Source organism: Flavobacterium panacis (genome assembly GCF_024649945.1).
GTDB lineage: Bacteria > Bacteroidota > Bacteroidia > Flavobacteriales > Flavobacteriaceae > Flavobacterium > Flavobacterium panacis.
Genome location: NZ_JANKMS010000003.1, coordinates 115,343 through 173,013, shown reverse-complemented (window position 1 = coordinate 173,013; position 57,671 = coordinate 115,343). Strand labels below are relative to the sequence as shown.

Here is a 57,671-nt window from a genome sequence, read left to right as displayed (position 1 = left end):
TCTATTATTATTGCTTCGACTGAAGGGGAAAAATCGGTAAAAGTCTCTTCCAATATAATGCACTGGAATTCGTTGTGTCTTGCTTTCGTAAACCTGAGTATATTCTCGAATTACATTACCGTTTTCTAATAAATGAAGCAATTGCTGATATAAATCGGCTGTAATACCATCTGTTTTTTGCGATGCGATAACAATCTCCGAGACATTATTTTTAGTAACAAAAAGCTCTAGGTCTTGCTTTTTTACTTCTCTCACATAGTGAAAGTCAAAATCTTCTACCGAATCAGTATCTGAATTTACAAAACCAATTATTTTATAATGCGGATCGACATTTTCCAATCCCATAACCAATTCTTCTACCTCGCTCTGATCACAGATTAAAACTACATTCTGCGAAAAACGATTTGAAGCCAGAAAATAAACATAAAAAAAACGCCATAGTAATAATGAACTTAAAACAGCTAAATAAAAAATTATAATAATCAATCGCTGTTTGGGAAGTTCCGGTGATAAAACGGGAGTAAACAAATATACTGTAACAGCAGAAATTGAAGTTAGAACAACACTTCGTAAAATTTGAAACTGATTGCTAGCAGTCTGAAGATTGTACATTTCGAAAATTGTTCCAAATAAGAAGACATAACCAATCAATAAAAATGATTTTATGTACTTTCCATCTTCTAAAACATAATAATTATAATCGAAAAGTAGGCTTAGTAAAAACAGTGCAGTAAATACAAATGCTCCATCTAAAAGTAAAAGTAGAACTTTTCTTTCTGAAATTTCGAAATGCATTTTTCTTTTTAAAGACATTCTTACAGTTTATTAGGGGCTTAAACGTGAGGCAAATGTATTATAAAAAATGGTTCTAACTAATAGAGTCCTCTGTTTTTTCTGGAACTTTAATCTGAATCGAAAGAAGGCACAGCGCATATACAAATGCAGGAGCTGCGATTCGCAAAGCGGCATGATTTATTGTTAGAAGCCAAAAGAGAAAAAAAGAGAAAAAATAAATATGCTGCCTATTATTTATATAAAGACTAAAAGGCACAACGAATAAAATAATCAAGCTGAATATCCCAAACAAACCATGTTCACTAAATAAACGCGAAATCTCACTATGAGCAGCTACAGCTTGTCCTAAAGATTCTTTTCTGCTTTCTTTTCCCATTCCCACTCCGATTCCAAAAATAGGATTATCTAAAAACAACTTCAAGTCTGTATCGATAATGACCTCTCTACCGCCCAAACGATCTATTTTTTCTCTTCCCCGAGCATCTTTATTAGAATATCTTTTATCAATAAGTCCTCGAGTTTGTAAAGAAGTATATGAGAATATACCAACTGCAAGAATTCCAGCTAATAAAAAAACTAAAGCAATTTTCTTTCTTCCGTTATCATTTGAAAAAGAATAAAGTACAAATAATAAGAAAACAATCATTACAACTCCTGTTATTACTCCACCTCTAGAAAACGTTGCAATGGCTCTGTAACTGATAAATATTAGTAAGAAACCATTTAAAATTATTTCAATTTTTGATTTTGAAAAAAGAACCAATTGTGCAAAAAAAACAAACATTCCCAATCCTAAAATTGTGGAAACTTGATTAGGGCCGAATCCACCTGAAGTTTCAAAATTAGACTGAGTTCCTGTTACTACATCTCTTACACTCGGATTAAATAAAAACATATAAATAACTGTTGAAACAATAGGAAGGCCAATTGCAACTAACACATTTTGCAATTCTTCAAACAGTAATTTTTTTCTATACATGTACACGGAGCTAATTGCCAAACAAAATGAGCCTGACAAATTAAAAAATATCGCTTTTTTTACATCAAAATCGACATTATCGATAGAAGCGACAAGTAAAATCCCAGGAATTAATAACAATAAAAAAATAACATACAAAAATGATCTTATTGAAAAGTTACTATAGAACATTCCGATTACCATAAAAATTATAACGAGAAATTTTACATATTCATTATTAAAATTACCTCCTGTCATACGCAGAAAAACCTCAACACCTACAAGATATGCCGATACAAAAATGACTTCGTTATTTTTATTTTGATTTTTAACAACTATTGCAAGTCCCACAATAGGTATTAACAATGCATAAATTTTAGACAAAAAAGGAGCAACAAAAATTATCAACCCTATAATGGCATGAATCAAAATAAGAAATGTATATGATAATGATTTCTGTTTCATTTTTTATTTTCTATATACTTCGACTAGTTTTTCAAGTACTGCTTCTTGTGAGTAATTTTCTCTAACATTTTTTCCATAATTTTCCGCAACCTTACTTCTAAACGATTCGTTTTCTATAATTTTAATTAATTTCTTTTCTACTTCTGATTCATTAAGCGGATCGAACAACAATCCACTTACTTCATCATCAATAATTTCTGAACAATAACCCACATTTGTAGAAATAACTGCTAAACCTGCCAAACCATATTCTAACAGAGTTACAGGAAAGCCTTCATCTGTCGACGCTAAAATTCCTATCGAAGCTTGCGACAATATGTATTGAATATCACTTCTATTTCCATACAAATGTATATGATTTTCTAAGGAATTTGATTTTATAAAATCTTTCAAAGCTTTAGAATAATCATCTTCGTAATCTCTGCCTACTAAATGTAAAGTCCAATCTATTTTTTTTAATTTCAAATCATGAAAAGCTTTTAGGATTGCTATATGATTCTTCGGATCTTTCAAATTAGCCAAAAAAACAATACGTTTGTTTTCGGTTCCTCTTAAAGTTGTTTGCTGAGATTTATCTTTAATCAATGCAAAATTAGGAATGAAAACGACTTTTTTGCACAACATATTCTTTTGGCTCCACTCTTTTAATTGTAAATTTACCACAAGAATAGAAGAAAAAAAGAAGGAACAAAAAACTAAAACCTGATTTTTTTTTCTTGACTCTTTTGATCTCATACCATAGTGATCATGCCAAATAATTTTAATCTTAGGTAAAATCAATTTTACTAAAACTGCTGTAAAAAAAGAAGTTCCATGAGCGTGAACAATAGCAACTTGATTTTTTACTATAAATTTTCTTAATCTAAAAACAGCTCCAAAATCAATTGTTTTTTTTTTATTTAAGAAGTGATAAACAACATCCTTATCTAGTTGTGCAAGTAATTGACCTTCTTTTCTGGTCGCTATTAAACCCGAAAATTCGATTTTATCAGTTAAAGCATTTGCGTAATTAATTGCTATTCTTTCAGCTCCACCAGCTTCTAAAGAATCTATTAATTGAAGGACTCTCATTTCGTAAAAAGATTTTCAATTTCAGATTCAAATTTATCGATTGTAAAATTACGTGACCATTGAGAAGCTCTTGTACTCATTTCCTTTAACAAATTTTCATCGGAAAAAATGTTATTCATTTGGATTAAATCTTTTTCAAGCTCCATTTCTAATAAAACACCTCTTTTTCCGTAGTCAAGCATAAAAGGAAGACAAGAAACGTCTGTTGTGATTGGCAAACATCCCCAAAACATCCCTTCTGCAATTGCTTTTGGCCAGCCTTCACTTTTTGAAGGTAGAATTACAAAATGACTTTTTTTATAAAATTCCTTTATTGTTTCCTTATCTTGGTTTCCGTATAAAAAAACAAATTTTCCAAGTTGATTATTTTTTATATAATTTTCTAAATTTGATCGTTCAACTCCTTCTCCAAAAATATGGAGTATGACCTTCAAATCATTTTTAGCTAATTGCTCAACTAATTTTACAGCATACATTGGATTTTTTCCTGAAACCAAACTGCCAACGAAAATAAAAATCTTCTCCAGACTTTTAGAATCTTTTATCACAGTTTCTTTTTCAGACTCAGAATAAGTGGCTGTAAAAAAAGATTTAATATTTTTTGACTGATTTTCCCATTCACCATACACTAAAACCTGCATATTTCTGGTTAGAAATGTATTGTTTAAAATCCATTTTTGTAAACGATATGTTGCAGGTTGTTTGCTTTTTGGTTCCCAATTTCCAGCATACTTTGCTGTTTTTCTTTTTGAAGGAAAAAATATCTGAGCTATACATCCTAATAACCCCATATTTCCTGGACATCTTAAATGGATATGATCTGCTTTTTTCATTGCTAAAAAGATGCTACGGAAAATTATAGGCAGTTTAAAAAGTGATTTAAAGCTATTTTTCGTATTTATAAAATTAAAATCTGAAACTTGACGAAAATCAATTTTATTATTCTCATATGGCATATCTATTGCTGTCAGGCTTTTTGACACCAAAGGAGCAACAATTATCACATCCTCAACATCTTTCAACCAAATATTCATTTCACGAATATATGGTGCGTAACCAAAATATTGGTTATCAATTTTGATATGACAAACATGTGTAATAATAGCAAACTTCATTATTATTAAAACTAAATTACATTTTGAGAGATCAATAATATTTTTTTAATATAATTTTTAGGATGCAGATTAAGGTTACTCCATATAAAATTATTTTGTCCCATTTCAAGATATTTTTGTCCCATTAGGAGATTTTCGATTTTTTCTGGCAATTCTTCATATGAATTACGAGAGCTTAATTTTTCATAATTAACCTGTTCTGAAAAATTTTCAATAACAACATTCAACGGAGTTGTAATTACTGCTTTACCAAACATTAAATATTCACCAATTTTCCATCCTGGTGTATCTTTTAGTCCATCATCAGCTATTCCAATATCCGCATTTAACAATGATTTCAAATATTCTTTCTTAGATATTTTATTTGAATCTAATAATAGATCAGGGGCCAATATTTTTGATAGAGAATCAGAAAATATTCCCACAGAAGAATTTTTATAATTATTTTTTATAATTCTACAAGCCTTAATACGAAATTCATTCTGAATTAGCCTTCTCTGTTTTTCTTCCTCATCAGGATGATTTTTTGGATCCCATAATCTGGTATGAAAAATTATCTTTCCATTGTTATCATTAAATCTTTTAGGAAAAAATCTCACGTCCATTGCCTCATGCGATAAATTGGTTCCTAAATTAAAATAATCTAATGCTCGGATAATCTCTGTTCTATTTCTACTATTTGTCAGATTCCTAAAATCGAATTTTGATAACAATTTTAAAACTTTATATAAAAAATTCACTTGAAAATTAAGAGGATAGACATTTTTACTGTAATCCTTCATCGATAATGATCTTTTGAATAAAAATCATACTTTTCTGGGTTATCAATAAATAAATTACTATCTGAATAATCAAAAAAGATTAATTTGTCATTTGTATGAAGAATTGCTCCTCCACTAACTATTTTACTATTAAAAATAATGCTAAAATTCAGATCATTTTCTTCGCAATAAAATAATACCGAATAAATCAGCATATTATGATGAGAGGTCCAATTTGGTAATTCAAGTTTCATTTTAATGACGTCATTTTGATTTTGTAAAAATTAACATTTTCACATACAATGTTTTCAAGCTCATACTTTTTACATGCAAAATTCCGAGCTTTTTCGGCCATTACTTTTGTTTTATCTTCATTAGAAAATACCCAAATAATTTTCTCAGCAATATCTTTTGGATTGTAAGGATCGCATAATAGTCCGGTTGTAAAATCTTCTATTGCTTCAGGTCCGGGACCGTATTTTGTAAAAACAACAAGTTTCTGCATTGCCATAGCTTCTGGAGCTACCAAACCCTGCGTTTCCATATGTGACGGAAAAACACATACCGAAGCCTCAGCGTAAACCTGTGGAATATTATTATAAGAAATTAATCCATGAAAATGAATATCATTTGCCCATTCTCCTAATTGAGGTATTTCTTTTTCTTTCAGCATTTCTATATAGGAACTTCCATTTGGAAAAAACCAATCTCGGCCATAAATTTCAAGAGTTGCATCTGGAAATTCTTTTTTTACATATGGAAAAGATTGTATCAACTGGCGGATTCCTTTTTTTTCGCAAACCGTTCCTGCAAAAACAATTCTGTTTTTATATTCTTTTTGACTTGCAAGTGGTTTAAAAAAATCTGTATCAATAGGATTACTTATATAAGCTATAGGTTTATTATTAAAACTTAAGTATTTCTCTGTATGATTTTTGACATAATGTGAAACAGCAATAAATCCATCACTTTTTTTAAATGATCTTTTTTCCTGAAATCCCTTCCATTTATTGATTTTTCTTTTCTCACTTTCAGCAAAAAAATGATGTCCGCCGTGAAGTCTAATAATATATTTTACTGCTTGTATTTTAGAAAGGAATGCAAGTCCAAGTTCTGAAGATTCAACAATATCAATTCTCTCTTTTTGATGAATTTCTCTAAGTTTTAAATCGATTGCTTTAGAGTTCAAATACCATCCTAATCCTTTCGTTTTATTTGGTTTTAGTCTATAAATATCTACGCCTTCGATATTCTGATTTTCATTTTCTATAGTATAATTAATTCCAACAACAGAAACTTTAATTCCTTTTTTCACCAATGCAGTCGCCAGTGTCTTAACAAAACTGCCAATTCCACCATGTGGAAATCCCTCTTTAGGATATTCATTAGTTAAAAAACAGATGTGCATTAGGAATGTTTTTTTATGAAAGTATCTATTGATAAATAAAAATCGTTCACATTCAATTTAATTTTTTCTTCAGACCAATCCCACCAGCCAATTTTATTTAAAGCATCTATTTTTTCTTTGTCATGTTTAAAGTTGATTACTTTTGACGGAACACCTCCTGCAACTGCATAATCTGGAATGTCTTCAGAAACGATAGCTCCTGCCAATATAGTTACTCCATTTCCAATTTTAACACCAGGCAAAATGGTAACATTCATACCTATCCAAACATCATTACCAACTATAATTCCAGTTTTTAAAGGTTTTAGATTTTCTTTTATATCTTTTACAACATATGAAGTATTATGAATTATCACTTTGTCATTTTTTTCTAAAACTTCATGAAATAAAGGAAAAGAAGTTATTTGACTTTCTGTATGAAAACCAGAATCACAAATAAAATTTACATCATTTGCGATAGAACAATATTTACCTATTTCCAACGAGGAATTATTAGACCATTTCCACACAAAGGCGCCATTATCATAAGTTTTACTTCCAATATTTGCCCATTTTGCATCTTTAAGATATACGTGGTTCCTTCCTTTTAAATAAAAGTAGTAATTAATTCCTAAAAGACGCCAAAGTAATTTCCTGATACTATTTATCATAATGCTATTTTTTGCAAAACATCTGTAACGTATTAGAGAAATTAACAGATGATTTGTTATTATTTTTTCCTAGTACGATTTCAGACCATTTTTTAAGCTGTTCCAATGACTGCCCATTTTTTCTATAAATAATTTTATCAACAATTTCTTGTCTGTTATTCAACCAGATAACTGCTTTTGGATCAGGCATACTTTTAAAATGTTGATAATTATAAATTGTTTTTACAGACCAATTATCTACTGTTTTAACTTCTTGATCATAGTTAATGAAAACGCCTGGCTTATCAAACATCCCAAAATCGAAAGCCATTGTAGAACCAACGTTTACCACAATCTCAGAATAAAAAGCTGTACTGACCAATAATTTGACATCGCCAAGAGTTGGATAAACAGAATTCCATTCTTTAGATGAACTAAAATACCATAAAGGAGGAGCTTCTTTAATTAAATCCTTATATTCATTAACAACATCATCAAATCTACCTGAAAAATCAACTGGACATCGTCTTAATAAAATCTGATATTCATACTGCAGATCAGCTTTCATAATTTCTTCAGCTATGTCTTTTAGATATTTCGGATCATCAGGAGAGGTTTTAGTATCATCACCAGAAAAACATATTATTTTTTTATTTGGATCTAGATTATATGTATTGTAAAAAACTTCTTTATTAATAATATTGCCACTATCCTCGTAAAACTCAAACTGTGGAGTTCCTGTAACGTTAATCTGTTTTGAGTCAATTTCAGGATAATATAAATTCAGCTCATCCTTCATGTAATCTGACCAAACGAAATAATTATCAGCTTTTAAAGCCATACGCGCTTTGGGTAAATTATCCCATGAATAAACTACTGTTGTTGTTTTTATTTCTAAATCGGTGGCTGCAGCAAATATTGTAGCCGCTTTTAGAGCTCTTTGATGTGAGCAAAAAACAACTTCAGGTTTTAATTCCTTTAAAATATCTTTCACCTCATCATAAAAAGAATTTTCACGGATGGCATTCTGATATTTTTTTTCTAGATTTAAAATACAAGGGTAACGTTTAAAAAAAGGAGCCAAAAACTCAATTGCTTTATAAAATACCTTTTTTGAAAATGTTTTTTGATTCCAATTCCAATTCTTTAGCAATGTTGGATTATTTACTTGTGAATCGTTGTAATACAATCTTGAAAGGCAAATTAACTCTCTTAAAAATTTTTCTTTTGCAGATTCTTTATATTTTGGAATTACAATTTCCTGACTTATTGGTGTGTTCTGTTGTATTGCATCAATTGTTTCCGAATCGAAATTATGAAACAGAATTAAATCTTCATTTAAATGATTAAATACATTTGAATATAAATAATTCCGAATTCCTACACCATCAGGAAACAACAACAAGATTTTACTTTTCTTCATTATTTTTTGTATCAAAAAAATCTTTTAAAATTCTAGCTGTAAACACGCGGGCTCCTTCGTCATTCATATGCCCACAAGATGAAAAATACTTATCTTCAACTACCACATTTTCATAATTATGAATTTCAGGATACGCTTTTTTCACCTTGTCGAAGTAATTCATTCCTTTCACATTGGCGCACATTGGCGTCATCAATACAATTAAATTAATATGATTGACACGACAAATATTTTTTATTTCTTCGTAATATTTATTATCCGGCAACGGATTTAAATTGACAATATTATTTTTCATATTTCCGTTTTTGTGTTTTACTAACGGATAATACCCTAAATTATCTAATGCGTTTGTTTTTTCTCCACTTATTGTTTTATAAATTTCTCTAAAACCAATTTTACTATCAAATTTTACATACCTGTAAAAAGGAATATAATAGAATTCCAAAAAATTTTCTTCGGTAGAAAAATGTTTTTTTATGACTTGTGAATTATGGATGTATGGTAAAAATTTTGCAGCAACTCCTTCTGATTCCTGATCATTAGATAGATTCAAATCAGCTTCTAGAATGACGTTTTTTATTTCATATTTTCTTTCCACCATTAATTTCAACATTAGCGAAGCTTCAAACAAATGTCCTCCACTCATTCCGTAATTAAATGTTTTCAGTCCTCTATCTTCAAACATTTGTGAAACAAAATGATTATTTGCTCTTGATGAACCTAATATTATTACGTCGTATTTTTTTCCTTTAGAATTAAAAACCGTTTCAATTTTTCCTCTGTTTTTCGAATGCAAAAAAACATAGGTATAAAGACCGTCCAAAGCAATTGCAATTAGGATTATAACTGCCAGAATTTTGGCACTAAAAATTAAAAACTTCTTCATTAAAACTGAAAATATATAAATTCTTTATAATCGGAATAGGTACCAAAAGCTATTATTGCTATAAGTGCTAAAGCAACTCTTACATTGCTCATTTTCCCGGAAAGTGGTTCAACTTTGTTGCGATTGTTCCATTCAACTAAAACAAAAAGACCAATCATAATAAGTAGTTCGTAACTGTAACGCTCATTATCAAGATACTGAAAACCAAAATCTCTGTTAGTAAAGATTCGTTTTAAATAGGAGACTGCGTCTGTAATTGTTTTTGCTCTAAAGAAAATCCAAGCAATACATGTGATAGAGAAAGTAAAAATTATACTCCATACTACTTTTATAGAATCAAAATTAAATTTCAATTTTATGGCGTCCATGTTATTTCGATTGCTATTGGATAATAACAACGGTAAAAAATAAAAAGCATTAATAAATCCCCACGCAATATAAGTCCAATTGGCGCCATGCCAAAAACCGCTAACTACAAAAATGATAAATGTATTTCTAATTTTCATCATCAGACCTCCTTTGCTTCCTCCTAAAGGAATATATAAATAATCTCTAAACCAGGAAGAAAGTGAAATATGCCAACGTCGCCAAAATTCTGCAATATCTCTTGAGAAATAAGGATAATTAAAGTTTCGTAATAAGTCAAGTCCGAATAATTTTGAAACTCCCAAAGCGATATCTGAATATCCAGAAAAATCACCATAAATCTGAAACGCAAAATATATTACGCCCATAATTAAAGAAAAAGAATTCATCGAAGTATAGTGATCAAAAATAGCATTGGCATAAGTAGCGCAGGTATCTGCGATGACCACTTTTTTTACTAATCCCCAAATTATTTGGTAAACACCTTCTTTTGCTCTTTGAAAATTGAATTCTCTTTTAACTTTTACCTGTGGTAGTAAATGAGTTGCTCTTTCTATTGGTCCGGCAACCAAAAGCGGGAAGTAACTCACAAAAAGTGAATAATCTACAAAATTGTATTCGGCTTTTATTCTCTTAAAATATATATCAATAACGTACGATAATCCGTGGAAAGTATAGAATGAAATTCCCACTGGCAGAATTACATTTAATAAAATGGGACTTGCATTGATTCCGACAGAATTCAATAATTCTGAAAAAGAAGCGGCAAAGAAATTATAATATTTAAAGATTCCTAAGAATCCCAAATTGACTAAAATACTAAGCCAAAACCAAAATTTTCTGCTCTTTTCAGATTTCCCTTTTTCGATTTGAATGCCAGTGTAATAATCTAAAAAAGTTGAAAAAACCAGTAAGAACAGAAACCTCCAATCCCAACATGAATAAAAATAATAACTCGCTAAGATTAGCAGTGCATTTTGCGTGCTTTTGGTTTTATTAAAAACAAACCAATACAGAAAAAAGACAATTGGTAAAAAAATAGCAAAAGCTATAGAGTTAAAAAACATATGGTATTTTATTATGAAAGCGCAAAGAAAAGGATATTTTTTTTAGAAAATGACTCCCCTAATTCTTTTGCAAAAAGTTTAGCAAGATTAAATTTTTTCTAAATCTTATTTGCTCTAAAAATTATCTGAACATTATTATTTATAAACCCCCAACTTCTGCAAAAATTTTTGTACAATAAATTCTTCAGTCATTTCCATTGATTCTTTAGTTGCACCAGCTATATGAGGAGTAATAATTACATTAAAATTTTGTTTTGACAATTTTACTAATGGATTTGCTATTATGCTCCCTGTATAAAGTTCGTTCTCTAAAACATCTGTTGCAATACCTTTAATTTTTCCGCATTTAATCAATTTAGCGATCTCGTCTTCATCCCAGATTCCTCCTCGCGATGTATTAATTATTATTGAATCTTTTTTAATAAAGGATAATACTTTTTTACCTATAATTTTTTTATTTTCAGATGAAAATGGAATATGTATTGTAACGATATCTGCCCAGCCGAACATTTCCTCCGAAGTATTAAATTTAAGAAATTGAGCATCAGTTTTTTCAACATCAAAAAAACCAACTTCCATACCAAAAGCTTTAGCAAAATTTGCAACTTGGCTTCCCACTCTACCCAATCCTAAAATCCCTATCTTTTTCCCTCTTAAATTTGTATTTATATATAAATTCCTATTCCAACCTCCGTTTTTAACGTGCTCATAAGAACTTGGAATTCTTTTGAGCAAAGCAAGTAATAATGCCCAAGTATGTTCTGCAGTAGAAGGTATATTCTCTAAAAAATTAACTTCTCCTTTTAAAGAAATAACTTCTCCACCAAGACTTTCAAAATAATCTGTATCAATATGATCCAAACCAGTTGTAGCTGTCAAAATGAATTTTAAATTAGTTGCGTAGCTAATAATTTCTTTATCAATAACAAAGCCCAGCCTTACAAAAATTATTTCAGCATCCGCAATTTCAAGTTTCAGTTCTTCTCGGTTTTTGATTCGAGATGTTTTGATATGAAAGAATTCATTCAAAACAACTAATGCTTTCTCGCTGAAATTATCTGGTTCAGTGATTAATAATCTCTTTTTTCCAATCGTCATATAAAAGTGTTGCCAATTTAAAATCTCTTATTGTATCAATATTAACTAGCCATTCCTGATTCATTATATAAGCCATTTTCTTTTGGACCATAAATGTTTTTTGATCTAAGAACGCCGTAAATCGCACAGCGTAAAAACAACCGTTTCTATAATAAACAGGTTTGATGTCCTGTCTTCTTAAAGTTTCTTCTGCTTCAAGTAAAGGAATGAGTTCAGTATCATTCATCAGTTTATACATTCGAGCTGGGTGAACGTCATCCATTGGTACAACACTTATAATACCATCGATCTCATCGTTATCCATTAATAATTTTATTATGTTATCGAGGTCTTTAGAAGTTCGTAGTGGTGAAGTTGGCTGAAGAAGTATGATAATATCGAAGTTTTGATTATATTCATTTACAACATGTAGAACTGTGTCCACAACATTACTTTGATCATCTGCTAGATGATCTGGTCTTTTTAAAACCTCAACATTGTATCCTTTTGCTATGTCTGCAATATCATTATCGTCAGTAGATAGAATCGTTTTGGTTACGAGCGTAGAATCTAATCCACATTCAATTGCATGTGCTATTAAAGGTTTGCCTCCCAAATCCTTTATGTTCTTTCCTGGTAAACCTTTAGAACCACCACGAGCGGGGATTATAGCCAGAACTTTCATATTAATAAATTATCGTTTTGTGAAATCGTAAAGGTAATTCCGCCAATAATTTGGCTATTTTTATCCCTGCATTTCCATCACCATATATGGGAGATGAAATAGTTCGTCCATTTTGAATCATCATCTTAATTGCTTTTCCAATTTCATTTTTTGAATAACTGACATCAACACTATTTCCCCCACGCTCTCTTCTATTTTGACGGGAACCGATATTAACAACAGGAATTCCTAAAAAAGCACATTCGCGTATTCCAACACTTGAATTCCCTATTAGACAATCACTATGTTTCAACAATTCAAGAAAGTCTTTTCCCTCCATATTTTTAAAGAAATGAACATTCGGTAATTGATGTTGCTCTCTAAAGGCACGAATCCCTGTTGAGGTTCCATCTGACCCAGCATCGACATTTGGCCAAAACCAAAGCGTAGGTTTATTTAATTTATAAATTGCCTCAAGAGTAACCTCTATGTGCTTTCTGGAATCTTTATACTCTGTAGTAACAGGATGTTGCATGACGACAACATAACCTTTTGTTAAATCTGGTCTTGCTCCTACACCACCATATTTTTCATAAGGGTCAAACGGAAGTTTATTACTGTTCATTATTTCTGAAGCCAAATCAATTGATGGACATCCAGTATTAAAAACCATTGTTGATTCTTCTCCTAACTTTATAACTCTTTCTTTAGCACTTTCAGAAGCTACAAAATGATAATCGGCTAATTTTGTAATTGCGTGACGCACTTTCTCATCAATATTCCCTGTTACTTCACCTCCTTGGATATGTGCCAAAGGGATGTTCATGTAAGAAGCAGCAATTGCGGTCGCCATTGTTTCAAATCGATCAGCAACAGTTACAACGATATCTGGTTTTAAATTATCAAAAACGGTAGACAATTCAAGGATTCCAATTCCCGTAGTTTTCGCTGCCGCTGTCAGATTTTCACCTTCTAACACATTAAATACTTTTGCAGCGATAGCAAAACCGTCTTTTTCAATGTAATTGACAGCAGAACCATAACGATCTAATAATGCTGAGGCAGCAACAACTAACTGCAATTCCAGATTTGGATGTTCCTGAATTGCTGACAGGACTGTTTTTACACGACTGTAAGAAGGACGTGCTGTGATGACTACAGCTATTTTTCGTTTTTGCATTTTAATTTTATAATATTGGCTAAATGTAATTAAAAAAAGATGTTGGGGAAAAATATTATTTTCTTGCAGATAATAGGAAGTTTATCTACAATAAATCACATTCATTTAGAAAATTCCATTTTTTTAAATCTTTATTTATGGTTTTCCCGATAACTTCTTTAAAACGTGAAGCTTCTATTCCGAAACCTTTTGGCTTTTTAGATTCTAAATCATCAAAAGTCAAAACATGATTTTTAGGTAAATCTTTATTTACTGCCAATGATTTTTCAAAAATTTGTTTCAGTTCAGAAAAAGCACCATTTTCATTTTTGTTAATAGGATTAACCAATGCTTCTTTTATATTTTTAACAGCTACAACTAAATCTTTGGTTTCTGAAATTGTTAGAGAAGATTTTGAATCTGGACCAAAAAGCTGTCTATCGAAAACGACATGAAATTCTAAGATATCAGCTCTTAAAGTTGTCGCTGCAATACAAGTTTCTATTTTTGCTGAATGATCTGAGAAGCCAACGGGAACATTATATCGATTCTTTAGTTCTTGAATTATGTTCAGACCATATTGATCCGGTTTTGTTGGATATGCAGTTGTACATTGTAAAATAGCAAAATCCACATTTCTTTCGTTTAAAAACAAAACTGTTTTGTCCAGTTCTTCATAAGAACTCATTCCAGAAGATAAAATTACTGGCTTACCAGTTTGTGCTATTTTTTCTAAAATTAAAAAATTGTTCACTTCACCAGAACCTATCTTATATGATTGCACTCCAATTTCTTCCAACCAATCAACAGCCAAATTACTAAAAGGAGAGCACATAAATTCTAATCCCAAATCATCACAATGATTTTTTATGTCTTTCCATTGTTGCAAAGAAAATCCCATCCGTTTCCAATAGTCAAATCTGGATTTGTCTTCTAATGAAAATTTCACTCTAAAAGGTTCATGTTCGCTGCTTTCTGCTTCAGCGATATGCATTTGAAATTTCACTGCATCAACTCCTGTTTGTGCAATAGCATCTATATAAGAATATAAAATACCTAAACTTCCCTCATGTGCCTGTCCGATTTCTGCAATCAGGAATGGTCTATAATCTGATCCAATTTTACGGTCTGAAATTTTAAAATAAGGATTCATCTGTATTTTTTTTCATTTAAATTTTAGGAGCTCAAAACTCTAAATCTACTAGCTTTAGTTAAATTTTGAATTGGTTTTTGTTAATTGTTCTATTCTCATATCTTTCAAAGTATTTCTAATCGCTTTTTTGCTCTCTCAATAATTATATTCATCCCATTTCTCCACGATTTGATTGAATATAAATCTTCGTTTACTACTGAAATTTCAAACTTACTGTCTAAATAGTCATTTATTGCATCAACCCATTCCGACACAAAATGAGGATTTTCAATTAATTTACCCAATTTGCCATAGTGCAAAACTTCGGGTACTCCTCCCATTGCAGATGCAATACAGTAATTCCCACAGTGTAAGGCTTCGATTAAACTAAGTCCGAAACCTTCATGCCATAGCGTTGGAAAAAGATAACAATCTGATGCCTGAAAATATTGTGGCAATTCGTCATTTGAAATTCTTCCTACAAACCTTACACCTACAATATTCTCTGTTCTATCACATCCTATGACTAATAAAATAATGTCTTGCCTCGATTCATAGATTTTTCTCCATGCTTCGATAACGATATGCAATCCCTTCTTTGGTCTATCTTGTGAACACCAAACAAAAACTTTTTTATTTTCTAAATCAAGTTTTTTTCTCAAACCTTCTTTTTCAAAAGCAGATACTTTCCTAAATTTAGTGGTATCAATACCATTATGAAGAACAGAAAAATGACATGGTAAAACATTTATTGTCTTCTTGAACTTTTTATAACTATCATGAGTTAAAACCACTATTTCGTCGACTATTTCATAAAAATCTGATCCTGAATTTAGTTTTGTATAAGGCGAAAAACCATGATAAAAAAACTGAATGTAACAATTTTTCCGAGTTTCTCGGGAAGTCAAATAATCATGAAGTGGTTTTACCATCCCATAATTATCAACGATTTGAAAAATATATTTCTCATTGGATTGAATGATTTTATCTAACGAAAGAACAAACTCAATTTTTCTCTTCTTAAAAACTTTACTTTTGATTTTATTCCAAAATGTAGCCAGAACAAAACTATACTGAATCCTACTAAACAAAAATTCCGGCTTCGGACAAACGATATAATCTATATCATGATTTCCTTCAAGATAACTTTTGTATAATTTTGTCCAACTACCAACGTTTGAATACGGTAGTGGAATTTGGGAAATCAAAACAACTTTGCAAGGAGGAACATTGTTCACTTTCTAATAATTTAAAGGATTTGACAAGCCTAATCTTTTCAGGATAAATCTGCGTGTAGTTTTTTTGTTAATGAAGATTAAACATAGGCGTCCTACTTTTCTGGATAGAGAACCAATTTTTTTATCTTTTATCTTTTTAACATCAACGCCCTCTGAGGTTTCTTGTTTTAAATTAGAGACAATATCAAACATCCAATTTTCGATCTTGTTGCCCATATGAAAAGCATAATTTTCTTTAGTAGCAAGTCTTAAATATCCAAGACCATCATTTGGTTGGTCTATAAACTTAACCTCGACACCACCTACTATTTTTATGAAAGCTGGTTCGCTTGTACCTAAATCAAAAACAGCTCTCTTGAGTGTCGCCACAAAATGTCCACAGCCTACTACAGCTGCTCCAGATTTTTTTCTATTTTTTAGAACTAGATATTTTTCTAAATGAATTGGTTTATATAATAATTCCTTATTTCCTAAACTCAAATCAAACTTATGCATTGCCTGAGGATTAAGAACGTCTTCAAATTTCAGTTTGCCTTTAAAGAAACCATAAAACCAAGTGCTCGAAGTACAGTTTGATAATGCTTTACTGCTTGGGACAGGACTTACCATTCCGGCCTCAGGAAAATTAACAAATACTTCTTCAACTGCACTTTGCCATCCTTTTTCAAACAAAACATCAGCATCTGTAATGGTAATAAGTGGTTCCAAATTACCTTTGGATGCAGCAAGAATAGCATTGATTTTGCCTAAATTTTCTTTAGAATGAAAAACTTGATCGATAAGAATATTTATTTCAAATTGCTCATCGATAAATTCTTTAACCAAAGGATGACAATTATTATTATAAATTGTAATTCTTGTTTTTTTATGAACCGTTTTTAACAATGACTGTATACATAATTTAAAAATTTCAAAAGAATCTTCAAAATACCCTTCAAAATGCGGAATATAAACAGGAATTATAATTCTGTGATAATTCTCAATGTGAATGTCCTTATTACCTTTTTCAGGATTAACTCCTATTCTCATAATGGTGTATCAACTTTAAAATTCCTTCTTCTAAAGAAATTAAATCTCTTCCTAAAATAGTTTTCATTTTTGTTGTATCTGGACATCTTCGCATCATATCTCCTTCTTTAAGAGCAGGAAGATGAATAATTTCGGATTTAGAGTTGGCTGTCGAAATAATGTTTCTTGCCAAATCTAAAATTGTCATTTCTATATCGCTCCCAACGTTTAAGACATCATTCACACATTTGTCTTCGTATAATGCTTTTATACACGTATCAATATTGTCTTCCACATAACAAAATGACCTTGTTTGCAATCCGTCACCATACAAGTAAATTGGTTCGTTTTTAATTGCTGCTTTAATAAATCTTGGCACAACAAAATCCTCACTTTGATTTGGCCCATAGGTATTAAAAAAACGGAAAATCGTATATTCTAATCCATATTCCTGATGGTAGGACCTGAAAAAAGCCTCCCCAATATTTTTCACAATTGCATAAGGCAAACGAGAGTTTAATGGCGTTGTTTTTTCATTTTGAGGAATTTCAAATGGTTCTCCATAAACCTCAGAAGAACTTGAATAGAAAACTCTTTTTACTCCAGAATTTTTTGAAAGAGATAGTATATTTTTTATTCCCTCAATATCATTTAAAACTAAAATAGGATTTTCAAGTGTTCTTTTAACTCCCACAACAGCTGCATAATGAAAAACAAAATCAAAATTATATCTTCCAAAAATTGGAACAATATCATTATAATTATTCACATCTGCTTTAATAAAAACAACATTATCTCTTTTCGGTATTTTATTGCTATTACCAGTCGACAAGTTATCTACTATTACAATTTGACAGTTTATGTCTTCTGCTAACCTACCGGCTATTGCACTTCCTACATTTCCGGCACCTCCGGTAATAAGTATGTTTTTCATTTCTATGTTATTGCTGTAAACGATTAAAAACTTTTAAGTAAAAAATTAAAATTCTTCCGATTAAGTTTTACGTATAAAACTTGTTAAATCTTCAAATAAATTGATTCTACAAAAAACTTTCTTCCAAATTTTTTATTATACTATTATTTCCGATCTTCTCTTTAAATAATTTGTTATATTAAATTTTATCATAAATAAATTAGTCCTTAAAGTATAAATCCCAATAATAATTAATTCTAATCCAAATTTCAATTTTTTTTATTCTTATTGAATCATTTTTATACATCATATTCCATCTTCTGATGTGACTTTGCAATAATCTAATCTTTATCAAGTAAAAAATAAATGGATTTTTTATTTTCATTTTCTTAAAGTTATCATAGATCTTTTTTTCAATTCCAATATACTTTTCGTGTTGAAGTGAAAGTCGATCAGGATTATTATATTCCCTATAAAAAGCTAAAGGTTCATTAATATAATAAACTTTATGCCTATAAAACATACGCTGATAAAAATCAGTATCTTCTCCTACTTCAAGACTTTCATCAAATATTAAATCTGGTTTAAAGATTTTTCTTCTAAACAAAGGAGTTGGTGACTTTACTATCCAAACACCTAAAGCATTCCAGAAAACATATCCTGAACGTTTGTTTACTTTACTTTGGGCTGAACCGTAATATTTCCCTGTAAGTTTTCCATTTTCATCCACAACAGCGACTGAACTATGAACACAATCAATAGACGGTTTTTCGAGTAAAATTTTTACTTGCTTTTCGATTTTTGAACTTTCCCAAAAATCATCATCGTCTAATAAAGCTATGAAATCTCCTTTCGCCAAGTGAATTCCATAATTTCTTGCCGAAGATATACCTTCATTCGCTTTAAAATGATAATTGCAATTAGAAAATTTAGTACAAATCTCCTCAGCATATTTATAATCCGAGCCATCATCAATTACTAATACTTCAATATTTGTATATGATTGATTTAGTACAGATCGAATAGCCGTTTCCAGATATTCTTTCCGATTATATGTTGTTATGATAACTGTTACTACAGGAGTCGTCATTTTTTTAAAAGTTTAAAAGCAACAAATCGAATCAATTTATAGAAATACAAGACTTTAAGATTTTTATGCGATTGAATCTTTTGAATGCTAGAAGAATTCAAAAAATCTTTTTTATTACTCCAAATATAATATTTGATATAATGATTTATAAAATAATCGTAATTGTTCTCTTTTCTAAAATAATTCAAATATTTTGCTTTTTCGTGGTAAACACTTTCTAATTTATTTTTTTGTAAAAATGAAGATGTCGATCCTTCATGTCTTCGAAAAAAATTAAGCTTTTTATTTAGAAATGCAAAAGAGCTATTTTGAAGCAAATACGACCAAAGAAAAATATCTGAAGATAATCTGTTATTAAATATCTCTGTCGGAATTACAATCTCAGGTTTTCTAAAAACGACAGAACTGCCATTAGTTATATAAGTGTTAAACGGCATTCGTTCCAAAAAGACACTACTGTCAATTATTTTATATTTATTTTCTTCGACTTCTAAATCCTGAGTTCTATTTGCAGAATTATAAATAACTTTATCATTTTCAACATAATTACTGCTGCAAAAAGCCAAAACTGTTTGTTGATTAAAATCTAAAATCGCAACTAACTGTTCTAGAAAATCCGGTTCACAAAAATCATCTGTTTCTGCAATCCAAATATATTTTGTTGTTGCTAATTCAATTCCTTTTTGCCAAGAGAAATAACCACTTCCTAAATTTTTTTCATTAATAATAAAGTGTTTAACTTTAAAATCAGGATGGTCTTGTATAAAATTATTTATAAAATCAACACTTTCATCAGTTGATTTATCGTCGATTATAATGGCCTCCCAATCTTTGTGTGTTTGATTTAAAATTGAATCAAATCTTTCTTTCAAAAATTCTAAATGATTATAACTCGGAATAATAATTGAAACTTTTGCCATTTATTTTAGTAGTGCTTTCCAAGTTTCAAGAATAGTTTGTTCCTCCATTTCCATACTATACTCTGACAAAATAAACTCTGATGCCTTTTTTCCTTTCTCAATAAAATTGTTGTCCTCTTTTTCATAGTCAAGAATTACCTTTTCCAACGTTTTAGCGAAAGAAACAACATCTCTATCTTCAATTGGATAACAAAAATCTTCTTTAAAAAATTCTTTCCCTCCTTTACCAGCATAGCCTACTACGATACATCCACAGGCCATTGCTTCTGCAGGAGGCATTCCAAAGCCTTCATTAATACTAAAACTTAAAAATATTGCGCAATCTCTCAAACTTTCAGCAACTTGTTTTTCATTCATGTTATGAATTTCAACTAGCTCCCAATTTTTCAATACTCCCCTAAAATTCAACATATTAATTACCTGAACCAGATCGACTCGCAACCTCCGAGGCATGAATGCAATTTTTCTTTTTTTATTTTCATTTGGATAAAAATTCTTAGCATCAATTCCGTATCGAACTCTTTTCACATCCAATTTTGGAAAAGCATAATTTAAATACTCTTTAGCATCTTCTGAATTTACAATCGCTGCTATTAAATTTTCATTCAAATAAGGTGTTACTGTATCTTCTAAATTCAAATCATGGTGAAAAAAAGTTTGGTAAGCACCTTGATTGTAAATTATTTTTTTGTTGTCTATTAAAACCTCAGCAACTTTTGGCCCGTATACTTCGGGGAAAATAAAAATATCATCCTTATCAATCTGAATATTTTTTGATCTGTTTTTTATTTTCAACAACGCCTCTTTGCTCTTCTTATAAACCAATTTCAATCTTAACAAAAGGCCCAATATTCCATTTTGAATTGATTTTTCCTGTAAATTATCTATCAAATCAAATAGAGGGTAAGAATAAGCTACTTGCGTTTCATTAGCAAACCATGTACACTTAAAACCATAATGTCTATGAAGTATATAAGCGTTGAACCCGTTTGCATTAAGCACATCTACTTGTCTATAGATTTGTTTTATTCCACCAGTTGGTGTATTTACATCATCGCAAATAAACAATAAACGCTTTGATTTATTCATTTCTTCTAATGATTTTTTTTATTACTTTTTTCAGTTTCTTTATTGGCGATACTACTTTAACAAAGTAACTAAATCCTTTATTTTTAATGATAAAACCAGCAGCTTCTAAAGTATTGGAATTATTTTTTAAATAATTTTGGAATAAAAATAATTCTTTATTTTTAAGTACATTTTTAAAAGTATCTTCTTCAAATATCAAAACTTTCTTATTTACTTCTTTCAGGTAATAATATAATTTTAAACTATCAGAAATGTCTTTTTTTGATTGAACAGATTCTATTTTCAAAGCTGTTTTTATTTGTGTAGCAGTAAATTTGTCTTCCACAAAAAATTTATTCAACATATGCATTTGGCATCTAAAGATATTCTGATCTTGAAGGTTTTTTCGCACTGCGGAAGTTTGGCCAGAATGAATTCTATACTGTAACAAAACTTCTTCAAGATTGGCCATTTTACCAATAAAAGCTAGACGTGTCCACAGTTCATAATCTTCGGCCGGCTCATAATCTTTATTGTAAATATTTTCCTTTAGTATGTGCGTTTTTATCATTACAGTAGGATGATGAAAAACAGAACCGAAACATAATCTTATTTTTAAGTTATTATGATCAGAAGGATGCCTTACTATTTGCTTATTTCCAATAATTTGCATGGCCGTTCCGCAAATTACAACATCCTGATTTTGATTAAGAAAATCATATTGTTTTTGAAATCTATCTGGAAATGCGATGTCATCGCCATCCATTCGTGCAATATAATCTCCTGTTGCTATAGAAATTGCATAGTTTAAGCTATTTGTATACCCCGTATTTTGTGCTTTTTCAATTAATTTAATTCTGGAATCAAAATATGATTTTATTATTGATAATGTCAAATCGGTTGAACAATCATCAATAATAATTAATTCGAAATCTACAAAAGTTTGATTTAAGATACTTTCAATTGCGTCTTTAATATATAGTTCACAATTGTAAACGGGCATTAATACAGAAACCTTAGGCATTTTATTTTTTGACGAATGATTGCTTAATTGATGACATTATTTTTTTCAAATATTTTAATTTTAATTTATCATATGAAAAATTTTTAACAGCAGTTGAAATTCCTTTTCTATATTCTCCATTTCTTAAAAAATTAAATTCATTGTATACTATCCATGAACCGACCCATAAATGAATGGCGTATGTTTCTGGCTTTATATACTTCTTATAATTTATTGCATCATCGCTTTTGAAAGGTAATGGATAAAAAAAATCTGTTGGATATATAGTAACACCTTCATACATTTTTTTCTCATTTGATTCCTGAAAATTATAATTAAATTGTAACAAATCAGTTGTAATTCTTGTTATTACAATTTTCATCCAATTTATATCGGTCAAGTTCATATTTTCATATTGCATGAAACATTCTTTTATAAAAGAATTGTGTTTCCTACTTCCAATTATTCCACAACTTACAATTCCCTGCTCTTCTGTTCCAAAGAAAACTTCATGTTGGAGTAAATCATTTAGCGGTTTTACAACCAACATGTCCGTGTCTAAATAAATCCCTCCTTGATCATGCAAGATTTTAAACCTAATATAATCAGAGACAAAAGCCCATTTTTTTTCTTTGTATGCTTTCTGCACAAAAGGCAGACTTAAATCTGTATTTTCTTCGTTCCACTCAATTATTTGAAAATCAGAACAATGTTTTTCCCATGTTTTAATACAATCTCTAATAAGTTTTGGTTTTCTTTTTTTTCCAAACCAACAATAATGAATTATTTTAGGTATCATCTAGAAGATTGTTTTTTTAATTGCTTTTTTCCATAGCAGAGAAAAATAACGTTGATAGAATATTTTTTTGAAAGAAAATGGCAAATCGAGGAAATGATTCATCTTATTAAAATATCCGCCTTTATTTTGAAAAATCAAAAGCCAAAAACTTAAAAGCCATTCGTAATTTTGTGAGTATGTTAATTTTGCATTCAATTTTTGACTTGCAAAGTTTACTACTTTGATATCTTCTCTTAACTTATTAATATTTACCGCATTACTATTTTGTGTCACTGATAATTTATGAACCCTAACTTTATTAAGCGCTTTTGCTATAAATGCAACATTTCCGGCCATAAAAACATTTATCCAAAACCACCAGTCACCACTATATCTGAAGTTTACTGGATAATATTCTTCTTTAAGAATATCTTTTCTAAAAACAGCCGAACTCACATTTATTACCGGACATTTATATTTTCCATATTCTTCTAAAAGAATTGATCCTTTTTCGAGATAATTGGATTCCCATCGGCTATTAGAAAAAGTATCCCACCAGTCATTTAGTTTTAATTTATTATTGATAAAAAACATGCTGTTTGAATGTGCCACTACAGCATCCGTTTTTTCTAAAACAGCTACTAAAGTGCTTAAAAAATCTTCATCGGCCCAGTCATCGCTTTCTGCAATCCAAATGTATTTCCCTTTGGCTTTTTCAATTCCATATTGCCATAAACCAAAAGGGGTTCCTGAATTTATTTGATTGTAAAAAATGTGTGATACTTTTTGATTTTCCTTATAACTGGAAATAATTTCTTTGCTGTTATCTGTAGAACAATCATCAAGTATTAGTAACTCAAAATCCTGAAAACTCTGCTTAAGAACGCTCTCAATTCGTTGTTCAAGATATGGCTCATGATTATAATTAGGAATAATTACACTTACTTTTATTCCAGGAATCTGATAAATTATATTGTTAACAGATTGCTCATCAGTATTAAACATGCAATTTCTTTTTAATTTAAATTATCTTAAAAAAAGATCTTTTCAATTCTATCTCAAACAAGAATCGAATGTTTACCCGTTTGAATTGCAAATGATTCAAGGTTTACTTCAAAAAAGCTAGTTTGTGAAATGTGATTAATAGCACCTGCATTTATTTTAATCTCCTTTTTAAAGCCTTAAATGGACTTAATAAAATATGCCCTAACTTATATGAATTGCTACTCCTAACATAATCTATTACTACCATTTCATGTATTTTTTCTCCACTAAAAACGGATTTTCTCTGTTCTATAAAATTTGTGTCAGAAGCAATTACGATGAGATAAAGAGGGTCAACAAATTCATTTTTTATAGCCAAGTAATTTCCAGAGAATACTCTCATTTTATTTTGATTAGTTTCATCAATAATAGATGCCCCACCGCTATATACTTGAGTTAGCAATTGCAATTTATTAAAATACCCCCCTATTAACTCCTTGAAATCTTTTTTATACAATTCTTTTACATGAAACATATTCTTAAAGTTTCTTTCATCAGAATAATAAAATTTATCAGGAGTTGAAATAATTAATAATCCATTCTCTCTTAAAACTCTTTTTACTTCTAACATCATTTCCACATGTTTATCATGATGCTCTAAGGTCTCAAAACTCACAACAATGTCAACACTATTATCATCAAGGGGTATTTTTTCTACACTACCAGTTCTAAACTCTAAATTTCCCTTATTATACTTCGATTTTGCTTTATTAATCGTTTCAGTGTCTATATCAACTCCGTAAACAAATGAAGCATTTTTGCTCATTAGATTACTACCATACCCTTCTCCTGAAGCTATATCTAAAACTACTTTGTCTGTTATGTAATCACTAACAATAGCATATCTATGCAAATGCTCAATAGCATCTCTTGTTAGTATAAAAGTTTCTAATCTTTCACCAGTCCACTTTTTCATCTTAATTTCTTTACTTCCAATTTAATAACGGACGAACAATACCTGGAAAGCCACCTGAATAATTTCCTCTCACAGTCTTACTACCAATTTCGTCAATAATACTAAAGCCAACTACTTCTAATTCATGAAATTCTACATAAAAAGGGTTATATCGCATTATTGCAAAACTACATGAGTAACTTCCTTCTGACAGAAGATTCCCAGGAATAACAACTGATTTTTTATGTATTCCTTTCGAATGTGGTATATTTAATGTCTGTGAATCTTTGTCATGTGAACTTAATATGTGAATATTTTCTACATTGAATAAATTAAATCCATGAGTAAATAATTCACCTTCTTTTAAAATTTCATAGGTAAATTCAATAGTTATCTCTTCAGATATATTATGGTTTATTTTAATTTCTCCTTCATTATTAAGAACTTTTACCTCAATTAATTCTATAAAATCTCCTTTAGGAGAATTGCTACTTAATTTATCCCAAATACGATGCGCCGTTGAGTGCTCACTTTCAAGATATTTTTGCATACAATTATCAATACTCCCTTCAAAAACAATCTTTCCTTGTTCTAAAACAAGTCCTCTTGTACACAAACTCTTAACAGCTGCCATGTTATGGCTTACAAAAAGTACCGTTCGTCCTTCGCCTTTAGAAATATCCTGCATTTTTCCAATCGCTTTCTTCTGAAATTCGGCATCTCCTACAGCTAATACCTCATCGATAACTAAAATTTCAGGCTCCAAAAAAGCCGCAACAGCAAAAGCCAAACGCACTGTCATTCCAGAACTATATCTTTTTACTGGTGTATCGATATAACGTTCGCAACCAGAAAACGCTATTATTTCGTCTAATTTTGAAGCAATTTCTTTTTTGGTCATTCCTAAAATAGCACCATTTAAAAAGATATTTTCTCGTCCTGTCATTTCTCCATTAAAACCTGTGCCAACTTCCAATAAAGAAGCTATTCTTCCACGAGATTTTATGCTGCCTGTAGTTGGAGCAGTTACTTTTGAAAGTATTTTTAATAGTGTCGATTTTCCTGCACCATTTTTGCCAATAATTCCTAAAACCTCACCTTTTTCGATTTCAAAACTAATATCTTGTAATGCCCAAACATAATCTGAAGCTCCTTTTTTTGAGCGATCATTACTCTCTCCAATTTTTAAATATGGATTTTCCTTTCCTCGAATTTTATACCACCATCTATTTAAATCGTGCTTTAAAGTACCTGTTCCAACTTCACCTAATCGGTACTGTTTTGAAATATTCTCAGCTTTTAATATAATATCTTTCATTTATACAGTATCTATAAAACTTTTTTCTGTTCTATTAAAAACTAATAATCCAGTAAAGAAAACAATAGTTGTAAATCCAATTGTATATATTAAGCCTAAAATTGATATGCTGCCAATATTTAACAACATATAACGGGATGTTTCAATTATATATGCCAATGGGTTGTATTCCACTATCCAACCAAATTTTGGAAGTTTTTCTTTTATCAATTCCATCGGATACATTACAGCGGATATATACATTAAAAGTTGCACTCCAAACCCAACTAAATTGTTTAAATCTCTATATTTTGTTACCATTGAAGAAATTATCATTCCTAATCCCAATCCCAAAATTCCCATAAATGCAATTAGAACTGGAAAGAATAATATGGATGCATTTAGGTTTAAATCTACTCCTTGAAAATAAAAGATAAAATAAAATAAAATAAAAATTCCAAACTGAATACCAAATTTGATCAAATTTGAAATAACAATAGATAATGGAGTTATGATTCTCGGAAAATAAACTTTTCCAAATATCGCAGCATTGGTTCTAAAAGTATCTGAAGTTCCAGTAAAACAAGCTGTGAAGTAATTCCATACCATAATTCCAGCAAGATTGAACAAGAATGGTGGAATAGATCCTGTCTTAATTCCTGCAACGTTATTAAATATAATAGTAAAAGTGATTGATGTAAATAAAGGTTGAATTAAGTACCATAATGGTCCTAAAACTGTTTGTTTATAAACAGTAATTATATCTCTTTTTACAAAAAGCAGCAATAAATCTCTATATTGCCAAATTTCTTTAAAATTCAGTGAGAAAAATTTATTTTTTGGTTTTATTTCAAACAACCAATCGTTTGTACTATTAAAATTTTCCATTTATATAAATGTGAGAAAAGAGACCTAAATTAAATTAAAAATTTAACAAGATTTTTAACATTCAAGAAATTGTTCAAAAATGCCAAAAGGTGTTTTTTGAAAAAAACACCTTTTGATTATACTGAATATATTTATTATTCTTTTATTTGTCTAAGACTTCGAAAGTAGAATTCATACTCTTAAATTCTGGAACAATCTTTTTCATCTTAGCTACAATATCATCATTTTCGTAGAAATCAGCAATTCCGATAAGTTCATCCACTTCATTGTGAAGATTTTCATATTCATCCTGAATTTCCTGTGCAATCATAATTTTGTTATGATAAGTTGGTAATGTTTTTGAAGTATCATTTAATAATTCTTCGTACAATTTTTCACCTGGTCTCAAACCAACAATTTTTATTTTTATTTCCTTATCTGGAATAAAACCGGCCAGTTTAATCATTTTTTTAGCCAAGTCAATAATTTTAACTGGTTTACCCATATCAAAAATATAAATTTCACCACCATTACCCATTGCTCCAGCTTCTAATACAAGTTGACATGCTTCAGGGATTGTCATGAAATAACGAATAATATCCTGATGTGTTATAGTAACAGGTCCTCCTTCTGCAATTTGTTTTGTAAACAATGGAACAACTGATCCGTTTGATCCTAAAACATTTCCGAAACGAGTAGTGATAAACTTAGTGCCACCTTCTACATTTTCTCTTTGATTCTTCAAGAATAAAGATTGTACATATTTTTCGGCAATACGTTTACTGGCTCCCATAACGTTACTCGGATTTACAGCTTTGTCTGTAGAAACCATAACAAACTTCTTGACCTTATATTTACAAGATAAATCTGCTAAATTTTTTGTCCCTTTAATATTGGTTTGAATAGCTTGCGCTGGATTCTCTTCCATTAATGGTACATGTTTGTATGCTGCAGCATGAAAAACAACGTGTGGATTATAATTTTTGAATACTTTATCTAATGCTTTTTTACTGCGTACATCTGCAATCACAGCTACAATCTTAGTATTCAAATTCATACTTTGCGTCTCTAAGCATAGATTATGCAGAGGTGTTTCAGCATGATCAACAACAATAACTTTTTTAGGGTTAAAATTCAACACTTGACGTACAATCTCGCTTCCGATAGACCCTGCAGCTCCAGTAATTAAAATTGTTTTATCCTTTAATTGTTTAGAAATTGATTTACTATCTAGAACTATCGGTTTTCTTTCCAATAAGTCTTCAATCTGAATATTCTTAACTTTTTGAGAAATCTCTTTTTGGTTTTCCCAATCAGAAATTAAAGGAACTGTATATACTCTGTAATTAAATTCCAAACACTGATCAACGATAATCAATTGTTCATCTTTAGTTAAACTCTTATCAGCAATAATAACCCCTTCTGCAGCAACAGATCTCATTAAGGCAGGAAGTTTTTTTCTTAAAATTAAGATAGGAAGATCCAGCATACGTTTAGACGCATTCTGATTATTCTTATCTACAAATCCAACAATTTTGAATCGAGAAGGTGTTTCAAATTTTAATGCATTTGCTACAGAAATTGCATTAGCATCTGTTCCATAAATAACTGTTCTAACGAGTTTTGTTGTCGCTTTCTCAGAAAAATACATTTCAAATGTCTGCTTTACAATAACACGGTATAAAAACAGTCCACAGAAAGACAATACCAAATTTATAAAAAGAGCAGTATTTAAGAACGCTTTGTTTCCTGTGTATAATTCAAATACTAAATTTATAAACAGAAAGAAAACTAAAACTGACATCTGAGAAAAAAGCAGTTTAATTGCATCTATATAAGATGAATGCCTAATGATTCCCGAATAAGTTCTAAAAAGCCAAAAGAAGAAAATATTAACAAAAATCAAACTTCCGACAAAGTAAAAATCATGGGAAGTGATTATATATCCTATCGCTGTACCTTCAAAAAGCAAATAAGTAAAGGAAAATGAAAAAAACAAAACCATTACATCAATTGCAATAATAATCCATCTAGGCAAATAACTTAAATTATTAATATTTGCCCTAAGATTTCTTGGCGAAAAAGTCTTGTATAACAAGGAGGTTACACTATTTGGTTTGTCTGTACTCAATTGAGGTTTGGTTTAAATCTGTAAACTAGTTTCTACAAAAATACAAATTAAAGGTTTTAAATAATCAGTTAGTGAATCTAATTAAATTTTAACACCTTTTTTCTTTTGTTTTAAAAATTCTAATAAATATGTTCCATATCCTGATTTAAGTAATGGCTGAGCTAATTCTTCAAGCTGAGCATCACTGATAAATCCTTGTCTCCAGGCTATTTCTTCAATACAACCTACTTTGAGTCCTTGTCTTTCTTCCAAAACCTGAACAAATTGTCCAGCTTGCATCAAACTATTAAAAGTTCCTGTATCAAGCCATGCCGTACCTCTACTCAAGATTCCAACTTTCAATTGTCCCTTTTCAAGATAAACTTTATTAACATCCGTAATTTCGTACTCACCTCTTGCACTCGGTTTAATATTTTTTGCAATTTCAACTACAGAATTATCATAAAAATAAAGACCTGGGACTGCATAATTTGATTTCGGTTCTAAAGGTTTTTCTTCTATAGAAATTGCATTTTTATTCTCATCAAATTCCACTACTCCGTATCTTTCTGGATCAGAAACATGATAAGCAAAAACTACACCTCCCTCTGGATCAGCATTATCTTTTAATAATTGCTGCATATTTGTTCCAAAGAAAATATTATCTCCCAATACTAAAGCAACTTTATCATTACCAATAAATTCTTCTCCTATTACAAAAGCCTGAGCTAAACCATTTGGATTTGGTTGTTCTGCATAACTAAATTTACAACCAATTGTACTTCCATCTCCTAAAAGCTTCTTAAAATGTGGTAAATCATGAGGCGTCGAAATAATTAAAATTTCATTAATTCCCGCCATCATTAATGTTGACAATGGATAATAAATCATTGGCTTATCATAAACCGGCATTAATTGTTTACTTACCGCTAGTGTTAATGGGTGTAATCTTGTTCCAGAACCTCCAGCTAATATTATTCCTTTCATAAAAATTTGATTTTAGATTTCAAAATTTTGCTTCACAATAGAATACAAAATGTCAAATTGTTTTTTATATAAATATCTTTTTCAAACTATCTTTAAAATTTGGGACATCTAAATTATAAACGGATTTTATTTTTGTTTTATCCAACAATGAAAAATTTGGGCGCTTTGCAGGAGTAGGATATGATGAAGACGGAATGCCCCCAACTTTACAATTATAATTTCCTAGCTCTTTAATGATCAACGCAAATTCATGCCAACTAATTTCACCCTCATTAGAATAATTGTATATTCCTGGAATCCATTCTGCAGATTCAATTATCTCGATCATTGCCATTGCCAAATCAGCAGCATAGGTAGGTGAACCTATTTGGTCATTTACAACGTTAATTTCGTCTCTTTCCTGCATTAATCTCTGCATGGTTTTTACAAAGTTATTTCCGAATTTACTGTAAACCCAAGAGGTTCTTATAATAATGGATTCAGGATTTTCTTTCAAACATGCAATTTCACCAGCAAGCTTACTTTCTCCATAAACATTTATTGGATTAGTTCCTGATTCTTCATCTAAAGCTATTGAAGATAATCCGTCAAAAACATAATCTGTTGATACGTGAATTAATTTTACATTATTTTCTTTCGAGTATTTTGCAATTAACTCTACTGCTAAATTATTTATCATAAAGGCTAAGTCTTTTTCCGATTCAGCTTTATCAACAGCAGTATAAGCACCACAATTAAATATAATATTTGGTTTAATTGTATCTAATTGTGATTTCAATAATTCTAAATTATCTAATGTAGCTTTTGTTCTATCGGCAAAAACCCATTCATAATTAGGATATGAAGTAGATAGAACTAAAAGTTCAGATCCTAATTGTCCTGTTGCACCAGTTACAAGAATTTTTTTCATTAAAATAAACTATTACAATTTTCAATAAAAGGGAGAATTTGATCTTTTTCTGAAACTATTGCATCTTTTAAGTCCATACCCCAATCAATATTTAAAGAGGGATCGTTATATTTAATTCCACCTTCAGAAGGTTTATTGTAGAACTGATCACATTTATACATCACCGAAGCTGTTTCGCTAATAACTGAAAAACCATGTGCAAATCCTTGCGGAACCAATAATTGTTTTTTATTTTCTGCAGACAATAGAACACTGAATGCTTTTCCATAAGTAGGAGAATCTTTTCTCAAATCTACAGCAACATCAATGATTTCCCCTTCCAAAACACGTACTAATTTTGTTTGAGCAAAAGGAGGATTTTGATAATGTAAACCTCTTAAAGTCCCTTTTTTTGAAAAAGATTGATTATCCTGAACAAAATCAATATTAATTCCTAAATCTTCAAATTTTGTCTTACTGTAAGACTCAAAAAAGTAACCTCTTTCGTCTCCAAAAACTGTTGGTTCAACAACTACTAAATCTTTTATAAATGTCTTTTCAATTTTCATCTTTAATCTAAATGTCTTTTATGATTCAAAAAAAATATCTAATACACTTTTTATCCTTACTCGCTCCTCATCTGTTAAATTTGAGCCAGATGGCAAGCATAACCCTTTTTCAAATAAATTTTCTGATTTTTTTTCTCCATAATAAGGATATCCTTCAAATATTGGCTGTAAATGCATTGGTTTCCAAAGTGGCCTGCTTTCAATATTTTCAGCTTCAAAAGCTAATCTTAAATCTTCTCTTGTTTTTCCGCTAAAGTTATTTGGTTCAATAATGATTGCAGATAACCAATGATTTGAATAATAGTCTTCATTTGGTTCTGTCAAAACAGTCACCCCATCAATATTCTTAAAATAATTAATATAAAAATCGTGCATTTTTCGTCTTAAATTAATATGTTCATCTAAAACTTCCATCTGCCCTCTACCTATTCCTGCACAAATATTACTCATTCTATAATTATAACCCACCTCACTATGCTGATAATGTGGGGCATTATCTCTAGCTTGTGTTGAAAGAAAAACCGCTTTGTCCTTTACTTCTTTATTATTACAGACAATAGCTCCTCCTCCAGAAGTGGTAATTATTTTATTTCCATTAAATGAAAGTACACCTATGTCTCCAAAAGTACCGCAACATTTGTTTTTGTATTTGCTTCCTAATGCTTCAGCACTATCTTCTAAAATAGGAATTTCATATTTACTTGCAATAGCATGAATGCTGTCTTTTTTGTATGGCATTCCGTAAAGATGCACTGCAATTATAGCTTTTGGTTTTTTACCTTTTGCAATTCTATCTACTATGGCATTTTCTAAAGCAATAGGACAAAGATTCCATGTTTCTAATTCACTATCAATAAAAATAGGAGTGGCTCCTAAATATAATATAGGATTTGCTGAAGCTGAAAAGGTCATACTTTGACATAGAACCTCATCACCAGGTTTTACTCCCAACAAGATAAGTCCTAAATGTATTGCCGCCGTCCCTGAACTCAGAGCACCAACAAAAACATCATTGTTTAGATAATCCTCTAAGTCTTTTTCGAAACCGTTTACATTTGGCCCTAAAGGTGCTATCCAATTTGTATCAAATGCTTCTTGGACATATTTTTGCTCATTTCCTCCCATATGAGGAGAGGATAGCCATATTTTTGAATTACTCATTTGTTTAAAATATTTTTCTTGCAGGATTTCCAAAATAGGTTCCTGATTGTTTAATCGACTTCAAAACCAATGCCCCAGCACCGATTCTGGTATTGTCTGGAATTACTACGCCTGGGAGAATAACAGCATTTGATCCAATAAAAACGTTCTTACCAATTTTTGCGCCTCCACCTATATCAACATTTGCCATAATACTTGTAAAATCCCCAATGGATACATCATGTCCTACTTGAGAACCAATATTTACAAGAACTAAATTACCAATACTAACATCACAGGAAACTAAAGCATTAGGCAATAAAACGAATCCGGTTCCAAGATTTGTTCTCTCACCTATTAAACATGATTCATGAATATATGATCTTACTAAGATCTTATTTTTAACGATTTCATGATATAATTTTTCCTTTACTTCTACATTAGAAATTCCACAAATAATACTCTGATTATATTTTATCTGTTCTAAATCTATTTTCCCTAAAATCTGAAGATTAATATTATAATCGTTTAAAGCATCTAAATTATCATCAATAAAACCTATTATATTCCCATTTTTATGAGAAGATATATTATACCAACTCGCAATTTCTCTCGCTAAACCTCCGGCTCCGAGAATTATGATTTCGTCATTACTGTACTGAGTACCCTCCATCTATTTTAATATTTTGTCCTGTAATCCATTTACTATGGTCTGAAAGCAAGAAAGTAATCAGAGGGACAACATCTTCAACCTCTCCTATACCTAGAGGATGCATTTCCTTGATTTTCGTAACATTTTCATCCTCTATTTGCGAAAACAACTTCTGAGTCATCGGTGTATTTACAATTCCAGGAGAAATCGCGTTAACTCTAAATTTTCTTTTTGCAAGCTCCAGAGATGATGATCTTACTAATCCTAAAATAGCTGACTTCGTAGAACAATATCCAATTTTTCCAGGCTGACCTAACTCTCCCATAACAGAAGATACATATACTACACTAGCTCCATCATTTGAATATTTTTGCTTTGAAAAATACCTCAACAATTCTATTCCTGAAAAAACATTAATATCAAATATTTTTTTCACAGACTGTGTATTATACAACGTTAACGGCAAAGTTTCTTCTATTCCCGCACAATGTACAAAGCCATCGAACTTCTTACCTGTCAATGAATCATCAAAAATTTTTTTATAATCATCGAACAAATTAAGATCAAGAGAAACGAATTTAAAATTTTCCTGAAACTTATTTTTCAAATGGCTAATTTTATCTTCATTTCGACCTACAGCAATTATGTTACAGTCACTATTTAATAAAAATTCGCAAAGAGCTAGTCCAATACCTGAAGTCGCTCCTGTAATTAATATTTTTTTTCCTTTTATCATCTTGAATCCTACTAATATTTCCCTTTATTTCTATTTTAATAAATTTCTGAAATATATTAATTGAATTTATCTAATCCTATTCTTTCAATTAAAGAGTCAATTGTTGTAATTTCTTTTAAGTCGTCAGCATTTAAGGTAACTCCAAACTCATTTGATACAAATCCAATCAATACCATTGCCGCCATTGAATCCCATTCATCTAAGTCTTTAAGATTTGTAGTATGCTCTAAAGTCGTTTCAATTTCTAACTCTTCCCCTAATGCTAAAATGAATTCTTTCTTTTCCATAATTTATTTTTTTATAATTTATTTTTAATTTTAATCAAGCCCCCTGACCATGAAAGTCCTACTCCAAATCCAACAATTGCAACTATTTTTTCACTTTCAATCGTTTCACTGTATTTCTTTAAAGCAATTGGAATTGTACAGGAAACAGTATTTCCTCCGTTTTCTAAATCAATAAAAAAAATTTCACTTTGAATTTTTAATCTTTTACGCATGAAATTAAGCATATAAGCATTTGCCTGATGGAATACAAATTGGTGTACATCATCTGTGCTTACATTATTTTTCTCTAATATTTCTTTTGTAAAACTTGGTATTACCTCGCTAGTAAAATTAAAGACCTCTGGTCCATTCATGTACAAATGATTATCGCTATAAGTATTATCGGTCCCATATACTATTTCTGGTGCATTTTGGTCAAATGGAAATCTACTACAACCATTTTTTACTATAAGTTTATCAAAACCAGATCCATCTGTTCCAAAAATAAATTCTCCAATACCATCAATTTCGTCGTATGAAATTAATGTTGCTGTTGCAGCATCTCCAAATATCGCTCTATTTGAACGATCTAGAGGGTGCAGATATTTTGAGTACGTTTCTGCCGTTACTAGTAAAACATTTTTAACTTGTCCTGACAAAATTAAACCTTTTGCCAAACTCACACCATATGTAAATCCTGAACAACCTAAATTAAAATCTAATGCTCCAATATTTTTTTTTAGTCCCAACTTGTTTTGTAGTATACAAGCTGTTGTTGGTAAAAAATATTCAGGACTTTGCGTGCAATACAAAATATAATCTATTTGATTTTTATCCTGATTTTCAAAAAGCTTTTCGCAAGCCTGAAGAGCTAAATCAAAAGCAGTTTCCTCTTTAACCCAATATCTATTTTTAATACCAACTTTCTCTTCAAATTTTGAAAAGTCATAATCTGGATACATTTTTCCTAAATCTTCATTAGTGATTTTGTTCTCAGGATAAACATATTCAATTGCTTTTATAATCATTCCCATATTAGTTTCCTTTAAATGCTTCTGTAGTTGCTGAATTATCAGCATTAATACCTTCCGAGATGAACACCTTTTTTATGGTTAAAAATACTATTTTTACATCTAATGCAAGTGAAATATTTTGAACATAATAAACATCATATTCAAATTTTTGCTCCCACGAAATTGCATTTCTCCCATTTATTTGGGCCCAACCTGTAATTCCTGGCTTAATATTATGTCTTTGCTTTTGAAAATCATTATATAAAGACATGTATTGTGGAAGCAATGGTCTTGGACCAATTAAACTCATGTCACCTTTCAGTACATTCAATAATTGTGGAATTTCATCCAAAGACGTTTTTCTTACAAAAGCCCCTACAGTTGTCAAACGAAACTCATCAGCTAACAAATTACCATGACTGTCTTTTTTATCATTCATAGTTTTGAATTTAATAATTTTAAATTCTTTACCATCCTTGCCTGGTCGAACTTGAATAAAAAATGGTTTCCCTTGATTAGCAATAACTAAAAATGTAGTGACAATAATGAAAATCGGAGAAAAAATAATTAAAAAAATTAATGATATAAAAAAATCAATAACTCTTTTAAACAAAATTTTATACATCATAAATTATGTTTTCAATTAACTTAATATATTTTTTAGCAAGAATTTGTCTGTCAAAATTAATTTTCGCATACTGAAACCCATTATTTCCTTCCTTTACTAATTGAGACGGATTACTTAAATAATGTCTGATTACTCTATTGTATTCACTGATGTTTTCGGGTTCAATATATGTTCCTGCATTTGCTATTTCAACCAACTCTCTTGAAACTCCATCAATGGCCATTAGTATTGGGGTTTTACAAGAAAAATAATCAAAGGTTTTATTAGAATATACCGTCTTAAATGTATCAACCTTTTTTAACACAGATGCTCCCATTTCTGAAGCCAAAATATATTTAAATACTTCCTTTTTTGGAACTGGATCAATAAATCTTACATTTTTCACATTTCCTTCAGCAGCCAATTTAATTAATCTTTCTTTTTCCATTCCTTGTCCAATTAATAAAAAAAGAACATTTGTATCATGCAAGACTTTTCCAGCTTCAATAATTTGTTCTAAATGATTTGCTAAGCCATGTGCTCCAACATATGTAATAACAAAATAATTTTCCAGATTATGTTCCTTTCTGAAACTATTTCTATCGAATGTTTCATTCAACTCATCAGAAAGACTGAAGTCAGCCGCGTTCGGAATCATAATTAATTTACTTTCTGGGACATTTTTTACATCTCTTAATGTATTATAAAAGGCAGGTGTAAGAACATTGATTAAATCCGCTCTTTTATAAATAAATTTTTCGAACCAATATGCCGCTTTAATAATCCATTTATTGGTTAGTACTCCAGTATCTATTGCTGATTCAGGCCATAAATCTCTAATTTCAAAAACCAATGGAATTCTTTTAAATCTTGATATTAAATAACCACTGAACCCTACAAATAAAGGAGGAGAAGTAACAATAATAACATCAAACTTACCATCGACTTTGAAAATACCCGCCCATATAGATGAAAACATGAATGAAAAATACCCCCATAAACGTCCTAAAAAACCAGAATTATAAGCTTCAGATACATGAGTTCTATGTACGGTCACTGCTCCTTGTTGTTTTTTTACAAAATATTTCTTTTTATACTCATCACGTTTTGAATTGCCAACATAATGCATCATTCCAGCTATTACAGTAATATTGTGCCCCTCCTCAATCCATGTTTTTGCCATTTCATTCCATCTTGATCCACCAGAATCATCTTCTTCAAGAAAGTATTGATGTAAAAGTAAAATATTCATCGTTATTGTATATTAATTTTTGTTTTTATATCTTTTTCAAATGGAAAAGAAATTGCTTTACCTTCCTTATATTCTCCATAATATAAGGAATTAAAAGATTGTATGTTGTTTGATTGTACCTCACAATCGACAATTGTAGCATGAAATTTTACATTATTTTCATCGAAATGCCAAATCTGATTTTTGTGATTATTATCTAAATTATCAACTCTATCTTCTATCTCCCAATCTAATTTACCTTTACTTTTTATCAAAGTTCTTGAGTGTCTTGCCTTAGGATTAAGATATCTAAAGGCACTAATACTACCTTCAAAAATATAAGTCGATTCCGTCTCTATCAATTTAGCCTTAATTGCTTGAGACCAATAAAACCAAATAAACCTACTTCCTTTCAGCATTTGAGATTTATGCTCGATAGTTACAGAATTATGCGCTCCAGTTCCTGTAAAATACTGTTGCATTTCATTACTAGTATTGTATTTATAAGTTCCTGAATCTCTCAAATAATTTATTCCTTTATACCAAACATCTACATGTAAGTTATCTGCATGCGCTGGACGATCTTTATGCTTTCCACATCTTATAAAAGTAAATGTATCACTATCTCTAATTAAATAGTATCCTCCGTAAGGGAAATTAATAATTCCTTGTTTTTTTTTTAATTGAGTATCTTTTTTCCCATTAGAGCAATTAGATAACCAATTAAAATCTTGACAGGCTTCACTTACATCATCAAAAAGAGGAATTCCTTTTAAGATTTGATGTAAAGTATTTAATTGCGGACGATAATCTCTGTAGTCAGACTCTGTAAGTGGAAAAAATAGTGCTCCATCATTAGCTCCATAATTAGGTAAATAACCATTTTCATCTTGGAGACATTGAAACAAAAAATTCAAAGACAATTCAGCTCTATTATAAACAATAGGACTGAACCTTTTTTTATGTCTTTCGGTTATTGACAATCCTAATGAAAATAATTGAATCAGTACCCTATGATAATTCATAGAAAACTGTAAAAAAGTACCATCTGGATAAATTTGATACTTAATCTCTTTTTCAAACCATTTTCTCCCTTTTTTTGCCCATTTTTTTGTTTCAGGTATAAATGGGAATAAAAATTCACTTAATGTTAAAAATAACGTTTCTGTAATAGCATGATTATTACGAACTGCAATTCTTGAAAAATTTATATGATAGTATACATGATGCAACGAAGCATAAATTACATTTTGAATTTCACTCCAACGTTTCTCTGTTAATGAATTGCTGTTCTTATAAAAATATAATGCATAACACCAATTAAAGATTCTTAACGAAATTTCTTGACTACATTTCCAATTTGGTCCCTGATTTATAGGATTTTCTTTTATCCAATTTTCAATTTCATCAAAAACAAATGACGAATTGTCCTCGTCATTATGATAATCATTACGAATAATAGTTAATAAATAAGAAAATCTGGACTTTTCCCAAACGTACTTTATATCACCATTTTCTGCACTAAAATCCTGGATTTTTGACCAATGTAGTGAATTATTATATTTATAATTTGTTACTGGATTAGTAAGCCAATCATAATTTTTTCCTATTTCGATCCATTCCCTATTAAAAAAAAGTAAGGAACCAGATTTTATAAGATTTACTTTTTCTTTAAGCGAAAGCGAGGGACTTTTTAAAAATGTTAATTTTTCTCTTTCTTTTATTACAAAATCTGGCGTATTTAATCGCCACTTCTCCAATGATTGAGAAGACGGATTTTTAAAGAAATACGGATGTCTTTTCTCTAATACACCTGTTCTTTTTTCTATCTCATGAAGAATACGGTATGAAGTATATCGTAATCCCATGTTATAAAAAAGTTGAACTCCTAATTTTAATTTCATCTGATATTTAAATAGAAATCCAACTATTTGTTTTTAAACTCTCAATAGCTGCAAAACTAGCTTTAGAAGTATTTATTAACTCTTCGAAAGGTATTAATGGTTCTCCGCCATTTTTTGTCTGCTCAATTAATTTGTGAAATTGGTTTTTATGACCTTTATCTAATCGAGTTTTTAATTTAGAAAAACCTTTAAAACCAAATCCTTCTGTTTTTATAAAATTATCCATTATTAATGTTCTCTCTTGAGAATATACTTCAATTCTTTCTTTTGAATAAGCTTTTGAACCATTTGAAAAATAATTGATAACTCCTGTAGAACCATTTTCGTACTTTAATAAAATACTCGCATTATCAGTGTTTTCTTCAGGATTAACTCCCATTGCGTTCATACAAACAGATTTTACTTTACTACCTGTCAAATATGTAATTAAATCAATAAAGTGACAAGCTTCACCAATAATTCTTCCGCCTCCAACTTGCATATCATGTACCCAAACATTTTTTGGTATTGCCCCTGCATTCATTGTTGCAATTACATTAATTTGCGAATTTCCAAGTAGCGACTTCATCTTTAGTGCGTGAGGAGAAAATCTTCTGTTAAAACCAACCATTATAGTTTTTTCAGATTTCTTTTGCGCTTCAATAACCTGAAGTAATTCCTCTTCATTTAAAGCTAAAGGTTTTTCTACAAAAACATGCTTATTTGCTTCTAAACATTTTACGACCATTGGAGCATGGAGATTATGACGCGTTGTAATTAATACCAAATCAACTTCACTATCCTTAAGAATATCCTCCGTGTTTGTAGTAGAATGAGAGAAAAGATATTTTTGAGCCATTGCGGTTCCACTTACTCCTCCTTTACTTGCAATATATTTATTAATGGCCCCACTTCCCTTTAATGCTGGAAGCATTGTCATTTTTGTAAAATTACCAGAGCCTATTACTGCAATTACACCTTTTTGTCCTTCATAATTTGAAGGCTTCAGCTCAATTGTATTTTTAGGGATATTTGTATTTTCATCATACTTCAAAATAGAAGCTATAGCTTTACTAGCTCCAATTTCTTTATATATTTGCATATAATTATCTAAAGGAACTACCTGAGATACCATTTTATCTACTAGCAATTTTCCAGATGAAATTGATTGCAAAATTGCTTCAAAATTTCTTTTTTCTGTCCATCTAACAAATGGTAATGGATAATCAATACCTCTGTTTTCATAGTTTTCATCATATCTACCAGGCCCATAAGAACATGAAACTTGAAAAGTTAGCTCTTTTTCGTAAAACTCAGCTCTACTTAGATCTAATCCAATAACCCCAACTAAGATGATACGACCTCTTTTTCTAGACATTCTAGCTGCTTGAGAAATAATCTCATTGTTTTTTGCTGAGGCAGTAATAACAACACCATCTGCACCAATATCTCCAGTACATTCCTGAACGAATTTGACAACATCGCCATTTCTTGGATTAAATGGAATAATTCCCCATTCCTTTGCCAAATTTAATTTACTTTCATCAATATCTATCCCAATTACTTTACAGCCATTTGCTATTAATAATTGTGCTGTTAGTAATCCTATCAAACCTAAACCAACAACAACAATAGTTTCGCCTAAGGTTGGATTTAATAATCGAATACCCTGCAGTCCAATTGAACCAATAACTGTAAAAGTTGCTTGCTCATCTGTAACATTATCTGGAATAGAAGCAACTAAATTTTTGGGAACACATACATACTCTGCATGTTGTCCGTTTGAAGCTACTCTATCGCCTACTTTAAACTCACTAACACCTTCTCCAACTGCAATAACAACTCCTACATTACAATACCCCAAAGGCAATGGTTCTCCTAGCTTATTAAAAACAGCTTCAAGTGTTGGTAAAAGTCCTTCTGTTTTTATTTTATCTAAAACTTGTTTTACCTTATCGGGTTGTTGTCGAGCTTTTGATATTAAATTAGATTTTCCAAACTCTACCAACATTCGCTCAGTTCCTAAAGAAACCAAAGAGTGTGTTGATTTTATTAATACATTTCCTTTAGCAACTAAAGGAGCAGGAACCTCTTCAAGTATTGTTTCACCAGTCTTAAAAGATTGTATAATCTGTTTCATTAAATAATTTTATTTTTATAATTGATACAAAAGCTTTCTTTCCTCAAATTTTGGATAGCTAATTAATACGGCTCTATACTTTCCTTTAAAGACAAAAAAACTTCCAGCCGAAACTCCAATGGTTTTATATCGTGATATCGCTTCTTTAATGTGCTCCAAAGTTCCAACTCCACCTAAAATAGTCATTGGCATTTCAGTTTGATCGCGCACGAAATCAAACAATTTAAAATCTAGACCTTGCATTTTCCCGTCATTATCTACAGAATTAACTACAAGTTCACCAATACCAATTTGGTTTAATGTTTCTAAAAAATCAGCAAGTTTAACAGATGCAGTTTTTTTTCCATTGTGGGTTACTATTTCATAGCCCCCAAATAGTTTTTTCTTTTTTACATCTATCACAACAACAACGCTTTGGGACCCTACTGCATTTGCAATTTTTTTAAGAATTTCAGTATCATAAATTGCGGCTGCGCTCAGCGCTACTTTTTCAGCACCTAAACTAATTATTTTTTTTGCTTGTTCAACAGTTGTTACACCACCGCCATAACAAAAAGGCATTCTACATTCGATCGCTAAATTTTGTATTAACTCAAAATCTGGCCCCCTTCCTTCAATTGTCGCATCAATGTCTAGGACAATTAATTCATCAACTTCTTTTTCGTTAAAAATCTTAACAGCATTTAAAGGGTCTCCAACGTATTTAGGATCCTTAAAATTTGTGGTCTTAACCAATCCTTTATTATGCACTAAAAGGCAGGGTGTAATTCTTGATCGTAACATTATAACTTAGCAAAATTATGTAGTAAAGTAATTCCGTTTTGGTGACTCTTTTCGGGATGAAATTGAATGCCATATACATTTTCATGAACTACAGAAGAAGCAAATTCCTTTCCGTAAGTTGTTGTTGTTAAAACATCATCGGCATTCTGACATTCAAAATAAAATGAATGCAAAAAATAAAATCCTAAATCTAGATCAATATCTTTAAGCAAACTATTTTCTTTATTAATTGTAATTGTGTTCCAACCTAAATGAGGTAATTTAGGTTTGTGTTGCAAGATAGATGCATCAATCTTTTTAACCTTACCTTTTATATAACCAAGTCCTTTTAATGTTCCTTCTTCACTTGATTCAGCTAAAATTTGCATTCCAACACAAATACCAATAATAGGAACTTTGTTTTGTAGAACTTCTAAATCCAAAATTTTTCTAAAACCTGTACTATCTAATTTAGAAATAGTTTCATCAAAAGCTCCAACTCCAGGTAGAAATATTTTTTTTGCTCCTACTACATCTTCTGGTTTCGTTGCGATAGTATATTTTACATTTAATTTTTCATAAATGTTAGCTATTGCCTTTATATTTCCCGATCCGTAATCAATTATTGTTATCATCTTTTAATTGATCTTTCTATTCCTAAAAATTTCAAAACTTTAGCCCCTGTCTTGAACATTGACAGTTGATTTTTATAATCCCAAAAAAACTTCTTATCAGAGGTAAAGTAGCCTTGTAATTCTTCTACAGTGATTCCTAATTTTGTAGCAATATATTTAAATTCTTCTTCAATTAACTCAGGGTTATAGGCCGTTTTTTCTAAATTAATCAAAGCATTTTCTCTAGTCATTTGACCAGTTAAAATCAAACTTGAAAATTGAACTCTACGAGTATCAAAACCAAATCTTTCTGGTAACCAATATCCTTCATAAAATTTAGTGAATCGAGATTCAAAATGTTTCTGCGGGTAAGGTGTCCATCCATACTCTTTTGCTAATAATTTCAAAGCATCCTCCTTAACGTACGGCATATAATTTAACGGTTTAACAACCTTAACACCTTTAATATATCGTAGATAGAATTTATGCTTTAAAACTGGGCTAAAAGGATAGGTTTCCATTTTATTCGTGCCAAACTGCTTTCTTATATCACCAATTTGAGCCATATCTGTGCCATAATACAAATACTCCATCGGATTTCGAACGCATTCGGTAGATATATTTCCGCCATTTAAGATATATTTGATATTATACTTATTAGCAAAATTATATAATGTCGCCACAAATGCATGATCTTGTGGAATATCTATATGCGGTACTCCAGATTTAAAAAATGCTAATTGAAAATCTTTCATTTCTTCCCAATTAATCACTTCAGTATATAAATCAAGTCCCAATTTATCAATCATTACTTGAATATTGTTAACAGCCAATTCAGAATTCCATCCACCATCAACATGAAAAACTAGCGGTCTTAATCCCAATTCTTTTACTGCTAGATGAAGAAGATAGGAACTATCAACACCACCACTCATTCCTAAGATACAATCGAAGTCTTTACCTTCTCCTTCTTTCTTAATTTTAGCTACCACTTCCAGCATCTCAGCTCGACCTTTTTCATCTGTATGCCAATTTGGCTTTACATTTGTATAAAAATCATTACAATGATCGCACATTCCTTTATCATCAAAAACTATTTTTGAATCTGATGTGTCCATAACACAATTAGTACAAATTTGATATTTAGTTTCCATTTAAATAATTTTAATATCTTTTCTATATTCAATATGAGATTGTTTCGAGAACTTCCATTTTAATTTCCCTGGAAGTTTATCTGTAGATGCATGCATCAAATGGGTTAAACTTATTGAAGGCTCATAAAACACCTTATATCCTTTATCAAGCAATTGCTTCGATAAAAAATATTCTTCATACATCAAAAAAGTAGGAGAATAAAGCTCTTCAAATAAATCAAAAAATTTAGGAGTCAAAATATAACAAGCCCCATAGCCCTGATAAATTTCACCTGCTTTTTCATAATTGTCCTCATCTTTTCTTCTTGTTATCTTGTGAGTGACTTTAGCCAGTTTTATGATTATTCTTGCAATATTATAATTTGAATGATACAAATCATAAAATACTTCTCTAATTTTACTTATTCCTTCTACTACGTGTGGATTTTGGTGAAAACCATCACTAGTTATAATATCGGGCGATACTACTGGATATTTTAAAAGCAAATTTGTATTATCAAATATTGATTTATAAAAATTTTCAGGAAAAAGAACATCATTATTCCCAACAATCATACAATTTATCTCTCGATAATTTTCTCTAAGATGCTTGATCCCAATATTCAGTCCCTTAAAATAGCCAACATTTTGACCACTAAAAATGACTTCGATATTGTTAGTATTTTCACAAAAAGATTTTAATACTATTATATCATCTTCTGCAGAATTATTGTCAACAACAACAACATGAATTTTCTCTTCATTAATTTTATTCTGCAATGATTTTATTGCATTAATAGTGTAAGTAGCATTATTAAAATTTGTAAAAACAAATCCTAGTTTATCATTTAACATCAATTCCTTTGTTTAATTATTTACTTGCTGACAATGAATATTTGAAAGCATCTTTAAAGCCTTTATAACTTCTTTTCAATTTTGATATCCGATCTTTTTCAACCAAAATAATTTTAATGATTGAAAGAATGTAGAAAAAATTCAATTTTAAAATAAAATATGGATTTGTAAAAAAATAATCTCTTGAAACAATAACATGGTTTTTAGACATAAAATACCTTCGAAAACTACTATGATTTGAAGATGTAAAATTAATCCCGCAAATCTTCTTTTTTAATGGATCGCCAGCCTTATGTACCATACCTGGTATTGTTGTGATTAATGACTTTTTTCCATTCTTTTTTAACCTTAAAGAATATTCTATATCGACATTATCAATAAAAAAATCTTCTCTAAAACCTCCTATTCTAAAAAACGTATCAACCTCAATCATACATCCTGATGTAATTAAATAATCTTTTTCAGAATAAAGTTTTTTAGGATTTGTAATTTTTGATTTATCAGTTTCATTAGAAACATAACCTACACCAATAGCACCAAGCTCTTCCTTATTAGGATAAGAATCATAGACTTCTTTTATAACGCAGACAATATCATTAAAAGGAGTTGAATCCTGATCAAAAGTTATTACATAATCAATTCCTGAAAATCTTGCTTCTTCTAATCCTTGATTTAAAGCCTTAGCAATTCCAAAATTTTGATTATTTCTAATCACTTTAATTGATGGATATTCTATTTGAATTGAATCAATAAACTTACTCGAAATATTATCAGAAAAATTATCTACTATTATAACAAGTCCAACTTGATTATAAATTGTCTTTACCAAGTTTAACAGCCCTTCTTCAGGATTGTATGTTATGATAAGGCCTGCTATATTTGAAACTTCAGGTTTTTTCATTTTGTAAAAGTATACATATTGATGTTTAAATATTATAATAAAAGTTTTGTAATAAAAATGGAAAAACACAAATGTATAAGACCTATAATAAATATTACAAAATTAGCTACAGCCTTATTTCTAAAAACATATAACAAACATGGGGTTAATATAATCTCAACTATTAATAACAATTCACTAATTCTAGTACTAATACCTGGAATCGTCGCAAAGGCTGAGAAAACAAAAAGAGAAATGAAATAAAATTTTATTAATATAATCGCATAGTCATTTCTTTCTTGTATTAAATCAATTTTCCATAATAGAAAAAAACCGAGTAGAATTCTAGATAAATATACCCAATTAAACAGATTAATATCATTATCAGCAGCGCCATACGATTCAAATTTCATTTGAATAAGGTCTATTTGTAGAAAATCTAAGAAAAAAAACAGATTAATATTAAGAAAGTACATTAAATAGCCAAGAGGTATCAAAGCAAAATAGACTTTCTTATTAATTTTAGTTGCATTTAAAAAATAAAACAATAAAATGAATAATGCTGAAAAATGGAAAAAAAAAGCCAATAAAGCAAAAAACAAAAATTGTAAAATCTTTCTTTCCTTGATAGGTTTGATACACAACAACACCAAACCTGTCGCGACGCCAGCTCTAATCTGAGTCATTTCTAATATTAAAAAAAAACTGCAAAAATAAATGAATGCAGAATGTAATTTATATTCAGATAAATTAGCTATGGCAACATATTTAAAAAAAACACCTAAAAAGGCATATACGACAAATAAGTATAAAACATCATGAAACGCAAAATTTACAAATTCTGTAATATAAATAAATGAAGGTTCAACTCTGGAAAAAGAATGGTTTATAATATCATTATAATAATCTACATAACCTGTATAATCATTTGTGACATCATCGCTTCTAAATCCGGCGATTAAAAACAACAAAACTGCCGATAAAACAAAAAACGAATTTTCAAACTTCGTTTTTTGCAAAAAAATCACATTTACTAATAAAATAAAATAAATAAAAAAGAATAAAGAGACCATTTTACTTTTTTATACCTTTTTATTGCTTATCGCTTTTTCAAAACAATTAATCATTTTAATAGATGAGTTGTACCAGTTAAGATCTTTGACATCTTCCAAAGCTTTTTTTAGTTTTTGATCATAAAGATTATCATTTTCAATCATTCTAATTTTGTTTGCAATATCTGAAGGGCTACTCATTTTTACTATCCAGGAATTGTCATCGTTAGCTGGGTAATATCCTGTAGTAATTACTGCTACTCCACATGCCATTGCCTCTATAACTGGATAATGAACTGCTCCTAGTTGAATTTTGCCTGGAGCAATAAGTATATCTAAAGATTTATAAAAGCTTGCTAATTCGCGATCATTTTTAGGATAAATAATAGAAATATCATCAACATTTGCTAATTCTTCATTTCCAAATGCTATTTTTAATTCGAGATCAAAATTACTGGATTTCAGCAATTTGAATGCTTCAATTACATCATCAGTACCTTTCCATGCAGCTATTCTTCCAATACATCCAATGACAATTTTTTTCTTACTCAAATCCTTTCTTTCCACATCATCTGGATGAAAAATATCAAAATCCATCGCTGGGTAAACGTAATCTTTTGCTTTTATATACTTATAATTTAAATATAAAGGAGCATTAACAATTCTTAAAAAATCAAGAGAGTAACTTATTCTCGATAAAAAAGAAAGTACAAAATTTTTGTATCCTCCGAGTGCTAATTGAGTCCCAACTTCATCTGCCTGTATATAATATGCGCTCAAAGCTTTTAATTTAGCGAAATAAACGGGAAATGTAGTATGCGACTGATTGGCAAGAACCACATCAAATTCATCTTTTCTTAAACCTTTCAAACCTTTATATAATGAAATAATATCATGAAAAAACTTGAATTTGCTTTTTATTTCATTTCTGGGACCATCTAAAAACTTGCCTTTCCTATCAACCCAGAGAATTTTTGCAGTTGTAGGGTAATTGGGGTAATCGCTATCGCTAATTGATAAAAAAGTAACTTCATGTCCTAATTCAATCCATGTATTTGCCAAATTGGAAAGTACTCTATACCCTCCCTGTTTTCCAAATCCAAAAACAGGTATTAATATTCTCATAATTATTTTTGTTTAAATCTACCTTTAGTAAATTCGTTAAAAATTTTTTTAATATCTAATCTTTTATCTAATTCTGTAAATGAATAATAAATCGATAGAATAAGCATTATAACGCTTATCACATAACTAAATGGTTTTTCTCCAAATTTTAAAAATAGAAAACCAGTTACAGAAAGTACAAATTGAACGATAAAAATTTTTATAAAAGAATTATCAAATGAAAATTCATACTTACTTCTACAAAGTGTAAAAACCTGTAAGAAATACACAAAATAACCTACAAAGAAAGAAACACCTAAACCAGTCAATCCCCAAAAATGGTAAGCGATTAAATCAAAAATAAGCATGTAAAAATTGCCTATCAAATCATTCCAAAAAAAAGTTTTAGATTCTCCTTTTGCTAGCAATATAAAACCGATAGACCAAGCTGCCGCCTTAAAAAAGATTGCTATTGCTAACCACTTCACCATTTCTTCAATAGCAACAAATTGATCCGAATATAATACCACAATAATTTGTTTTATAAAAAGCAAAAAAAGCAAAATAATCGGACCTAAAATTAAAATCGAAATTTCAGCTTGTTGATTTATTGTCTTTCTACATAACTCGTTAGAGTCCGACACTGCAGAAAGTCTTGGAAAATAGTCCGTTGCCATAGCGGTGAAAATTAACCCAACATAAGAATTTATTATGGAAAAACCCGAAGTAAATAATCCTACTTGAGCAACTCCGCCGGTATCATTAATAAACAATTGAATAATATAAGTTGTTAAAGTAACCAGAAGTCCACTTAAACTAATCAAAAATCCCATCTTCAACATGTTTTTCCCTTCTGAAAAGACTAATTTCCGTGATAAAATAATTTTTTCAATCTTTATTTTTTTTGCAAAAGATAAAGAAGTTACAAATGAAAAAAGAGAAGCAAAAATCATTGCTGGTACAATACCGTCATTTCCTAAAAAGTAATATAAGGGGAATGTCATTACTAATCCCAGACTACTACCAACAATACTAGCTTTGGCTATGTACTGTGTTTTTTGCATTCCTTGTAGAATTGCTAATTGTCCAACATTTAATTGATTAATCAGTAATGTTACAGAAACGAGAATGAAAGAAAAGATGTAAGAATTATTACCAAAAGTTATTTCGCTTAACCATCCAGAAAAAACTATAACAATGCATGTTCCAAAAATTCCAGTTATCCACACCCATTTTCTTAGAACAGAAACCACTAATGCAACAGCTTTAGAGTTTCCAGAACTATTTGCTGCAGAAACATCTCGTACAGCGCTAGTTCCCAAACCAAAACCTGTTATACCTGCTATCAAAGTTATTGTCGAATTTAACAAACCAACAATCCCAATACCTGCTGTACCTAAAAAAACAGCAGCAATCTTAGACTTCAATATAGAAATCAGAATTATGAATATCTGCACACCTCCAAAAATAGAAGTTGCTTTCATGATTTTCCGATATGAGGATTGATCACTCATGATTACAACGACTTAATAATTTTCGCTGGCACTCCGCCGATTATAACATTTGAAGGAAAAGATCCAGAGACCACTGCACCTGTCGCTACTATAGAATTATCACCAATTTGAGAATTTTTTAAAATTACAACATTATTACCAAGCCAAACGTTTTTGCCAATAATTACTTTCCCTATTTCACCTATTTCTCTTCTTTTATCAGGATCTAAACTGTGAGCTTCATGATCCATTATTGTTACATACTGACCGATTAAAGTATCATCTCCAATTTCGATATAATTAGCAGCACAAAACATTATATTATTATTAGTGGCAACATTCTTTCCTATTTTTATTTGAGATTTCTCGTAACGAGCTTGCAATTCAATACTTCCCCCTTTATGAAACCCTCCTTTTTTATAACCAAAAACACAATTTTCACCAATTATAACATTTCCGCTTCCATTACAAATAACTATTTGCTGCACAGAAGGAGTATTTTTATACTTAATCTTATTCTTTAAGATAGAAATTGCGTTAGGCAAAATAAAATACAATAGTTTATTTTTTATCGATAATACCTTAACAACATATTCTATCATAAAACTATAAATGTAATTAAGCATTAAATGTATTTATTATATTTACTACCTTTTCAACCTCTTCAGAAGTCATAACAGGGCTTATTGGCAAACTTAATACCTCATCGTGAATTTTTTCTGTTATAGGTAATGATAAATTATTGAAATGTGGGTAACATTCTTGTTTATGAGGAGGTGTCGGATAGTGAATTAGAGTTTGAATTCCGTTATCATTCAAATAATTCTGTAAAACTTCTCTATTTTTTGTTCTTATAACAAAAACATGCCAAACATCTTCATTATCATTCCCTTTTTGTGGAAGAACAATTTCAGTATTTTTAATATTCTCTAAATAGAAATCAGCAATTTTTTGTCTGGAAAAAGTTTCGGCATCAGTATACGCAAGTTTAACGTTTAAAAATGCTGCCTGAATTTCATCCATACGACTATTCAAGCCTTGAAATTGATTTACATATTTTTGTGCTGAACCATAATTTGCTAAAGCTCTGATAATTTTAACTAATTCTGAATCTTTCGCAGTCACCGCACCTGAATCACCTAATGCTCCTAAATTTTTACCAGGATAAAAGCTAAACCCTGCAGCGTCTCCTAAATTCCCTGTCCTAACTCCGTTCCAGCTAGCTCCGATTGCTTGCGCATTATCTTCAATAATTTTTAGATTATATTTACTAGCTAAAGTAGTTAATTCATTACTCCAGCAAACTTTTCCATATAAATGGACAACCATGATAGCTTTAGTCTTCGGAGTAATTTTACTCTCAATCAAGGTTAAATCTAAGTTATAGGTATCTAGATTAGGTTCCACAAAAACCGGTACTAAATTATTATCTGTTACAGCCAAGATTGAAGCAATGTATGTATTAGCTGGCAATATTACTTCATCACCTTCCTTCATAACACCTAATTCAATATATGCTTTCAAAATTAATCGTAAAGCATCTAATCCGTTGGCTACAGCTACAGCTTTACCACCTCCTTGAAAAGTTTCTAAAGTACTCTCAAATTGTTTTACGCGCTCACCTAATAAATACCAGCCGCTATCAATTACTTCTGCTGCAACCTGTTTTAACTCTTCTGCATATTGAGCATTAATTTTTTGTAAATCTAGAAATTTAATCATTATATTTTATTTGTATATAGATACTGCACCCCAAGAATAACCAACTCCAAAACCTGCTAAAAGTAGTTTACTTGCTGTTAAGGATGCATTTATTTGATTTTTTAGAACAATAGGAATAGTTGAAGAAACAGTATTACCGTAATCTTCCATATCGACAAGAAATTTGTCTTTTGGAATATTAATTTTTTTTCTCAAATATTCTAACATAAAAGTATTAGCTTGATGAAAAATAAAATAATCTATAGACTCAATACTTTCATGATTTTTATCTAAAGTTTTATTAATTAATTCAGGGACAGCCTTTGCTGTAAAATTGAATATTTCTGGACCATTCATGAAAAGGTTGTTATCATTCGGCTGATCTAGATCCTGGGTTCTTGGATTCTTCATACCCCCGTTCTTCACTATCAAATTTTCAAAACCACTTCCGTCGCTTCCTAATGAAAACTCACCAATTCTATACATTCCGTTATCTGAAATCAATGTAGCAGAAGCCGCGTCACCGAAAATACTACGATTTCCTTTATCTTTTTCATGTATGTACTTTGAATACATCTCAGCTGTAACTAAAACTACATTCTTGGCTATATTAGAAACAATTAAGCCTTTTGCTAAAGAAAGCCCATAAATATAACCTGAACATCCTTGATTTATATCGACAGCAGCACAATCCGTTGATAATCCAGCTTTGTTTTGGACAATACAAGCTGTTGTTGGTAAGAAGTAATCAGGAGATTGAGTACATAAAATTAAATAATCTACCTCCGACCTATCTATTTTATATTCATCAAACAAAACATTAATAGCTTCAACAGCAATATCAGATGTAAATTGATCTTTATTACTAATATTTCTATTTTTAATTCCTATTTTCTGAATTATTTTATCACTATCCCATTCTGGAAATTGATTAGCGATATCATCATTACTCAATTTATTACTTGGCAAGTAATAAGATATATGCTTGATAAAAGCTTCCATTATTTATTCTTTTGAACAAATTGAAACAATTCTTCCAAAGATTTGAAACTATAAATTTCCTTGATTTCAATTTTTAAATTGTATTCATCATCTATCATCATTTGAATTGTAACTGCAGTAAGAGAGTCCCAAAAGTCTGAATTCACATAGTCAGTATAAGGAAACAACTGAGTATCAATATCTTCTAATTGATTTCTAAAATTTTCAATAAATTTTTCCATAATTAATAATTTAAAATAATTTTTCAAACTTTATTTTATTCGCTAAAAAGTTTTTCTTTTCCAAAACATAATAATAATTTAATTCATCCTCATTAATCAATGTAGGATGAAATTTTTTATGATAATTAACAACAGATTTATTTTCTTTTCTAACTTCAAATCTCAGCTTGTCAAAATGAAGTTCTTGAAAAACATAATCCTTTAAAATCAGATCAACCTTGATTACATTTATTGGATTATCATAAAAAGGCTTTGAAACAAAACTTCCGATTTCTATACTGTCTTCTTTCTTATTATATATTCTATAAGTCGCAAATTTAATCCCATCTTCATCTACACAGATAAAATAAAACTCCTCTTCAGCCTTTTCACGTTTCTTATATTCTTTAATCCATTCTTTCTGTTTTTCAACATCAGAATTCGTTACACTTATAAATCTAGATTTAGAAATATCGGTTCTTATTTCTATTATAAAATCAGAATCAGCCTCTTCAACCAATCGCAATTTTATATTATATTTAGTTATTGGATTCAATATTTCTGTATTTTAAAAATTCATCATGCTCCCTTAAATAATCTGTTTCGCTATATTGATGCGATGCTAAAACTAAACAAATAGCGCCGCTGGAAAAGTTTATTTCAGAAGCCCAAATTCCTGGCGGGATATGCAATCCTAAATCAGGTCTATTTAATAATACTTGTCTTTTTGTTTTACCGTCATCTAACAAAACCTCAAAACTACCGCTTGCAGCAACTAAAAATTGATGGCACTCTTTATGTGCATGAGCACCTCTAGATTCTCCTCCCGGAATATCATATAGATAAAAAATTCTTTGAACAATAAAAGGAATTTCTTCACTATTATTAATGGCTGTAATATGTCCATTTCTATCTCCCTTCTGATTTAAATGTAATAAATTACATTCAAAAACACTATTCTCACACTGCATTGGCTAACATTTTAAATTCATCAAAATCTCTGATATAATCTTCGTTTGAAAATTTTTCACTTGAAATGTGCAACGCAAGAGAATTGGTAGAAAAATTTTCAATGTGCCTCCAAGTTTTCGCAGGAAGATATAATCCATAATAACTTCTATTTAAAGAAAACTTTTGTAAAGTCCCATCAATATTAGTAATAATGACGTCAAAACTTCCGCTTAAGGCTATAATGATTTCATGCTGAAGACTATAAGCATGCCCGCCCCGAATTTCTCCTCCAGGTACATCATAAGTCCAAAAAACCCTTTTTACTTCAAAAGGAATCTGATCAGGACATTGAAGAAATGTCAAATTTCCACGTGGATCCTGAATTTTAGGAAAATTTATAATTTCTGGTTTCATCTTTTCCTTTAAGCAATATTAGTAACTCCACAAAAATCCAAAACAACTTTTGAGCTATCAATTTTCAAATTTTTAAACTCATTATGAGCAACCAAAAACACAACTATATCACTTTGTTCTAGTGCCTCTTGATGTGAAGTAAGTTTAAATACATTATGACTTTCAATATTAGGCTCGACAATAAAACAAACATCGTCATGAGAATCTTGTAGTATCTTCTGCGCTATATATTTAGCTGGAGACTCTCGTAAATCATCTATATTTGGTTTAAACGCTAAACCCATAATAGCTATTTTAGCTTTTTTACCGTGATTTAGCTGAAACTCTAATTTTGCAGACTTAACTTTTTCAGCACACCAAAAAGATTTGTAATTATTAATTTCCCTTGCTTTTGCAATTATTTGAGATTCTAATGGATATTCTGCAACAATAAAATAAGGATCCACTGCAATACAGTGTCCACCTACACCACATCCAGGCTGCAATATATTTACACGAGGATGTTTGTTAGCTAAGTTAATTAAATCCCATACATTTATATTTGCTTTATCACAAATAAGAGATAATTCATTTGCAAATGCAATTTGAACATCTCTTGATGAATTTTCAGTTAATTTACACATCTCCGCTGTTCTAGCATTGGTAGGATGCAATTCACCTTTAACAAATTTACTATAGAATTCAACTGCTTTCCTAGTAGAAATTTCATTTACACCACCAATCACTCTATCATTATGCACCAATTCGTACATTACATTTCCAGGTAAAACTCGCTCAGGACAATATGCTATATAAATTTTATTTTGTAAATCTGGACGCTCACTATAAATAAGTTCCATCATTTTTTCAGTAGTTCCTATTGGAGAAGTAGATTCAATTATATATAAATCTCCTTCTTTCAACAATGGAATAATTGACTTGGTTGCTGATTTAACAAAAGAGATATCAGGTTCATTCTTAGCTTTAAAGGGCGTTGGAACTACAATTAAATAAGTTTCTGCTTGTACTGCAGTAGTTGCGGCCATCAAAAAACCATCTTTAACCGCTGTTGCAACTGCCAGATCCAAACTTGGCTCTACAATATGTATTTTACCTTTATTAATTGTTTCAACAACATCTGGATTTATATCAACCCCATGAACATTAATTTTATTATTTGCTATTAAAGCCGCAGTAGGCAAACCAATATAACCTAAGCCTATCATGACTACTTTATCCTTATTCATATTTTTTGTTTAAATGAATTATATGTTCTACAATACGCTCACATGCTTTTCCATCTCCATAAGGATTACTTAAAGAACACCTTTCTTTGTAAAGAGTTGGATTGTTTAGCAATTTATTACATTCCTCAATAATTTTATTTGTATCTGTGCCAACCAAAACAACAGTACCAGCTTCGACTGCTTCTGGCCTTTCTGTTGTATCGCGCATTACTAATACCGGTTTACCTAAACTGGGAGCCTCTTCTTGTACTCCTCCACTATCTGTTAATATCAGATATGATTTATTCATAAGCCAAACAAAAGCAGGGTATGAAAGCGGATTTATTAATTTAATATTTGAAAAATTTCCTAATATTTCATTAACAGGTTCTTTCACGTTTGGATTTAAATGAACAGGATAAATAACTTGAACATCATTATTTTTAAGAGCTATTTCTTTAATTGCTTCACAAATATTAATAAATCCTTGCCCATGATTTTCTCTTCTATGTCCAGTAACTAATATTATTTTCTTCGAATCGTCAACCAACTTTTTTAGTTCTTTGATTTCCTCGTTTTCGAATGTCAAAACTCTTTCTTTACTCTCTAAAAGCGCATCAATAACAGTATTCCCAGTTACTAGAATATCTTTTTCTAAAACATTTTCTACTAATAAATTTTCTTTTGATGTAAAAGTTGGTGCAAAATGAACATCGGCAATTCGTCCTGTAATTTGCCTATTAATTTCTTCTGGAAAAGGTGAAAGTTTATTATTTGTTCTTAAACCTGCTTCGACATGACAAACCTTTACTCCTCCATAAAATGACGCAATACTTGCAGCCATTGATGTGGTTGTGTCTCCGTGAACATAAACATAATCTGGTTTAAAATCTTCTAGGATTTGTTTCAATCCTAAAATAATATCTGCAGTAAGAGAATAGAGGTTTTGGTTAGGCTTCATTAAATTTAAATCAAAATCTGGTTTTATATCAAAAAAATCCAAGACTTGATCTAACATTTCTCTATGTTGTGCACTAACACAAATTTTTGTATCAAAATCAGAATTAAATTTCGCAAACTCTTTTATTAAAGGAGCCATTTTTATCGCTTCTGGACGCGTTCCAAAAATTATTAAATTTTTAATTTTCATATTTTAATATGTAGCAAATTTTGAATTAAAAAACAGACATTACGTAATATAATCAATTAATTTTGGTTCAATTCCTTAAAAACCTTTTTACCCAAAAAAAATCCTATTGCAACAAAAATTGATAAAATGCCGCCTATCATAATACCTTTCGCTTTTCCCACACGATCTTTTTTCAGTGGCAAAATTGGTCTGTCAATAATCTGAATTAAAGGCGTTTCTCTTCGTAAAGTAACTTTTGCAAGTTCAGATTGCTTTACCAATTCTGTTAAAATCGCAGTGTTAGCTTGAACATCCACTTGTTTTCTGACTGAAGGTGTTCTACGAACATTCAATGCAGGATTTAAATTAAATGTATTATCATTTGCAACGGCTACTCCAGTTATAGCTCCATTCAATTCAGAACGAACAGAATCAACCTGATGTTCTAGAATCTCCATATTCATACGCGACTTCTTACTTTTTGTTTCTATGTAAAATTCACCAACTTGTTTTGCCAACGCCTCACAAAAATAGGCCGAAAACAATTCATTATTTGAAGATACATCTATTGAAGTAATTGCAACTTTTTTATCTCTTTGCCCAACTGATAAGGACTTTTTAGATAAATCCTCATAAATTGCCCCTAATATACTATCTTGAACTCTAGTATAATTAATCCTTTTATCATTTGGAAGAAATTGTATACCTTTATATTTAGGCTTATCAGCCCATTTTTCTCTCCAGTCATTGTTTTGAATGTACATTTCTGCTAAAGAGATTTTTTTATTACCAACAGTAACGGGAGTTAACAATGTCTTTTCCACCATTTTACGGGACTTAAAGAGTTCCGATAAATTTGAACCCGAAAATATAGTTCCTCCACCACCTCCTACATCAATACCAAGTGTACTAGCTAATCCGAGAGCTCCTCCTAAACCACCACCTTGTTTTTCATCCTCCAATGCAAATGTTAATGTTGCAATATAAACTGGTTTCTTGAATATAGAATAAGCTAGCCCCAATCCTGCACCAAATAATCCTACTAAAACAATAATTCTCCATTGCGAGATTAAATATTCAGTCCAAACCTTCGTTTTTTGAATCAATTCCGTTAGTGAAATTTCACCCTTTCCTTTTAATTCTTTTTCCATTAAAATAATACTATTTAAAGGCTGTTACAATTAACAATGCTAAACTAGAAACAACACTACCAATTCCAACCCATTCTCCAGTACTCATTTTCTTTCTTTCTGGTTTTTCTGGAACCACAATTTGTGAATCTGGTTCTACCTTTGGATATGACCTAAAAAACAAAAATGAAGTTGTCACATCTGCCTTTCCATTTGGATAAATAATATATGCTTTTCTTTTCCATCCCTTATTATCTACACCACCTACTGCATCTACATAATATTTAAATCCTTTGCCTCTTCTATACGGAATTTCAGATGTTAACAAGACGTTTCCGGTTACTTTAACACCTTCATTATATACAGCCACTTCAATTTCATCTCCTGGAAATAATGTAACATTTGAAAAGTGATTTTTATCTTTTACAATTTTTTCCCAGTTTACAGGGATTGTAGCAAACTTTAGATCTTCTTTCAATTTCTTAGCTAATTTCCCCTTTAAAGTGTCGTTTTTATCTAAATTTAAATCTATTCTTTCTAATGTTTCGATTTGCTCTGCTTTTATTGGTCTCTTAATTTTCATCCCGTCAAGATTCGCTATTGATGTTAAACCACCTGCTCTCATCACAACATTATAAACAGTTTCCTTTTTGTTAGCTAAAACATATTTACCTGGATATCCAACAGCTCCTTTTACAGTTACCGTTTGAGGTTTTTCGTAAACTG

The 57,671-nt window shown here is 30.2% G+C and carries 59 protein-coding genes (2 of these 59 running past the window's edge); all 59 read right to left on the bottom strand.

Annotation, left to right across the window (positions count from 1 at the left end; genetic code table 11):
- Positions 1 to 813, bottom strand: the 5' portion of a protein-coding gene (locus tag NQQ59_RS08860) for a sugar transferase (RefSeq protein ID WP_144217749.1). 582 nt of this gene lie to the left of the window's left edge; only the first 813 of its 1,395 coding nucleotides appear in the window; it begins with the start codon at positions 811 to 813; its stop codon lies off the left edge, out of view.
- A 55-nt stretch (positions 814 to 868) separates the two neighbouring features.
- Positions 869 to 2,218, bottom strand: a complete 1,350-nt coding sequence (locus NQQ59_RS08855) for an O-antigen ligase family protein (RefSeq protein ID WP_144217747.1) — start codon at positions 2,216 to 2,218, stop codon at positions 869 to 871.
- 3 nt (positions 2,219 to 2,221) lie between these two features.
- Positions 2,222 to 3,289: a glycosyltransferase gene (locus tag NQQ59_RS08850; protein WP_257698175.1), complete on the bottom strand. Its 1,068-nt coding sequence runs from the start codon at positions 3,287 to 3,289 to the stop codon at positions 2,222 to 2,224.
- Positions 3,286 to 4,404 (bottom strand): glycosyltransferase family 4 protein, encoded by a 1,119-nt coding sequence (locus NQQ59_RS08845; RefSeq protein WP_144217745.1) that lies wholly within the window; start codon positions 4,402 to 4,404, stop codon positions 3,286 to 3,288. The genes NQQ59_RS08850 and NQQ59_RS08845 overlap by 4 nt, the downstream gene beginning before the upstream one ends.
- Before the next feature lie 11 nt (positions 4,405 to 4,415).
- Positions 4,416 to 5,186 (bottom strand): hypothetical protein, encoded by a 771-nt coding sequence (locus tag NQQ59_RS08840; protein WP_144217743.1) that lies wholly within the window; start codon positions 5,184 to 5,186, stop codon positions 4,416 to 4,418.
- Positions 5,183 to 5,419: a hypothetical protein gene (locus tag NQQ59_RS08835; protein ID WP_144217741.1), complete on the bottom strand. Its 237-nt coding sequence runs from the start codon at positions 5,417 to 5,419 to the stop codon at positions 5,183 to 5,185. Before NQQ59_RS08835 ends, NQQ59_RS08840 begins: the two co-directional genes overlap by 4 nt.
- A complete protein-coding gene (locus tag NQQ59_RS08830; protein ID WP_144217739.1) occupies positions 5,416 to 6,573 on the bottom strand; it encodes a glycosyltransferase family 4 protein in 1,158 nt (385 codons plus the stop codon). The genes NQQ59_RS08835 and NQQ59_RS08830 overlap by 4 nt, the downstream gene beginning before the upstream one ends.
- The gene (locus tag NQQ59_RS08825) at positions 6,573 to 7,223 is read right to left on the bottom strand and encodes a CatB-related O-acetyltransferase (RefSeq protein ID WP_144217737.1); all 651 of its coding nucleotides are present in this window, start codon (positions 7,221 to 7,223) and stop codon (positions 6,573 to 6,575) included. The genes NQQ59_RS08830 and NQQ59_RS08825 overlap by 1 nt, the downstream gene beginning before the upstream one ends.
- A gap of 4 nt (positions 7,224 to 7,227) precedes the next feature.
- Positions 7,228 to 8,625, bottom strand: coding sequence for a UDP-glycosyltransferase (locus tag NQQ59_RS08820; protein ID WP_144217735.1), 1,398 nt, complete (start codon positions 8,623 to 8,625; stop codon positions 7,228 to 7,230).
- On the bottom strand, positions 8,612 to 9,511 hold the full coding sequence (locus NQQ59_RS08815) for a hypothetical protein (protein ID WP_144217733.1): 900 nt from the start codon (positions 9,509 to 9,511) through the stop codon (positions 8,612 to 8,614). The genes NQQ59_RS08820 and NQQ59_RS08815 overlap by 14 nt, the downstream gene beginning before the upstream one ends.
- Positions 9,511 to 10,944, bottom strand: a complete 1,434-nt coding sequence (locus tag NQQ59_RS08810) for an MBOAT family O-acyltransferase (RefSeq protein WP_144217731.1) — start codon at positions 10,942 to 10,944, stop codon at positions 9,511 to 9,513. The genes NQQ59_RS08815 and NQQ59_RS08810 overlap by 1 nt, the downstream gene beginning before the upstream one ends.
- A 135-nt stretch (positions 10,945 to 11,079) precedes the next feature.
- Positions 11,080 to 12,042 carry an NAD(P)-dependent oxidoreductase gene (locus tag NQQ59_RS08805; protein WP_144217729.1) on the bottom strand — a complete coding sequence of 321 codons (963 nt, stop codon included), beginning with the start codon at positions 12,040 to 12,042 and terminating at the stop codon, positions 11,080 to 11,082.
- Positions 12,008 to 12,706, bottom strand: a complete 699-nt coding sequence (locus tag NQQ59_RS08800) for an acylneuraminate cytidylyltransferase family protein (RefSeq protein WP_144217727.1) — start codon at positions 12,704 to 12,706, stop codon at positions 12,008 to 12,010. The genes NQQ59_RS08805 and NQQ59_RS08800 overlap by 35 nt, the downstream gene beginning before the upstream one ends.
- 1 nt (position 12,707) lies before the next feature.
- Positions 12,708 to 13,865: a UDP-N-acetylglucosamine 2-epimerase gene (neuC, locus tag NQQ59_RS08795; protein WP_144217725.1), complete on the bottom strand. Its 1,158-nt coding sequence runs from the start codon at positions 13,863 to 13,865 to the stop codon at positions 12,708 to 12,710.
- 85 nt (positions 13,866 to 13,950) lie between these two features.
- Entirely contained in the window at positions 13,951 to 14,997 is a 1,047-nt protein-coding gene (locus tag NQQ59_RS08790) for an N-acetylneuraminate synthase family protein (RefSeq protein WP_144217723.1), read from the bottom strand.
- A 104-nt stretch (positions 14,998 to 15,101) separates the two neighbouring features.
- The gene (locus NQQ59_RS08785; RefSeq protein ID WP_144217721.1) at positions 15,102 to 16,214 is read right to left on the bottom strand and encodes a glycosyltransferase family 4 protein; all 1,113 of its coding nucleotides are present in this window, start codon (positions 16,212 to 16,214) and stop codon (positions 15,102 to 15,104) included.
- Positions 16,215 to 16,217: 3 nt separating this feature from the next.
- Positions 16,218 to 17,243, bottom strand: coding sequence for a glycosyltransferase family protein (locus NQQ59_RS08780; protein ID WP_144217720.1), 1,026 nt, complete (start codon positions 17,241 to 17,243; stop codon positions 16,218 to 16,220).
- Entirely contained in the window at positions 17,227 to 18,156 is a 930-nt protein-coding gene (locus NQQ59_RS08775) for an NAD-dependent epimerase/dehydratase family protein (protein ID WP_144217717.1), read from the bottom strand. Before NQQ59_RS08775 ends, NQQ59_RS08780 begins: the two co-directional genes overlap by 17 nt.
- A gap of 199 nt (positions 18,157 to 18,355) precedes the next feature.
- Positions 18,356 to 19,225, bottom strand: a complete 870-nt coding sequence (locus tag NQQ59_RS08770) for a glycosyltransferase family 2 protein (protein ID WP_144217715.1) — start codon at positions 19,223 to 19,225, stop codon at positions 18,356 to 18,358.
- Positions 19,222 to 20,145, bottom strand: a complete 924-nt coding sequence (locus NQQ59_RS08765) for a glycosyltransferase family 2 protein (RefSeq protein ID WP_144217713.1) — start codon at positions 20,143 to 20,145, stop codon at positions 19,222 to 19,224. The genes NQQ59_RS08770 and NQQ59_RS08765 overlap by 4 nt, the downstream gene beginning before the upstream one ends.
- Positions 20,146 to 21,234 (bottom strand): glycosyltransferase, encoded by a 1,089-nt coding sequence (locus tag NQQ59_RS08760; protein WP_144217711.1) that lies wholly within the window; start codon positions 21,232 to 21,234, stop codon positions 20,146 to 20,148. It abuts the gene before it with no gap.
- Positions 21,227 to 22,237 (bottom strand): glycosyltransferase family 2 protein, encoded by a 1,011-nt coding sequence (locus tag NQQ59_RS08755; protein WP_144217709.1) that lies wholly within the window; start codon positions 22,235 to 22,237, stop codon positions 21,227 to 21,229. Before NQQ59_RS08755 ends, NQQ59_RS08760 begins: the two co-directional genes overlap by 8 nt.
- A 1-nt stretch (position 22,238) precedes the next feature.
- Entirely contained in the window at positions 22,239 to 23,015 is a 777-nt protein-coding gene (locus NQQ59_RS08750) for a glycosyltransferase (RefSeq protein WP_144217707.1), read from the bottom strand.
- On the bottom strand, positions 23,016 to 23,999 hold the full coding sequence (locus NQQ59_RS08745) for a glycosyltransferase family 2 protein (protein WP_144217706.1): 984 nt from the start codon (positions 23,997 to 23,999) through the stop codon (positions 23,016 to 23,018).
- 151 nt (positions 24,000 to 24,150) lie between these two features.
- The gene (locus tag NQQ59_RS08740; RefSeq protein ID WP_144217704.1) at positions 24,151 to 24,954 is read right to left on the bottom strand and encodes a class I SAM-dependent methyltransferase; all 804 of its coding nucleotides are present in this window, start codon (positions 24,952 to 24,954) and stop codon (positions 24,151 to 24,153) included.
- A 10-nt stretch (positions 24,955 to 24,964) separates the two neighbouring features.
- Entirely contained in the window at positions 24,965 to 26,251 is a 1,287-nt protein-coding gene (locus NQQ59_RS08735; protein ID WP_144217702.1) for an ABC transporter ATP-binding protein, read from the bottom strand.
- The gene (locus NQQ59_RS08730; protein WP_144217700.1) at positions 26,252 to 27,118 is read right to left on the bottom strand and encodes an ABC transporter permease; all 867 of its coding nucleotides are present in this window, start codon (positions 27,116 to 27,118) and stop codon (positions 26,252 to 26,254) included.
- 142 nt (positions 27,119 to 27,260) lie between these two features.
- Entirely contained in the window at positions 27,261 to 29,228 is a 1,968-nt protein-coding gene (locus NQQ59_RS08725; RefSeq protein WP_144217698.1) for a polysaccharide biosynthesis protein, read from the bottom strand.
- Positions 29,229 to 29,309: 81 nt separating this feature from the next.
- Positions 29,310 to 30,194 (bottom strand): glucose-1-phosphate thymidylyltransferase RfbA, encoded by an 885-nt coding sequence (gene rfbA / locus NQQ59_RS08720; RefSeq protein WP_144217696.1) that lies wholly within the window; start codon positions 30,192 to 30,194, stop codon positions 29,310 to 29,312.
- A 64-nt stretch (positions 30,195 to 30,258) separates the two neighbouring features.
- Positions 30,259 to 31,104, bottom strand: coding sequence for a dTDP-4-dehydrorhamnose reductase (gene rfbD / locus NQQ59_RS08715; protein WP_144217694.1), 846 nt, complete (start codon positions 31,102 to 31,104; stop codon positions 30,259 to 30,261).
- Positions 31,104 to 31,652, bottom strand: a complete 549-nt coding sequence (gene rfbC, locus NQQ59_RS08710) for a dTDP-4-dehydrorhamnose 3,5-epimerase (RefSeq protein ID WP_144217692.1) — start codon at positions 31,650 to 31,652, stop codon at positions 31,104 to 31,106. The genes rfbD and rfbC overlap by 1 nt, the downstream gene beginning before the upstream one ends.
- Before the next feature lie 18 nt (positions 31,653 to 31,670).
- Positions 31,671 to 32,813 (bottom strand): DegT/DnrJ/EryC1/StrS family aminotransferase, encoded by a 1,143-nt coding sequence (locus tag NQQ59_RS08705; RefSeq protein WP_144217690.1) that lies wholly within the window; start codon positions 32,811 to 32,813, stop codon positions 31,671 to 31,673.
- 4 nt (positions 32,814 to 32,817) lie between these two features.
- A complete protein-coding gene (locus NQQ59_RS08700; protein ID WP_144217688.1) occupies positions 32,818 to 33,465 on the bottom strand; it encodes an acetyltransferase in 648 nt (215 codons plus the stop codon).
- The gene (locus tag NQQ59_RS08695) at positions 33,443 to 34,180 is read right to left on the bottom strand and encodes an SDR family NAD(P)-dependent oxidoreductase (protein ID WP_144217686.1); all 738 of its coding nucleotides are present in this window, start codon (positions 34,178 to 34,180) and stop codon (positions 33,443 to 33,445) included. The genes NQQ59_RS08700 and NQQ59_RS08695 overlap by 23 nt, the downstream gene beginning before the upstream one ends.
- A gap of 56 nt (positions 34,181 to 34,236) precedes the next feature.
- On the bottom strand, positions 34,237 to 34,467 hold the full coding sequence (locus tag NQQ59_RS08690; protein ID WP_144217684.1) for an acyl carrier protein: 231 nt from the start codon (positions 34,465 to 34,467) through the stop codon (positions 34,237 to 34,239).
- Positions 34,468 to 34,478: 11 nt separating this feature from the next.
- Positions 34,479 to 35,480: a ketoacyl-ACP synthase III gene (locus NQQ59_RS08685; RefSeq protein ID WP_144217682.1), complete on the bottom strand. Its 1,002-nt coding sequence runs from the start codon at positions 35,478 to 35,480 to the stop codon at positions 34,479 to 34,481.
- 1 nt (position 35,481) lies between these two features.
- The gene (locus tag NQQ59_RS08680; RefSeq protein ID WP_144219809.1) at positions 35,482 to 36,084 is read right to left on the bottom strand and encodes a sugar transferase; all 603 of its coding nucleotides are present in this window, start codon (positions 36,082 to 36,084) and stop codon (positions 35,482 to 35,484) included.
- Positions 36,077 to 37,318: a glycosyltransferase family 4 protein gene (locus NQQ59_RS08675; RefSeq protein WP_144217680.1), complete on the bottom strand. Its 1,242-nt coding sequence runs from the start codon at positions 37,316 to 37,318 to the stop codon at positions 36,077 to 36,079. The genes NQQ59_RS08680 and NQQ59_RS08675 overlap by 8 nt, the downstream gene beginning before the upstream one ends.
- A gap of 2 nt (positions 37,319 to 37,320) precedes the next feature.
- Positions 37,321 to 39,201 (bottom strand): alginate lyase family protein, encoded by a 1,881-nt coding sequence (locus NQQ59_RS08670; protein ID WP_257698174.1) that lies wholly within the window; start codon positions 39,199 to 39,201, stop codon positions 37,321 to 37,323.
- Positions 39,202 to 39,208: 7 nt separating this feature from the next.
- Positions 39,209 to 41,320 carry a bi-domain-containing oxidoreductase gene (locus NQQ59_RS08665; RefSeq protein ID WP_144217678.1) on the bottom strand — a complete coding sequence of 704 codons (2,112 nt, stop codon included), beginning with the start codon at positions 41,318 to 41,320 and terminating at the stop codon, positions 39,209 to 39,211.
- A 15-nt stretch (positions 41,321 to 41,335) separates the two neighbouring features.
- The gene (locus NQQ59_RS08660) at positions 41,336 to 42,103 is read right to left on the bottom strand and encodes an AglZ/HisF2 family acetamidino modification protein (RefSeq protein WP_144217676.1); all 768 of its coding nucleotides are present in this window, start codon (positions 42,101 to 42,103) and stop codon (positions 41,336 to 41,338) included.
- Complete coding sequence (gene hisH / locus NQQ59_RS08655) at positions 42,103 to 42,717, bottom strand: imidazole glycerol phosphate synthase subunit HisH (RefSeq protein ID WP_144217674.1); 615 nt, start codon at positions 42,715 to 42,717, stop codon at positions 42,103 to 42,105. The genes NQQ59_RS08660 and hisH overlap by 1 nt, the downstream gene beginning before the upstream one ends.
- Positions 42,714 to 43,850 carry an N-acetyl sugar amidotransferase gene (locus NQQ59_RS08650; protein ID WP_257698173.1) on the bottom strand — a complete coding sequence of 379 codons (1,137 nt, stop codon included), beginning with the start codon at positions 43,848 to 43,850 and terminating at the stop codon, positions 42,714 to 42,716. The genes hisH and NQQ59_RS08650 overlap by 4 nt, the downstream gene beginning before the upstream one ends.
- The gene (locus NQQ59_RS08645) at positions 43,851 to 44,684 is read right to left on the bottom strand and encodes a glycosyltransferase family 2 protein (RefSeq protein ID WP_144217670.1); all 834 of its coding nucleotides are present in this window, start codon (positions 44,682 to 44,684) and stop codon (positions 43,851 to 43,853) included.
- A gap of 16 nt (positions 44,685 to 44,700) precedes the next feature.
- A complete protein-coding gene (locus tag NQQ59_RS08640; protein WP_144217668.1) occupies positions 44,701 to 45,585 on the bottom strand; it encodes a glycosyltransferase in 885 nt (294 codons plus the stop codon).
- Between the two features lie 32 nt (positions 45,586 to 45,617).
- The gene (locus NQQ59_RS08635; RefSeq protein WP_144217666.1) at positions 45,618 to 46,637 is read right to left on the bottom strand and encodes an EpsG family protein; all 1,020 of its coding nucleotides are present in this window, start codon (positions 46,635 to 46,637) and stop codon (positions 45,618 to 45,620) included.
- 9 nt (positions 46,638 to 46,646) lie between these two features.
- Positions 46,647 to 47,741: a glycosyltransferase family 4 protein gene (locus NQQ59_RS08630; RefSeq protein WP_144217664.1), complete on the bottom strand. Its 1,095-nt coding sequence runs from the start codon at positions 47,739 to 47,741 to the stop codon at positions 46,647 to 46,649.
- Positions 47,742 to 47,743: 2 nt separating this feature from the next.
- Positions 47,744 to 49,204, bottom strand: coding sequence for an oligosaccharide flippase family protein (locus tag NQQ59_RS08625; protein ID WP_186296620.1), 1,461 nt, complete (start codon positions 49,202 to 49,204; stop codon positions 47,744 to 47,746).
- 32 nt (positions 49,205 to 49,236) lie between these two features.
- Positions 49,237 to 49,815, bottom strand: a complete 579-nt coding sequence (locus tag NQQ59_RS08620) for an acyltransferase (protein WP_186296619.1) — start codon at positions 49,813 to 49,815, stop codon at positions 49,237 to 49,239.
- 16 nt (positions 49,816 to 49,831) lie between these two features.
- Complete coding sequence (locus NQQ59_RS08615) at positions 49,832 to 50,935, bottom strand: DegT/DnrJ/EryC1/StrS family aminotransferase (protein ID WP_144217658.1); 1,104 nt, start codon at positions 50,933 to 50,935, stop codon at positions 49,832 to 49,834.
- A 6-nt stretch (positions 50,936 to 50,941) separates the two neighbouring features.
- Positions 50,942 to 51,916: a 3-oxoacyl-ACP synthase III family protein gene (locus NQQ59_RS08610; RefSeq protein WP_144217656.1), complete on the bottom strand. Its 975-nt coding sequence runs from the start codon at positions 51,914 to 51,916 to the stop codon at positions 50,942 to 50,944.
- On the bottom strand, positions 51,916 to 52,137 hold the full coding sequence (locus NQQ59_RS08605) for an acyl carrier protein (RefSeq protein WP_144217654.1): 222 nt from the start codon (positions 52,135 to 52,137) through the stop codon (positions 51,916 to 51,918). The genes NQQ59_RS08610 and NQQ59_RS08605 overlap by 1 nt, the downstream gene beginning before the upstream one ends.
- 10 nt (positions 52,138 to 52,147) lie before the next feature.
- Positions 52,148 to 52,672 carry a GNAT family N-acetyltransferase gene (locus tag NQQ59_RS08600; protein ID WP_186296618.1) on the bottom strand — a complete coding sequence of 175 codons (525 nt, stop codon included), beginning with the start codon at positions 52,670 to 52,672 and terminating at the stop codon, positions 52,148 to 52,150.
- Positions 52,656 to 53,087 carry a sugar 3,4-ketoisomerase gene (locus NQQ59_RS08595; RefSeq protein WP_144217650.1) on the bottom strand — a complete coding sequence of 144 codons (432 nt, stop codon included), beginning with the start codon at positions 53,085 to 53,087 and terminating at the stop codon, positions 52,656 to 52,658. The genes NQQ59_RS08600 and NQQ59_RS08595 overlap by 17 nt, the downstream gene beginning before the upstream one ends.
- Entirely contained in the window at positions 53,077 to 53,481 is a 405-nt protein-coding gene (locus tag NQQ59_RS08590) for a sugar 3,4-ketoisomerase (protein ID WP_144217648.1), read from the bottom strand. The genes NQQ59_RS08595 and NQQ59_RS08590 overlap by 11 nt, the downstream gene beginning before the upstream one ends.
- 8 nt (positions 53,482 to 53,489) lie before the next feature.
- A complete protein-coding gene (gene wecC / locus NQQ59_RS08585) occupies positions 53,490 to 54,707 on the bottom strand; it encodes a UDP-N-acetyl-D-mannosamine dehydrogenase (protein ID WP_144217646.1) in 1,218 nt (405 codons plus the stop codon).
- Positions 54,700 to 55,836 (bottom strand): non-hydrolyzing UDP-N-acetylglucosamine 2-epimerase, encoded by a 1,137-nt coding sequence (gene wecB / locus NQQ59_RS08580; protein ID WP_144217644.1) that lies wholly within the window; start codon positions 55,834 to 55,836, stop codon positions 54,700 to 54,702. Before wecB ends, wecC begins: the two co-directional genes overlap by 8 nt.
- Before the next feature lie 56 nt (positions 55,837 to 55,892).
- A complete protein-coding gene (locus tag NQQ59_RS08575; RefSeq protein ID WP_144217642.1) occupies positions 55,893 to 56,966 on the bottom strand; it encodes a Wzz/FepE/Etk N-terminal domain-containing protein in 1,074 nt (357 codons plus the stop codon).
- Between the two features lie 10 nt (positions 56,967 to 56,976).
- Positions 56,977 to 57,671, bottom strand: the final stretch of a protein-coding gene (locus NQQ59_RS08570) for an SLBB domain-containing protein (protein WP_144217640.1). The gene runs 1,732 nt beyond the window's last position; only the last 695 of its 2,427 coding nucleotides appear in the window; its start codon lies beyond the right edge, outside the window; the stop codon is at positions 56,977 to 56,979.

Bases quoted from the DNA above. Each gene is read 5' to 3' on its own strand.
- NQQ59_RS08855 (WP_144217747.1), bottom strand. From the start codon at position 2,218: ATGAAACAGAAATCATTATCATATACATTTCTTATTTTGATTCATGCC.
- NQQ59_RS08850 (WP_257698175.1), bottom strand. From the start codon at position 3,289: ATGAGAGTCCTTCAATTAATAGATTCTTTAGAAGCTGGTGGAGCTGAA.
- NQQ59_RS08845 (WP_144217745.1), bottom strand. From the start codon at position 4,404: ATGAAGTTTGCTATTATTACACATGTTTGTCATATCAAAATTGATAAC.
- NQQ59_RS08840 (WP_144217743.1), bottom strand. From the start codon at position 5,186: ATGAAGGATTACAGTAAAAATGTCTATCCTCTTAATTTTCAAGTGAAT.
- NQQ59_RS08835 (WP_144217741.1), bottom strand. From the start codon at position 5,419: ATGAAACTTGAATTACCAAATTGGACCTCTCATCATAATATGCTGATT.
- NQQ59_RS08830 (WP_144217739.1), bottom strand. From the start codon at position 6,573: ATGCACATCTGTTTTTTAACTAATGAATATCCTAAAGAGGGATTTCCA.
- NQQ59_RS08825 (WP_144217737.1), bottom strand. From the start codon at position 7,223: ATGATAAATAGTATCAGGAAATTACTTTGGCGTCTTTTAGGAATTAAT.
- NQQ59_RS08820 (WP_144217735.1), bottom strand. From the start codon at position 8,625: ATGAAGAAAAGTAAAATCTTGTTGTTGTTTCCTGATGGTGTAGGAATT.
- NQQ59_RS08815 (WP_144217733.1), bottom strand. From the start codon at position 9,511: ATGAAGAAGTTTTTAATTTTTAGTGCCAAAATTCTGGCAGTTATAATC.
- NQQ59_RS08810 (WP_144217731.1), bottom strand. From the start codon at position 10,944: ATGTTTTTTAACTCTATAGCTTTTGCTATTTTTTTACCAATTGTCTTT.
- NQQ59_RS08805 (WP_144217729.1), bottom strand. From the start codon at position 12,042: ATGACGATTGGAAAAAAGAGATTATTAATCACTGAACCAGATAATTTC.
- NQQ59_RS08800 (WP_144217727.1), bottom strand. From the start codon at position 12,706: ATGAAAGTTCTGGCTATAATCCCCGCTCGTGGTGGTTCTAAAGGTTTA.
- neuC (WP_144217725.1), bottom strand. From the start codon at position 13,865: ATGCAAAAACGAAAAATAGCTGTAGTCATCACAGCACGTCCTTCTTAC.
- NQQ59_RS08790 (WP_144217723.1), bottom strand. From the start codon at position 14,997: ATGAATCCTTATTTTAAAATTTCAGACCGTAAAATTGGATCAGATTAT.
- NQQ59_RS08780 (WP_144217720.1), bottom strand. From the start codon at position 17,243: ATGAGAATAGGAGTTAATCCTGAAAAAGGTAATAAGGACATTCACATT.
- NQQ59_RS08775 (WP_144217717.1), bottom strand. From the start codon at position 18,156: ATGAAAAACATACTTATTACCGGAGGTGCCGGAAATGTAGGAAGTGCA.
- NQQ59_RS08770 (WP_144217715.1), bottom strand. From the start codon at position 19,225: ATGACGACTCCTGTAGTAACAGTTATCATAACAACATATAATCGGAAA.
- NQQ59_RS08765 (WP_144217713.1), bottom strand. From the start codon at position 20,145: ATGGCAAAAGTTTCAATTATTATTCCGAGTTATAATCATTTAGAATTT.
- NQQ59_RS08760 (WP_144217711.1), bottom strand. From the start codon at position 21,234: ATGAATAAATCAAAGCGTTTATTGTTTATTTGCGATGATGTAAATACA.
- NQQ59_RS08755 (WP_144217709.1), bottom strand. From the start codon at position 22,237: ATGCCTAAGGTTTCTGTATTAATGCCCGTTTACAATTGTGAACTATAT.
- NQQ59_RS08750 (WP_144217707.1), bottom strand. From the start codon at position 23,015: ATGATACCTAAAATAATTCATTATTGTTGGTTTGGAAAAAAAAGAAAA.
- NQQ59_RS08745 (WP_144217706.1), bottom strand. From the start codon at position 23,999: ATGTTTAATACTGATGAGCAATCTGTTAACAATATAATTTATCAGATT.
- NQQ59_RS08740 (WP_144217704.1), bottom strand. From the start codon at position 24,954: ATGAAAAAGTGGACTGGTGAAAGATTAGAAACTTTTATACTAACAAGA.
- NQQ59_RS08735 (WP_144217702.1), bottom strand. From the start codon at position 26,251: ATGAAAGATATTATATTAAAAGCTGAGAATATTTCAAAACAGTACCGA.
- NQQ59_RS08730 (WP_144217700.1), bottom strand. From the start codon at position 27,118: ATGGAAAATTTTAATAGTACAAACGATTGGTTGTTTGAAATAAAACCA.
- rfbA (WP_144217696.1), bottom strand. From the start codon at position 30,194: ATGAAAGGAATAATATTAGCTGGAGGTTCTGGAACAAGATTACACCCA.
- rfbD (WP_144217694.1), bottom strand. From the start codon at position 31,104: ATGAAAAAAATTCTTGTAACTGGTGCAACAGGACAATTAGGATCTGAA.
- rfbC (WP_144217692.1), bottom strand. From the start codon at position 31,652: ATGAAAATTGAAAAGACATTTATAAAAGATTTAGTAGTTGTTGAACCA.
- NQQ59_RS08705 (WP_144217690.1), bottom strand. From the start codon at position 32,813: ATGAGTAATTCAAAAATATGGCTATCCTCTCCTCATATGGGAGGAAAT.
- NQQ59_RS08700 (WP_144217688.1), bottom strand. From the start codon at position 33,465: ATGGAGGGTACTCAGTACAGTAATGACGAAATCATAATTCTCGGAGCC.
- NQQ59_RS08695 (WP_144217686.1), bottom strand. From the start codon at position 34,180: ATGATAAAAGGAAAAAAAATATTAATTACAGGAGCGACTTCAGGTATT.
- NQQ59_RS08690 (WP_144217684.1), bottom strand. From the start codon at position 34,467: ATGGAAAAGAAAGAATTCATTTTAGCATTAGGGGAAGAGTTAGAAATT.
- NQQ59_RS08685 (WP_144217682.1), bottom strand. From the start codon at position 35,480: ATGGGAATGATTATAAAAGCAATTGAATATGTTTATCCTGAGAACAAA.
- NQQ59_RS08680 (WP_144219809.1), bottom strand. From the start codon at position 36,084: ATGTATAAAATTTTGTTTAAAAGAGTTATTGATTTTTTTATATCATTA.
- NQQ59_RS08675 (WP_144217680.1), bottom strand. From the start codon at position 37,318: ATGAATATTTTACTTTTACATCAATACTTTCTTGAAGAAGATGATTCT.
- NQQ59_RS08670 (WP_257698174.1), bottom strand. From the start codon at position 39,201: ATGAAATTAAAATTAGGAGTTCAACTTTTTTATAACATGGGATTACGA.
- NQQ59_RS08665 (WP_144217678.1), bottom strand. From the start codon at position 41,320: ATGAAACAGATTATACAATCTTTTAAGACTGGTGAAACAATACTTGAA.
- NQQ59_RS08660 (WP_144217676.1), bottom strand. From the start codon at position 42,103: ATGTTACGATCAAGAATTACACCCTGCCTTTTAGTGCATAATAAAGGA.
- hisH (WP_144217674.1), bottom strand. From the start codon at position 42,717: ATGATAACAATAATTGATTACGGATCGGGAAATATAAAGGCAATAGCT.
- NQQ59_RS08650 (WP_257698173.1), bottom strand. From the start codon at position 43,850: ATGGAAACTAAATATCAAATTTGTACTAATTGTGTTATGGACACATCA.
- NQQ59_RS08645 (WP_144217670.1), bottom strand. From the start codon at position 44,684: ATGTTAAATGATAAACTAGGATTTGTTTTTACAAATTTTAATAATGCT.
- NQQ59_RS08640 (WP_144217668.1), bottom strand. From the start codon at position 45,585: ATGAAAAAACCTGAAGTTTCAAATATAGCAGGCCTTATCATAACATAC.
- NQQ59_RS08635 (WP_144217666.1), bottom strand. From the start codon at position 46,637: ATGGTCTCTTTATTCTTTTTTATTTATTTTATTTTATTAGTAAATGTG.
- NQQ59_RS08630 (WP_144217664.1), bottom strand. From the start codon at position 47,741: ATGAGAATATTAATACCTGTTTTTGGATTTGGAAAACAGGGAGGGTAT.
- NQQ59_RS08625 (WP_186296620.1), bottom strand. From the start codon at position 49,204: ATGAAAGCAACTTCTATTTTTGGAGGTGTGCAGATATTCATAATTCTG.
- NQQ59_RS08620 (WP_186296619.1), bottom strand. From the start codon at position 49,815: ATGATAGAATATGTTGTTAAGGTATTATCGATAAAAAATAAACTATTG.
- NQQ59_RS08615 (WP_144217658.1), bottom strand. From the start codon at position 50,935: ATGATTAAATTTCTAGATTTACAAAAAATTAATGCTCAATATGCAGAA.
- NQQ59_RS08610 (WP_144217656.1), bottom strand. From the start codon at position 51,916: ATGGAAGCTTTTATCAAGCATATATCTTATTACTTGCCAAGTAATAAA.
- NQQ59_RS08605 (WP_144217654.1), bottom strand. From the start codon at position 52,137: ATGGAAAAATTTATTGAAAATTTTAGAAATCAATTAGAAGATATTGAT.
- NQQ59_RS08595 (WP_144217650.1), bottom strand. From the start codon at position 53,087: ATGCAGTGTGAGAATAGTGTTTTTGAATGTAATTTATTACATTTAAAT.
- NQQ59_RS08590 (WP_144217648.1), bottom strand. From the start codon at position 53,481: ATGAAACCAGAAATTATAAATTTTCCTAAAATTCAGGATCCACGTGGA.
- wecC (WP_144217646.1), bottom strand. From the start codon at position 54,707: ATGAATAAGGATAAAGTAGTCATGATAGGCTTAGGTTATATTGGTTTG.
- wecB (WP_144217644.1), bottom strand. From the start codon at position 55,836: ATGAAAATTAAAAATTTAATAATTTTTGGAACGCGTCCAGAAGCGATA.
- NQQ59_RS08575 (WP_144217642.1), bottom strand. From the start codon at position 56,966: ATGGAAAAAGAATTAAAAGGAAAGGGTGAAATTTCACTAACGGAATTG.